Source organism: Kaistella gelatinilytica (assembly GCF_015679325.1).
GTDB lineage: Bacteria > Bacteroidota > Bacteroidia > Flavobacteriales > Weeksellaceae > Kaistella > Kaistella gelatinilytica.
This window is the reverse complement of sequence record NZ_JADPVI010000002.1, coordinates 634,387-692,057: the sequence shown is the minus strand read 5'-3', so window position 1 is coordinate 692,057 and position 57,671 is coordinate 634,387. Positions and strand designations below refer to the sequence as shown.

Below are 57,671 nucleotides of genomic sequence, written 5' to 3'. Positions count from 1 at the left end.
TCGCATAAATAGCAGGTTTTGGCAATCCTGTTTTCTTTGGTGAAAGGGTGATCCAATCAAGTGTTCCACTCATTTCATAAGCGCCGGAAGTTTCGATATGAATTTCGCAACCCAGTTCTTTTAATTTCGAAGTTAAAAAATCTAAATTCCACATCAAGGGTTCTCCTCCTGTTAAAACGATGGTTTTACAATGTTTCGCTGCAGTGTGTGCAATTTCTTCTGCAGAAAGCAACGGATGAAGATTGGGATCCCAACTTTCTTTCACATCACACCAATGGCAACCGACATCGCAACCACCCAGTCTTATAAAGTAGGCAGCTTTTCCTGTATGTGCTCCTTCTCCCTGTATCGTGTAAAAATGCTCCATCACTGGGAGCATTTTACCTTCTTTTAATAAAATATTTTCTTCCTCTTTAGTCATTGTATACTGAAGTTTTATAAGCCAAAAGTGTATTTTTCATGAGCATTGCTCTTGTCATTGGTCCGACTCCACCAGGAACCGGAGTAATTGCAGAGGCGATTTCCTTGCAACTTTCAAAATCAACGTCGCCCATTAGTTTATATCCTTTTTCTGTGTTGTCTTCTACTCTCGTAATTCCCACATCAATCACTACTGCACCCTTTTTAATCATATCGCCTTTCAAAAAGTTGGGATCACCAAGCGCCGTTATTACGATATCTGCATTCCTGGTAAAATCTTCAATATGTGGCGTGTAGGAGTGCGTTAAGGTCACCGTCGAATTTCCGGGGAAATCTTTTCTTCCCATCAAAATACTCATCGGTTTTCCGACAATTCTGCTTCGTCCGATAATTACGCAGTGTTTTCCTTTTGTATCAATTTGATATCTTTCTAGCAATGTTAAAATCCCAAACGGAGTTGCTGGTAAAAAAGTATCCATTTCCAACGCCATTTTCCCAAAATTTTCCGGGTGAAAACCGTCTACATCTTTTCTCGGATCGATCGCCATAATGATTTTCTCCTGATCGATCTGTTTTGGTAAAGGCAGTTGCACAATGAATCCATCCACATCTTTGGAATGATTGAGTTCGCCGATCGTTTCTAAAAGTTCAGCTTCCGAAACGGTACTCGGAAATTTAATTAACGAAGATTTAAACCCAACTTCTTTGCAGTCTTTAATTTTGTTGTTCACATAAGTCATACTTGCACCGTTGCTTCCAACCAATATTGCCACTAAATGCGGTGGTCTCCGGTGACCGGCAATGATCTTATCAACATCAATGCGAATTTCCTCTTTGATTTCTTTCGAAACTTTCAGTCCGTCTAGAATTTGAGCCATTTTACTTTTTACTTTTTAGATTTATTTACTTTTTACTTTTTCTCTTTATAATAATTCATCAAACCATTGGTGGAAGAATCGTGAGATTCAATCTTCTCGGTATTTTCCAGTTGTGCCAGAATTTTCCCCGCCAGGACTTTACCTAATTCTACTCCAAACTGATCGAAACTGAAAATGTTCCAGATTACACCCTGTACAAAAATCTTATGTTCGTACAACGCGATCAGCTGTCCCAATGAAAAAGGAGTTAATTCATTGAAAAAGATAGAGTTGGTAGGCGTATTTCCATGGAAAACTTTATAGTTCGTCAATCTTTTAACTTCTTCCGCTGAGAATCCGGATTTTTCCAAATCAGCTCTTGCTTCTTCTTCGGTTTTTCCAAAAGCCAACGCTTCTGTTTGTGCAAAAAAGTTCGCCAGTAATTTTTCCTGATGATCAGAAACCACATTGCAAGATTCTACATAAGCAATAAAATCTGCAGGAATTAATTCAGTTCCCTGATGAATTAACTGATAAAACGCGTGTTGACCGTTTGTCCCGGGTTCTCCCCAAATGATCGGCCCCGTTTCATACTCAACAAAATGACCATTTCTGTCTACACATTTTCCGTTGCTTTCCATATCGCCTTGTTGCAAATATGCCGGAAAACGATCCAGATATTGGGAGTAGGGAAGAATTGCATACGTTCCGGCATCAAAAAAGTTTCTGTACCAGATTCCAGTAAGTGCCATGATCACAGGAACGTTTTCTCTGAAATCAGCGGTTTTAAAATGAATATCGGTTTCATTCGCACCTTTCAATAATTGTTCAAAATTTTCATAACCAATAAAAAGAACGATGCTTAAACCGATTGCACTCCAAAGAGAATATCGTCCACCGACCCAATCCCAGAATTCAAAAATATTTTCTTCGGCAATTCCGAATTTTTTTACGGCTTCCGTATTTGTAGAAAGTGCTACGAAATGTTTTTCGACATCTTGCTGTGTACCACTTTTAAAAAACCAGTCTTTTGCAGATGCAGCATTTGTCATGGTTTCCTGAGTGGTAAAAGTTTTTGAGGCAATAATGAAAAGCGTAGTTTCAGGATTCAGATCTTTCAAAACTTCCGCAATGTGATTTCCGTCTACATTAGAAACAAAATGGACATCAAGTCTGGTTTTAAAATGTTTCAAAGCTGAACAAACCATGACCGGTCCTAGATCGGAGCCACCAATGCCAATATTTACGATATCGGTAATTTCTTTGCCGGAAAAACCTTTGTGTTCGCCAGAAATAATTTTTTCTGAAAAAGTTTTCATTTGGTTTAAAACTCTTTTAATTCCTGGTTTAATGTTTTCACCATCGACCAGAATTTCTTTATCAGAAAAATCGCGTAATGCGGTGTGCAAAACTGCTCTTCCTTCAGTCTCATTGATTTTATCCCCGGAAAACATTTTTTCAATTGCCGATTTAACTTCACATTCTTCTGCTAAATCCTGTAAAAGGTCGAAAGTTCTTGAATCAATTAAGTTTTTAGAATAATCAAAAAGATAATCTTTTCGTTGAACCGAAAATTGGTTAAATCGTTCTGGATTATATTGAAAAAGAGTCCGAAGTTCGAAATCATTTTGTGCAAAATGTGCGGTAAGTGCTTTCCAAGCGGCTGTTTGAGTAGGATTTATTTTAGGTAACATTTTAGAAATTTTAAATTAGAGATTTTAAATTTTTCTTTTTTTAAAAGCCGTTGCAAATTTACGGAAAAATGAGTGGATAGAGAATTTTGCGGTTTATAAGAAATGATTATTTTTGTTTGGAAGCGATTTTCCAACTGTTTATCTGCTCAATTTTTAAACAGAACGAAAATTCCAATTGCTCTCCCTTCAACCCAATTCTGATTTTTATGAAATTACTTTTACAATTTTTATTTCTGCTCTTTTTCAACACGGCTTTCTGCCAAAATATGGAATGGGGGAAAATTTCTCAGAAAGAAATTGAGCTGGACGACGTTTCTTTTGAACCTGGCGCAGATGCCGTGAAGTTGGGAGAAATAGGTCATTTAAAAATTACAGATGATGGTTATGAACTTCTAGAATACGGCAGAACTAAGATCTTATCAATCAACGGGTTTGAAAATGCACAAAAAAAATGGAGTTACAGACCGGCTGTTCATAATGATAATATTGTTTTGCAGGATGCGCAAACTATTAATTTTGTCGATGGGAAAGAAATTGTAACGCCGCTCGATAAAAAAGATATCATCGTGAGTAGAAATGGCGATATCGAAGAAATTGCATTCGCTTTTCCTAATGTTCGCGTGGGTTCTATCATAGAATATAAAGTAAAAATTTTCCGCACGAGTAATCTTTATGCTTCACCCTGGCGTTTTCAAAATGCGATTCCTACCCTTTCTTCTCAACTATTTTTGAAAGTGGCGACGGTTGCAGATTATAAAGTCATTTTAAAAGGACAACAACTCAACAAAAAATATATTGATAAGAGAAATAAAAATAATAAAGAATGGGAACTGATCAATATTCCAAGTGACAACATTTTCAAAAATGTGTACAATGTCGAAGATTACAGGGAACGAATCATGTTTCAATATACTTCTGCCAGAAAATATTATGGATCTTACTATTCTGAAAACTCCTGGAAAGGTTTCAAAAATTTGATCATTAAGGATGTTGAAAAGAGCAGTGAAAAGGTTGATTTTCAACAAATCGCCTCGAAAATTAAAAATGGTCCTACTAAATTTGAAACCTTAAGAAATTGTGTGCAGTATTTAAGGGATTTCTATAAATGGAATCGATATTTAGCGTTTCAAGCTTCAAATATGCAAAGCGAATTTTTGCAGAAGAAAACAGGAAACGCTGCAGATTTTAACATTCTGCTCAATGGAATTTTGAGGGCGAAGAAAATAAATGCTCAACTGGTCATCAATAGTTCACGATCCAACGGAAGAATTATTGTTGCGTATCCTACTTTTTCAAAATTGCAAACCCTTCTGAATATAGTAGAAGTTGATGATGGTGAAAAACTGTTGATCGATGGCGCCACCTCGAAGCCGGAAAATCTACGCTTTTTATCTCTGGATAATTTCAATTATATTGTTTTGGGATTAGATGATCGTGGCGAAGTTTTCACGACTGTTGCTCCGTCACTTTCCGAATTTATTTCGGAACAAAATTTAATTATTGGAGAAACTAATTCTGAGCTCGAAGTGAAAAACAGAAGCAAAGGTTACTTTAATTCAGAATCAATCAATCAAAGACCGCTCAACGTTTTTCAAGGAATTAAAACCAATGAACAGACAAAGAAGGAAGGTGAGGAATCGAAATCGAGCAGTCATACCATTGAGTTTGAAAACCCAACGAATTCTTTGTTCGTTATTGAAAATCCGCTCACAAAAACTCTTAAAGATCTAACGGTTGAAAAAAACAGAGATTATCCGATCGAATTAGATTTTCCTTATTTGGCAACCATCATGTTTCGTACCAAATTACCCCAAAATTACAAGATGGAAACTGATCAATTCAGTAGAAAACTATCAGCGTTTAATGGGAGTCTTCAATATTTACAGGAAGTGAAATCTGATAAAGATGAACGGTTTTTAACCTGGTCTTTACTCATCAATAAAACTGTTTTTCAGAACAATGAAATTCAGGAATATCAACAATTTATAACGCAACTGGAGAGTGTTTTTTCTGAGGTTGCGGTGATTAAAATGATCAAATAAAAAACCTTCAGAATTATTATACTGAAGGTTTTCTGGAAAATTATTTGATCGATATTTTTAATTTGGTCTCGCAGCGTTTGACATTGGAGTCGCCGTAAAGCGGTCACGACCATCATCACTTTTAAAATTTGTGCTGAAATCCAGCGATACCGCTATATTTTTTCTGGGTGTGTTTGTACTAAAATTATTTTTGACCCTTTTAAAAGATCTAATTAATGCAAGCGTGAAATCATTGTCTGTTTCGGGCAAAACTTTCGGATTAATGATGTTTCCTTTGTTATCCAGATCGAATATTAAAGTAAAAATGCCATTTGCTTGAAAATCAGAAGAGAAATTGTTGAAATTATTCTGCACATCTTTCACAAATTCCTGATTCCCACCTTTGTAAACTTCATTTAAATCCTTGCTTTTTGAAGTTGCAACAACTTGAGCATAGGAATAGACTGTTGTAAATAAGAGGGTTAAAAAAAATAACTTTTTCATGTTTTTTTATTTGAAGATAAATTTACAGTTAATTTTTGTCTGCAGTTACAATTTTCAATGTTTTTTTTCTTTTATACAAAAAGAACGCTGTTACACTGATTAATATTAAAGGCCAAATGCCGAAAAGACCAATGATGATCCTCTTAATTAAATTAAATCCATCTGAAACCGCGTTTTTGAGATCGTAAAAGAAATTAGATTGGTTTTCTAAATTTTGGGTATTTGAAACTGCAATTTGAGCCACACGAACTTCAGGTTCTGTCAGGAAAATTTGTACCGTGCTGTATTCTAATTGATCTTTCATATCGAAATCAGCGAACTGTTGATAATTATTTTCGCTCTGATTTTCATCCGTCATTTTGAATTTGTCCTTATTAAGATTAAGTTTTGAAATGTTTTTCTCCGTATTTTTATTCCTTTCTTTTTCCAGTTTCGCTAGTTTGATATTAGACGTAACGTCTTCTGCTAGAATAATCCTGGAGTTTAAAAATACTTTTTTCTCGTTAATGATCTGTAGAAAATCACCCAGCTTCTCCGTAGGAATTCGAACTTCCATCTTGTTTTCAGTTTGAAATTTGCGAACCATCATTGCCTTCTCATCGGAAATCGAGAAAGTTTTTTCAGATAGAATGTTGGAATTCAAATTGGAGGAAGTGACGAATCCACCCAGATCTTTCAGAGATTTTTCCAGAATAATGGTAGTCTCGTAAACATCTTTGACTTCCATATTTACTTCGGCAGATTTAATGAACTGCTTGTCTTTTACCTGCAAGGTGGCGACCGAAGAAATGCTGTCGGAAGGTGATGACGAATCAGATTGAGCAACTGTATCTTCGTATTTAGCAGATTCTGCGGTTCCGGTTTTGTTGCAGGAAGATAATGCTGCGAAAATAAGTAAAGTACATGCAGTGTTTAAAATAGGTGTTTTCATAACGGATTAATTTTGAGGGTTTTGTTGAAACAAATCTCCGTCTGAATTTTTTGTAAAGCTTGTAAATGCGTTTTTTAGTTCTTGTAAAACTAATTTGGAATTGCAGTTAATTGCGAATGAGGAAGTTAAGTGTTTTACTCTTTTTCTTCGAGTATGATTTTCTTCGTGATTTTGTATTTTCTTCGGATTTTATTAATTCTACTTTCTTCGCCGAGAAGTTTTCCCCAGGGTTCCATTCCTTCTGTGCGTTCAAATACAATTTTTAAAATAGCTAAGAATGGAATACTCAGAAACATCCCCGAAATTCCCCACAATTCTTCGCCCACTAAAAGTCCTATGAAAGTAAAAAGTGCATTGATCTTTACTTTTGAACCTACGACTAAAGGTAAAGTAATATTGGAATCAATTAAGTGAATCGCAATGTATCCGAACAGAACTAAAAAAGTATGGTTTCCACCAGTCGCGAAAGAAATTAAACACGCCATAAACCCTGAAACTAAAATTCCGATGTAAGGAATTACGTTTAGAAGTCCTGTTAAAACACCCAGTAAGATTGCATATTTCACTCCCAAGATTGATAATAAAAGCGTTGTTAAAATACTAACGATGAGGATCTGAATTAAAAGCCCTGAAATATAAACCTTAATTATTTTTTGAATTTCAAGGATCGCTTCGTTCACTTTAGAATAATGTTTTTCATTGAAAACGGAAATGATAAAACCATATAAAATACGGCGATAGTTCAACAGAAAAATGAAAAATAAAGCACTAAATACGAAAAATGCCATCGTAGATGAAAACATAGAAAATGTGAAGCCCAAAATAACACCAGTTGAAGAAAGCACTTTTTCCAGTGCTTGATTGATGTAACTCATCTGCTTCGTAAAGTTCAAATGAAAGTTGTGAGAAACCCACACCTGAAGTTCTCCAAAAGATTTTGATACCTGCGATTTTAAAACCGGAAAATCATTTGCAAAATCGCCGAGTTGTATGGTGAAAAAATAAATGAGTCCAGAAAGAAAGATCAACATCACCAGCAAAGAAGAAAATGTAGAAATAGTGCGGGAAAATTTCGCTCTTCGCTCTAGAAAATTGGCAAAAGGTAAAAACAAAAGTGCCATCAAAAAGGAAAAGAAAAGGGGAGCCAAAACAGCTTTTCCTATTTTTGCCAGATAACCCATAGCTAAAATACTCACCAGAATTAAGGCAAGTTTGAGAACAAAAGGAAGTTTGATTTCTTTCATAAAACAAAGAACTTTTAATAAACAAATATATTTCTTTATTTGGAAATTTTAATAGGAATAAAATTATCTTTAATGTAGAAATAAAACTTAATTCGTGGGTTAAAACACCCTATTTTCACCCGTTAAGAACTGAAATACAGAACAATGCTCCTTTTTTATAAATTTTAGTTTTATATTGTAAGACACAATAAAACGAAACACAATGAGAAAATTAATTTTTACTATTTTACTGTCCGTCTTATCTGCAAAGTATTTTGTAGCCCAAGATTACAAAAAAGCACCCAATTCCTACATTTTTGATATCAACTCACCAATTGATAGAAAAGGTTTGCTGATCCCGGTAATAAAAGCATATAAAATGTGGGAACAGGCAGAATATTTATCGACGGGCGGCGTGGGTACAACTATTCCCGCGGGAATTGCAACAAGTACACTGGTATGGGAAGACAATCCCGGTTTAATCAGGAATTTATCAATAACGGGTGCTGGAAATGCAGCAAAAATTGAAGTGGAGATCAATCGTGCAAAAGGTAAAGGTAATGCAGTTGTAGATTACAAGGTTGATGACATCACGTACTGGAGTTGGCATATTTGGGTTGTCGATGAGCCGGGAAATTCAAGTTTTGATAACGTCTTCAGTCCTTTTTATGAAATACAGGACATCAATGGCACTTCTAAATATACGCTCACATTTATGGACCGCACACTGGGAGCCTCGAGTAATAGTTTTTTAGGGAATGAATGGAATAAGTCCTCTGGATTAAGCTATCAGTACGGCAGAAAAGATCCTTTTCCTGTTTTTATCTATAAAGACCTTAGTTATTATGAAGCCGGTTCGGAATCACAGGCTTTAAGACATCCATATTTTGCCCAATCCCCAGGATATTCTTCAGTCTATCCTAATTATATAAGAGGAGGAGCAGCTTACCCTACAGATTTGGTAAATGATCTGATAAAATACAGCGTAAATAATCCCGTTGCGCCTATTTTACCCAGTCCGTCGGTAACCAATGAGCCGTGGTACTCTAATTTGCCATTTAAAACGGGTAGCAATACTCCAACAGATACCGATGATGTCACGCATGATTTATGGGCAGACAATATGGGTGGATCAAACAGTACTTCTCTTGCAAATAATAAAAAAATGAAACTGAAGTCGCCCTATGATCCATGTCCTAATGGCTGGAGGGTTCCTTCGTTCGTAAATCAACGGGTTACACAAAACTTCAGTTCACCATGGGGTTGGAATGGAAGCGGTGGGTCGACCTTAGTTATAGACTTGATAAACCCTAATGTAACCAGTCCACGTGCCGATCAGGTTAAATTTTACCCTGGTTTGGGTGTTGATTTTCGTAATTCTACAGGAAGAACTTTTGGAACATTTGCCACAAATGGAAAGTATGTTTATTATAAAACAAATCCACCTGCAACTCAGTTTTATTCGCAGGATATACAATCTGAAGTCGATTTATTTAGCGCCACGATGTCTACCGCAGGACAATCTCGAACAATGTCCTTTATAAATGATGTTGGTAGATTTGATGCCAATAATGGGAAGGGTGCATTTGCCTTATATTCTCATGTAACAGTGGGAACCTCTGGATCAAATGTAAAATGTGTGAAAGATTTTAATTATCAGTTAACCACAATCTCCGGCGCACCCGTCCAAAATTATGATTTCCCGACGGAGTTTTTTGACAATGCTGCGGTTACAGAAATCAAAGAAGGTCTACATCTACCCAACTCTTATATTTTAGCACCAGATGGATCAGATTTTAATTTTCCAATACTAAAAGGTTTAGCGGTTTATAATCAATATCTTACGGATCATCAAACGGTTCCCGGTAATTTAAGAGCTAATGTTTTATGGACCTCCAATAAAGATCTAATTCAGAATATTAAATTAGATAACTCTTGCGGAGATCTGAAACGTGCCTATATTAAATTGAAAAGAAAAGCCGGAGCTACCGGCAATGCTTTGGTAAGTATAGAAAATGCAGTTACAGGCGAAATATACTGGAGTTGGCATATTTGGGTTCCAAATGAAGATCCCACCGCCGCAGCTTTTACTTACACCACAGAAACAGAACGGCCAATGCTTAATACCATTGGATATACAAATAGTGGAGCTTCACCATTAACAACTCAGTTCATGGATAGAAATCTTGGAGCAGTCTACAGTTTTCCTTCGGATATAACCAATTTATCTATAGATCTAATACTCATCAATAAGGCTAAAAAATCTATTGGATTGTTTTATCAGTGGGGTCGAAAAGATCCGCTCAACTCATTTCAATATGCTGGAAATGCGGAAAATTACAGTATTTACAAACCTGTTATAGACTTTAATGAAGCAACTTCAACGTATGGTGAAATTATTTCCTGGGATCCCGACATTACTTCAATAAGTCAAATTACCAATGAAGCAACGGCAGTGCATGCGTCAAGCTTAAAAAAAGCAGAAAAAATAGCGAAAATGCTTAATTTCTCTGCGCAGAATCCAACTTCAATGCTTGTCGAGACTGCGACGAACGACTGGCTATCGTCTATCAATGGATTGTACTCTGAAAGATGGGGACATGCTGATACAAAATCTGTTTTCGACCCTTGTCCGGAAGGTTGGCGAATTCCCGATTTTAGTTTTCTGAATTTTAACTCATTAAGACAAAATTTTGCAGTTGCTGGACAAGATACCGAAGTAAGAGGAACTTCTCCTTGGTACTTTGCCAATGGAACAAGTTCTACTACATTTGCCTTTAATTCTGCACTTTTATCAGCAGTAGGAACCACAAATATTTCGGAGATTAAAACAGCGTTTTTTGGAGTTCCACAATCTTTACCCTATAATGTTTCTACAATATATGGAGGAAGTAAAATAATGAAAACAGCAGGTGAGGTTTTCGGATGGAATTTTGCCAATAATACCAATGGTTACGTTATCGGTAATTATCCGAACAGCAAGGCATTAAATGTAACTGATAATTCTTTGCTGGCGGGAATTAATTACACGGCATTATGGTCTGCAGCACCAGAAATATTTCAGAGAGGCGAGGCAAAAGCGATGGTTATCAATGGAGATAATATGTATTCCGGGACTATTGTGGATTTCACCTCAGATCATTCACAATCTTTTAAACCTCAATTTGCCATGAATGTTCGCTGTGCAAAACAACTGGATGTTTATAGAGGTGATAACGGAATGATAGAGATTGCGCCAATTCAGTGTCCCGCGGGTCCATTAAATGCCTACGAACAAAATACCTTCAATGATCTCGAGATCTATCCGAATCCTGTTGATGATTTTATAAACATAAAGCAGGTCGGAAAATTTGAATACCAATTATTTGATGTCTCAGGAAAATTAGTTAAAAGTGGTAAGGTCGTTGATCAAAAAATTTCGACGGTTAACTTACCAAAAGGGATCTATGTTTTAGTTGTTCAAAATGACCACAACCAAAAAGTTACTAAAAAAATAATTAGAAGGTAAAAACTTCAACAAAAAAAACCCTTTCTGCAATATTTCAGAAAGGGTTTTTTATCTTTTATTTTTCAATAGCGAGATCAATCACTTCGCTCATCCGGCTTACATAATTGACTTTCAAATTTTTCAGATAATCTTTTTTGATTTCCTCTACATCTTTTCGATTCGCCTCACAAAGAATAATTTCCTTGATTCCGGCACGAGCTGCCGCGAGTAATTTTTCTTTGATTCCACCAACTGGAAGAACTTTTCCACGCAAAGTAATTTCTCCCGTCATAGCAAGATGTGATTTTACTTTTTTATTTTTGAAACTTGAAACGATTGAAGTCAACATCGCAATTCCCGCAGATGGTCCATCTTTCGGCGTTGCGCCTTCCGGAACGTGAACGTGAATATTATTTTTCTGAATGTCTTCAGAAGAAATCCCCAGTTCTTTATGTTTGGCTTTAATATATTCCAGCGCGATCGTCGCCGATTCTTTCATTACGTTTCCGAGGTTTCCGGTCATCGTCAGATTACCTTTTCCTTCACTTAAAATACTTTCTATAAAAAGAATATCACCACCAACTTGCGTCCACGCTAAACCTGTCACAACTCCCGGAACACCGGTAATTTCTGATAAACTTTTCATTCTTGGAACACCGAGAATTTCATCAATTTTTTCGATAGAAATTTTCGGGTCGTAGGATTTTTCCATCGCGGTTTGTAAAGCGATCCATCTTGCAACTGAAGCGATTTGCTTTTCTAAACCACGAACGCCGCTTTCGGAAGTATGGGCATCCACAATATGTTTCAATTCGGCATTTCCCAGTTTAAAAGATTTTGCATCTAAGCCGTTTTCTTCCTGTTGTTTTTTGATGAGGTGACGTTTTGCGATTTCAACCTTCTCCTCTAAAGTATAACCGGCAATTTCGATGATTTCCATTCTGTCAAGAAGTGGTCTTTGAACAGTAGAAAGCGAATTTGCCGTGGCAATAAACATTACTTTCGAAAGATCGTAACCCATTTCTAAGAAATTATCGTAGAAAGAATTGTTTTGCTCAGGATCTAAAACTTCTAATAAAGCTGAACTTGGGTCGCCATGAATTCCACTTGCAATTTTATCAATTTCATCTAAAACAATCACCGGATTCGAGGTTCCTGATTTTTTAATGGACTGTAAAATTCTTCCCGCCATCGCACCAATATAAGTTTTTCGGTGTCCGCGAATTTCAGATTCATCGTGCAGACCGCCTAAAGAAACTCTCACATATTTTCTTCCCAATGCATCAGCAATTGATTTCCCAAGAGAAGTTTTTCCAACTCCGGGAGGACCAACTAAACATAAAATCGGGGATTTCATATTATTTTTCAGTTTCAGAACCGCCATATGTTCCAAGATCCTTTTCTTGATGTCTTCCAAACCAAAATGCGCTTTATCTAAAACCCGTTCAGCTTTGTGGATGTCAAAAATATCTTTGGAGTATTTTTCCCAAGGCAGATCAGTAAAGAAATCGAGGTAATTTCTTTGAACATTGTAATCGGGAGAATTTGGATTTTGTCGTTGAAGACGGTTGATTTCTTTTTTGAAATGTTCCTCTACTTCATCGTTCCATTTGATCTTTTTGGCTTTTTCTAAAAGTTCCTCAACATCAGATTCGGGGCCACCTCCTAATTCATCCTGAATGGTTCGCATCTGCTGATTAAGGAAATATTCTCTCTGGCTTTTGTCTAATTCTTTATTGGTTTTCTGATGAATTTGATTTCTGAGTTCCAGTTTCCGGAAATCATCATGCATCAGTTCGTAACATTTTTGCGCACGGATCAACAAGCTTTTTTCTTCCAGCAATTTTTGTTTATCGAAAGAAGTGAAATTAGCATTTGTGCAAATAAAATTGAGCAGATCTTCAGGATCACTCATGTTTTTGATGGCAAAATTAGCCGCATTTGGAATGTTTGGATCGAGCTCAATAATTTTCACTGCTAGATCTTTAATGTTTTCCAGAAGCGCATTATACTCTTCCGTTTTTTTGGAAGAAACATCTTTTAGTTTCGTGATCTCCGCCTTAAAATAAGGTTTTGCGGAAGTAAATGTTTTTATCTTAAACCTTTGAAATCCTCTCGTGATTGCGGTAACATTACCTTCCGGAAGTTTAATGATCTTAATGATCTTCGCTAAAGTTCCCGTTTGATAAAGATCTTTTTGCGTAGGATTTTCGATGGATGAATTATTCTGACTCAAAATCCCAATAAATTCATTGTTTTTCTGAGCTTCTTCTAAAAGCTGGATCGACATTTCCCTTCCTGCTGTAATGGGAATGACCACTTTTGGAAACATTACCATATTTCTTACCGGCAAAATGGGAAAAATCTTCTGTTCTTTGTTTTTAGAAACATCCATAATTTCGGAAATGTTTATTTCTTCAGTTACAATACTGAAACCATCGTCCATAATTTCATCGAATGCTATATCTTCAAATTCTGTCATAATATTTTTGGAATGACAAATTGTCATTTAATTTAAATAGTTACTCATCAAATGCGATGATTTGCTTTAAAAGAGCCTTTAATAAAAAGTTCTTTTTAATTTCACAAGCACTATGCCAAGAGAAAATTTAGACAAATTTTCCATTATCTGTAAATAAATCGTTTTTAAAGCTTCAAATTTTTTCTCAATCTCTTAAAAATGTGTATTTTCGCAAACTGATAAAATTATACAAAAAATGGCAGTTTTAGGAGAGATTAGAAACAGACCGTGGCTTTTGATGGGAATCATCGCAATTGCAATGTTAGCGTTTGTCGTTAATCCAGATAGTTTGGAAAAATTATTTGGTGCAAAAGCTGGAGTTTACGGAAAAGTGAATGGTGACGAAATTACAAAAGAAGATTATGATGATCAACTTTTTATGCTTCAACAACAGGCACAACAAAAAGGTCAACCTTCAAAAGGATTGGAAGAGCAGGCATGGCAATTGGTAGTGCAGTCAAAATTGATCAAACAGCAGTTTGAGAAAATGGGACTTACGCTAACCAACGATATGTTCTGGAACCAATTACAATTTGATCCAATGTTTGCACAAAACAAAGAAAATTTTGATGCAAAAGGTAATTTCAAAGTTCAGGAGATCAAAAAACAGATCGAAGAACTGCAAAAAGGTGGCAATGCAGAAATGTATAATAATTGGTTGAAAACTAAAAAATCGATTGAATACAGAATGATGGCGAGACAACTTTTTGCTAATGTTTCTACAGGAATTACCGTTGGTAAAAAAGAAGCTGAAGAAATGATGAAGCAGAGAGATCAGGTTGCAGATATCGATTTTGTAAAAGTTGATTACAATACTTACGCTCAGAAAAATCCCGTGAAAGTTACAACGCAGGATTTGGCAGATTATATTAAGAAACATCCTGTAATGTATAAGAGAGACGCAAGCAGAAATATCGGTTTGGTATATTTCCCGGCAGCTCCAAGTACTGAAGATGATAAATCCACTGAAACAGAGATCAACAAATTGTTTTCCCAGGGAAGTGATGTAAGTGGCGGAAAAGAAAATTTCCAGAATACTACGAATGATTCTATGTTTATTGCATTGAATTCTGATATGCCTTTTAATCCACAGTATTTTTCTCAGGCACAATTACCGGTAGCGATTAAAGATAAAGTAGCTACAGCAAGTGTAGGAGCTACTTTCGGCCCATACAAAGAGCAGAACTTTTATGTGGTAACTAAATTACTGGATAAAAAACCTTCAGATTCTACACTTTCGCGTCATATCCTAGTATCATACAAAGGAAATCAAGCCGGAGCCAATGAAACAAGAACGAAAGAGCAGGCTAAAAAATTAGCAGACTCGATCGGAACAATTTTAAAAGCTGATCCTGCTAAATTTACAGAATTTCTGAAATATTCATCTGATCCAGGTTCCGCTGCTCAAGGTGGAAGTGTAGGTTGGACGACTCCTGCAACACCATTTGTACCGGAATATTTGAAATTCTTAGCAGATAACGGAAAAGGTGCAACGGCGGTAGTTGAAACACAATTCGGATATCACATCATCAATATTGAGGATAAAAAATCTGGAGCCATGACTTATAAAGTGGCGAATTTGGTTAAAGCCATCAAGCCTTCTGATAAGACTGAAAACGAGATCTACACAAAAGCAACCAAATTTATTCAGCAAGTTCAGGGGAAATCTTTCAATGATTTTTCTAACATTGCGAAGAAAGGAAGTTATCTTTTCTCTAATCCAAAAGAAGTTGGCCGTTTCCAGGGACAATTGCCAGGTTTAGGAACAGATAAAGATGAAGAAATTATTGCATGGGCTTTCAACAAAAAAAGAAATAAAGGCGATACTGATATTTTTACTGTAGATGGAACAGGCGATAGAATTGTTGCTTTCTTAAACGGTGTTCAGGATGCTGGAACAGCAGATCCGGAAGCGGTGAGAGATCAACTGGAGCCACTTGTTAAAAACAAAATTTTAGCGAAACAAATTTCAGATAAAATTACTGCTGCTAAAGCAACAAGTTTAGATCAGATCTCTAAATTATTTGGTGCTGCGAAACAATCTGCGCAGGCAAATATGTTGAGTCCTCAAATTGCAGGAGCAATGGAACCAAGAGTTGCAGGTGCGGCATTTGGTGTAGCAAAAGGAAAGCTTTCTAATCCTGTAGAAGGTATGACCGGAGTTTATGTTTTGGTTAAAAAATCTGAAACAATTAATAAACAACCTGGAGACATCAAACAGATCACGCAGGCTATTGCAGGACAGAATTCACAACAGTTCGGACAGTCATTGTTGAAAAGTCTTCAAGACAATGCCAACATCAAAGATTACCGGATCGAAGTTTATAACAGAGCTTCACAACAACAACAACAATAATTAACAATTATTTATATCAAAAGCGACTTTTTTAAGTCGCTTTTTTTGGACCTTGACTGAACAAAATTAGATGGTGTTTATATAAAATGTATTATATTTGTTGATTAAAAATTAAAGAAAAGTGAAATTCACAAAAGAAATAAAGGCAGGTTTAATCGCACTTTTAGCGATTATAGGATTTGTAATTCTATTCCAGTTCATGAAGGGCAAAAGTCTCTTCACCACCGATAATATTTTTTATGCCAAGTTTGATAATGTTGAAGGTCTTTCTGCTTCTAATCCCGTTTCAATCAATGGGTTAAAAGTTGGTCAGGTTGACAAAATTATTCCTCAAACAGACGCCGATGGCAAGATCCATTTCGTTGTAAAGGTTACAGTTGATGAAAATTATGAATTTTCAAAACAGTCAACTTTAGAAATTTACGAACCAGGATTAATGTCTGGAAAGCAGATGAGAATTAATCTTGCGTATGGAGCACCTTTTGCAAAAGATGGTGATACTTTAAAAGGAGCATTCACACTTTCGATGTTGAACAATATTTCTTCACAAGTTGGCCCTGTTAAAGATCAGCTTCAAATTGTTTTGAGAAGAGTAGACTCATTGACGACGAATGCCAATCAAATTTTGAATGATCAAAATAAAGCTGAGATCAAAGCTTTGCTGATCAATCTGAATAAAACGGTTTCAGCGTTTGAAGGAACTTCCAGACAAACGAATACTTTACTGGCGAACTCAGATCCTAAAATTCAAAAAGTGCTTGATAATGCAAATCTTGCTACGATAAGTGCGCGGTCAGCAATTGATAAGTACGGAAAAGTTGCAGAACAGGTTGACGTAAAGTCCTTAAATAACACCATTGAAAAACTGAGCGTAACTTCAGATAAACTGAGCAGCGTGATTTCCGGCGTTCAAAATGGCGAAGGAAGTCTTGGGAAATTGACCAAAGATGACCAGTTGTATAATAATTTAAATACCGCCTCCGACAATCTCAATAAATTGATTGAAGACTTAAAGGCCAATCCAAAACGATACCTGAATTTTTCGGTTTTTGGGAAAAATACTAAAGACTAAACTTTTTCAGTATGCAGTATATTGACAATATTATTTTCTTTATCGCCCTGGTTATAGGGTTTGGAATTTTTTTTAAAAGTTTTAAAGAAATTTACCGAAACATAAAACTCGGTAAGAAAATTGTCCGATCAGATCAACCTTCTGTTCGCTGGAAAATCATGGGCAGAGTTGCATTGGGTCAAAGCAAAATGGTGAAAAAGCCAATTGCGGGATTTCTACATGTAATCGTTTATGTTGGTTTCATCATTATCAATTTTGAATTATTAGAAATTATAATTGATGGTATTTTCGGAACTCACCGTTTCTTATTTGGAATATTAGGATCAGGTTTCTACAGTTTCTTTACTGCGACTTTGGAAATTTTAGCGCTTCTAGTGTTAATCGCTGTGGTAGCTTTTTTCATCCGACGTAATTTCTACGGAATCAAAAGATTTCAGATGAAAGAATTATTTGGGTGGCCGAAACGTGACGCAAACTGGATTCTAATTATTGAGTTTGCTTTGATGGTCGCTTTTTTGACCATGAATGCTTCTGATTATTATATGGATCTGCACAAGCTGCAGATGATCGAGATGGTTCCCGGAATGGAAAACGACTTTTTATCTGGAGCTAATTTCCCCGTTTCAATTCATCTTCTGCCTTTCTTAAATAATTTCAGTGATTCATCGCTTCATATCATAGAAAAGTCTGCTTGGTGGTTTCATTTTTTAGGAATTCTGTTCTTCATGAATTACCTGTACTACTCGAAACATTTGCATATTATTTTAGCCTTTCCAAATACGTGGTTCTCTAATTTAAAACCAAAAGGACAATTCAATAATTTAGATTCAGTTACGAAAGAAATTAAACTGATGATGGATCCCAATGCAGACCCTTACGCAGCTGCACCAGAAGTTGATCCCAATGAAGTTCCGGATAAATTCGGCGCAAGTGATATTTTTGATTTAAATCAAGTTCAGTTGTTAAATGCTTATTCATGTACGGAATGTGGAAGATGTACCGCGGTTTGTCCCGCAAATATGACTGGCAAAAAATTATCTCCCCGAAAAATCATGATGGATACACGTGATAGAATAGAGGAAGTTGGTAAAAACATTAACAAAAATGGAAAATTTGTTGATGATGGCAAAAAATTATTAGACGATCATATTCAGAGAGAAGAACTTTGGGCATGTACGACTTGTAATGCATGTGTAGAAGCTTGTCCGGTGTTGATCGATCCACTTTCAATCATTGTTGAAATGCGCAGATTCCTGGTCATGGAACAATCTTCCGCGCCAAGTGAATTGAACACAATGATGGCAAATGTGGAAAATAATGCTGCTCCATGGGCGTATAATCAAGCTGATCGCTTGAACTGGGCCAACGAAAATTAATGTAATAATAATTCTAGCAATATAACCGCCATTGGTAAAAGGTTACATTGACATATCTATAAATATAAAATGGATTTCACTATAAAAACAATGGCAGAATATGCTGCCGAAGGAAAAGCACCCGAAGTTTTATTTTTCGTCGGTTGCGCCGGAAGTTTCGACGATAGAGCAAAGAAAATTACGAAAGCCTTATGTAAAATTTTACATAAAGTTGGTGTTGAATTCGCAGTTTTGGGTCAGGAAGAATCTTGTAACGGTGATCCTGCAAAACGCGCCGGGAACGAATTCGTTTTCCAAATGATGGCTTTGACCAACATCGAAATTATGAATGGTTATGGCGTAAAGAAGATCGTTACGGCTTGTCCGCATTGTTTCAATATTATCAAAAATGAATATCCGGGATTAGGTGGGAATTACGAAGTTCTTCATCATACCCAGTTTTTAAGAAAACTGATGGAAGAAGGCCGCTTGAAAATTGAAGGCGGAACTTTCAAAGGTAAAAAAATTACTTTCCACGATCCATGTTATCTCGGAAGAGGAAACGGCGAGTACGAAGCTCCACGTCAACTTCTGGAGAAATTAGATGCGGAACTGGTAGAAATGAAACGCTGCAAATCAAACGGCTTATGTTGTGGTGCAGGTGGCGCTCAAATGTTCAAAGAACCTGAAAAAGGGGACAAAGACATCAATATCGAAAGAACGGAAGAAGCTTTGAGTATGCAACCGAATATCATTGCAACAGGTTGTCCATTTTGTAATACGATGTTGACTGATGGTGTCAAACATTTTAACAACACAGAAGTTACCGTAAAAGATATTGCTGAATTATTAGCAGAAGCAGACGATTTGTAATGAGAAAGAATATGCTTTACTTTTTAATGATTGCGGGCGTTTTATTATTCGTTCTTAATCTTTGGTCTGCAGATTTCGATACCGCAAAAATAAATTTTTGGAGCGCAGGAGCAAGTTTGCTCATGGTCGTTCTCGGATTTATTGAACTGAAAAAATTACAGAGAAATGAAAATTGAAGAATCAACAATAGTAGAAACCAATGATTATCGGGTAATTATCTATCCAGCGTCAAGAAGTTTTACACCGAAAGAAAGCAAAGTAATCACCGAAAAACTATACGATTTCCTCGCAATTTGGGCTGCACACGGAAAACCCCTTTCTTCATCTTTTAAAATTGAAAAGAATCAATTCATCGTTGTTTGTGTAGATGAAGAAAAAGAAGCGGCTTCTGGTTGTTCAATCGATTCATTGGGACAGGTTATGAAATCAATTGATGCGGAATTTAACCTTGGTTTATTCGATCGAATGAAAGCAACTTTCGTAGAGAATGGTGAAATTAAAACTTTAAAATTAAAAGATTTCAGAGAGGGTTTAAAATCTGCACAAATCTCAAAAGACATCGAAGTTTTCGATTTTTCTAAAAATTCATATGTTGCTTTTTTAAGCGATTTCCTTTTGCCGTTACGAAGAAGCTGGGCCGGAATTTATATCGATTAAAGATTTCTTAAAATATAACCAACCCTTTTTACCATCAGGTTAAAAAGGGTTTTTGTTTTATAAAAACGTATTTTTGTTAATAAGCTTTTTGAATGAACTACAAAATTCTCTTCATTTCTTCCTGGTTTCCGAATAAATTTGAACCGACCAACGGAAATTTTGTGCAGCGTCATGCAGAAGCAGTTTCCTTAATAAATGAAGTGGAGATTCTTCATTGCATCGGAGATTCAGCGCAGAATGAAAAATTTATTTTTGATGATCAAATAATAAATGGAGTTCGAACTTTAATAGTTTATTATAAAAATACCACCAATCCGGTTCTCAATTTTTTACGAAGAATGACGGCTTACAAAAGAGGATTCGCGAAAATGCAAACTCCCGATCTGGTACATGCAAATGTGATGCAACAATCAATGTTATTCGCGGTTTATCTGAAAATGAGATATAAGATTCCATTCGTAATTACAGAACATTGGTCTGGGTTTTTAAATATTAATCGAACTAAGCTTTCAAAGGTTCAACTTTTAATTTCAAAATTTATCGGAAAGAATTCGGCCTTTATTTTACCCGTAAGTCAATATCTTCTATCAGATTTAAAGGATTTAGGCTTTCAAACTAAGATGCTGGTTGTTCAAAATGTAGTCGATACGAACCTTTTTACACTTAAAGGTGGAACGGGTGATAAGTTTACTTTCCTTCATGTTTCGAATTTAATTAAGCTAAAAAATCCGGAGAAAATTGTGAATACTGCTATACGTCTTCGCGAAAAATATAAAAACTTCAACCTACAAATTGGGGGAGATGGAAATCTGGAAAATTTGGATGAGATCGTCAGAAATAATAAGTCCGAAAGTTTTATTACCACTTTTTCTCTTCTCACTCCAAATCAAGTTGCTGAAAAAATGAGAAGCAGCGATTGTTTTGTTTTGTTCAGTGATTACGAAAATTTTCCCTGTGTTTTATTGGAATCACTTTCGAGCGGAACTCCGGCAATTGCAACGAAAGTCGGAGGAATTCCGGAAATTATTTCTGAGAAAAAGGGTATTTTAATTTCGAATTCAGAAGAAGAATTATACAATGCGATGGAATCTGTTTTACAAAAAAAGGTAACTTTTGTTTCTCCAGAAGATTTGCATCAATTTGTACAAGATCATTTTTCGATGGAAAAAATCGCTGAAAAATTCACAGATATTTACAGAAAAATTCTGCAATAATTTTCAGTTGGATTTCCAGAAATTGATGTAAATTAAAGTTTAGAAAACGCAATGAGATCATAATATGAAGAAAGGATTTTCGCTTATCATTTCTCCCCAAAATTTGGTGGTAAATTCTTTTATTTCAGAAGAATATGATAATTTTTATTTAAAATCTGATGCTTTTGATTTCCTGTTTGAAGGCATTTTACTCAATAAACGAAAGCTTTTAAATGAGTTTGCCTTAAAAGATTTCCAAACATTAATTCAGGAACTTTACCGCCTGAAAAAATCTGACATTATTAAGGAATTTGAAGGAGAATATCGTGGTTTTATATACGATAAAAAAGAAAGGAAATTATTCGTTTTTACTAATATTACTTCTACACAAAGGATCTTTTATGGAAAGTTTGAGAATCAGCTGTATATTGAGACGAGCTTAATCCGGTTAAATGAAGCTTTGAAAAAAGATGGAGTTTCGACGAAACCAGATATCGAATCAATTTATCAATTATTAAGTTTCAGTAATTTAATAGAAGATAAAACGCCACTTCAAAATGTAAAGAAACTATTTGATGCCCATTATTTGGACATTGATATTTCCACTTTAAATTGCGAACAGAAAATCTATTTTAATCTGGCTGAAGTTCCAGGTTACGAAAAAAGTAAAGATGATGCAATTGATGCGATTCATCAAATTTTTACAGATTCCGTTGTATTGGAATATAAAAAAGATACCGAATTTGGAACGGATCATTTAGCGCTGTTGAGTGGCGGTTTAGACAGTCGTGTAGCCATGATGTATGCGATAAAAAATAATCTAAAACCTGGAAATGCACTGTGTTTTTCGCAGTCTAATTATTTTGATCATACGATCTCTGAAAAAATTGCGGAAGATCATAATATTCATTACGAATTTATTCCTCTTGACGGTGGGAAATTTCTCCAGAAGATTGATAAATTAACAGCTCTTTCAGAAGGTTTGGTCTTTTATACGGGCGGAATTCATGCGGAACATGCAATGGAAAAAATGAAATACGAAAATTTTTCATTATTTCACAGCGGCCAGATTGGCGACGGTGTTTTGGGAGGTTTTAATACGGAACCAAACCGGAAAAAACCTTCTTATTTTAAAATTTTGGAGCACCAAAAATTCTTTTCCAAAGTTCAAAACACTTTGGATGAAAGTTTAAAAAATTACGAAACAGAAGAGTTGTTTCTCCTTCGAAATGTAGCTTATAATCGCACAGTTTTAGGAGCTCACGTTTTTCAGCAAAAGCGCTATCAAACTTCGCCTTTCATGACGAAAGATTTTCTGAAATTTGCTATTTCACTTCCAGAAGAATGGAAATTTAATCACCGGTTTTATATCGAATGGATCAATAAACACTGCAAAGAGGCGACAAAATATCGGTGGGAAAGAACTTTGATGAAACCCGATGCCCAATGGAAAACTTCTTTTGGGGATAAAGTGATGAAGCGTGGTTTTAATATTTTAAACAACAAAATTTTAAAGACTCCACAGAATTCCAGCATGTATCCCTACCAATATTATTTTGATAACGATGTTGAAATTCAGCAGTATTACCAGAAATATTTTGATGACAATATTTATCGGCTTGAAAATTATCCTGAGCTTTCTAAAGATGTTTTATCCCTTTTCGGATCTGAAAGTTTTTCTTTAAAATCAAAGGCGATCAATATTTTATCAATCTTTAAATTGTATTTTTAAAGATGAAAAGTTTGCGCATTTTCATTGATGATTTTTTCAGGAATAAGGGACAACATGTTTTCTTTTCGTTGCTGATCGCAAAAATCTGTGCTTTTCTGGGTTCGCTTTTTATCATCAGAATTTTGCCCGAAAATGAATTTGGAATTCTGAGTATTGTCGCTTCGGTTTTTGCCATTTTTACACCATTCAGCGGATTTGGAAGTCAGCAAAGTTTGCTGCGATTCGGCTCTGTGACTTTTGATCATGCTGAAAAGAAAAGTCTGGCAAAATATCTTTTGATGAAAGGTTTTTTTTATCAGATCTTATTGAGCGCGATTTTTCTTCTCGTTAGTTTTTTCTATATCAAAAAATATGAAGATATTTTTTACATTTTTCTCCTGTTTACAATTCGCTTAATTGGTTTTTACTTTCTGAATCATATTCAGTCCGAATTTAGAATTTTTGGAAACAACCGTGGTTTTGCCAGAATTACGAATGTTGTCAATGTTTTCGGAGTGATTTTCCTACTGCTTTTATCCTATTTTTTTGGTTTGAATGGTTATTTATTCGCGATTGCTTTTACGCCTTTTTTGGCTTTGTTTTGGTTTAATAAAGAGCATTACAGATCTGTCGCCGAATCTTTTAGTTTTAATAAAAAAGAAATATGGAGTTACGGACTTCATGCTTCCGGAACGGCTTTGCTTTCAGATGCTCTCTTTTCTGCTGATGTTTTGATGCTTAGTTTTTTGATGAATGAAACATCGGTTGCGAATTATAAAGTTGCCATTTTGATTCCGGCCAATATCACTTTTCTGGCTTTAACTTTTATGCAAAGTGACTTTCCTGTTCTGGCGAAGAATTTTAAAAATAAAGTTTTTTTAACTGATTATATTGCTAATTATTATAAAATCTTTATCCCGATTTCTGTACTTATTTTTGCGGTGGGATTTGTCTTTAAAGCGGAAATCCTTCATCTGTTCTTTAGCAATAAATATGCAGATAATTCCTGGATTTTTATCGTTCTCTTAGGAGGTTTTTGTATGAATATGTTGTTGCGAAACCTTTACGGAAACCTCCTTTCTGCGGTTGGTAAAATGAAGATCAATACCATCGTTTCTTTCCTGACCCTTTTTCTATTGTTGCTTTTTTCAGCTTTTCTGGTTTCAAGATTTGGAGTGATCGGCATGGCAATAAGTTTAAGTTTGAGCATGATCATTGGTGGGTTTTTACTGATGTATTCCTTTTTAATTTATCTGAAAGATTTAAAATAAATTATCTTTGTACCCATGAAAAATCTGTTTTTTATAGCGACGCTTGCTTTTTTCGCATTTCTTTCCTGCAGAAATGATGATCGAGCGGTACAACAAATTGATCAGATCCTGAATATTTATATTGATTCTGCAGGTCAGGATATGTTGAACAGTAAAATTAAAGGTTCGTATACAAATATTCGATGGAATGATATCAATGGATTAACTGATACTGCACCAGTGAGTTTTAATAATAATAAAGATGCCGATACGCTTAATTATATGGAATATCTCGCAGGAGCAAAGCGGATTGCGATTGATTCTTCGGGTAATTCTAAAACGTATGAGTCAAAAATAAATCTCTTTTTAACGAAGAGAATAAATGACAGCACGACGTCTACCGGAAAAGATTTGATGGTCATCCATTACACTTCTACACCGGATTTGTTTCAGGTTTCAAGTATTTGGTATAATAATATTTTGAAATTTACTAAAGTTCAGGGGCAACCCAACATCGTGAAAATCACGAAATAATCATTAAATTTACACATTCAAATCATAATTAAAGTTTCAATTCGAGGAACTTTAACTATTAAATACGACACTTTATATGTTACAGGTTAATTTTTTGCGCGAAAATAAAGAACGCGTTTTAAAAGGTTTAGGGAAAAGAGGTTTCAAGCAAATGGATCTGGTTGATAAAGCCATTTCTTTTGATGATGATAGAAAAAAGTACCAGTTTGAACTGGATCAAAATCTATCGGAAATGAACAAGATCTCAAAAGAAATAGGTCTTTTGATGAGAGAAGGTAAGAACGAGGAAGCCGAATCAGCAAAATCGAAAACGGCCGAGTTTAAAGAAAATTCCCAAGATCTTCAGCAAAAATTAAAAGATGCAGAAGCAAAACTTTTAGATGTTTTGTATCAAATTCCAAATGTTCCTTACGAAAAAGTAAAAGCCGGAACAACTGCCGAAGAAAATGAAATCATTTATCAATCTCATGATGTTGAAGGTTTAGGCGAAGGTGCAATTCCACATTGGGAATTGGCGAAAAAATATAATTTAATCGATTTTGAACTTGGAGTAAAGATCGCAGGAGCAGGATTTCCTGTTTATTTTGGGAAAGGAGCCAGACTTCAGCGAGCTTTGGTTCAATATTTTTTAGATAAAAATGTAGATGCTGGTTATCTGGAAGTAAATCCGCCACATGTTGTAAATGAAGCTTCAGGTTATGGGACCGGTCAACTGCCTGATAAAGAGGGACAAATGTATTACATCAACGAAGATAAGCTGTTCCTGATCCCGACTGCGGAAGTTCCGGTAACCAATCTTTATCGTGATGTTTTATTAGATGAAAAAGATTTGCCAATAAAAAATACAGCATTCTCTCAATGTTACCGCAGAGAAGCTGGAAGTTACGGTGCTCATGTAAGAGGTTTGAACAGATTACATCAATTTGAGAAAGTAGAGATCGTACGTTTGGAAAGACCGGAAAATTCTTACGCCGCTCTGGAAGTAATGGTGGAACATGTAAAATCTATTTTGGTAGATTTAGAATTACCGTTCCGTATTTTAAGATTATGTGGTGGTGACACAGGTTTCGCTGCAGCAATGACCTACGATTTTGAAGTTTGGAGTGCTGCTCAGGAAAAATGGCTGGAAGTTTCTTCAGTTTCAAATTTCGAAACTTTTCAGGCAACGCGTCTGAAATGCAGATTCAAAAGTGAAGGAAAAACACAGTTGGTTCATACTTTAAACGGTTCTGCGATGGCGCTACCAAGAATTATGGCGGCTTTATTAGAGAATAACCAAACCGCGGAAGGAATTAGAATTCCAGCCAAAATCGTAGAATATGCGAAGTTTGATCTGATCAATTAAAAAGCGACTTTTATAAATAGAAAAACCACCAAAATTTGGTGGTTTTTTTTATTAATTATATTTCCATTTATTTTCTTCTTTCTGCTCCTTAATAGACTTTTCTACATCATCAAGAATTTTTGCCATCAAATCCATTTTTTTCTTTAGGAGAAGCTGATCTTTTGTTTTCCAGTAATCGCCTTCATCTTCTACCCAGAAATTTTTGAAAAAACCTTCAATTGCATGTAAAAACTCAATGACTTCAATATGAGCTTCAACGCCGCCAAATTGCGTTTTACAAAATGTTCCTAAAGTAAGAGAGTCATCAAAGTAGATATTAATCGATTCTACGCCAGTGTTTGATTGCAAACTTACTCCTTTTTCCCAAGGCTCCAGTTTTGTTTGGGCATTTTCCTTTAGTTCAGAATATGGCCAATCATGTTCTTCAGCATAATAAGTAACCATGGATAATAATGCGTCCAGATCCTTCAGAGAGGCTAGTTGCCCGCCAAAATGAATAGTAATCGACATCTTTTTTGATTATTAGTTGATCAAAATTACTAAACTATTTTCAACTAATTATAAAAGCACTAAAAAATTTTTGATGGATTTTTTTATTCCGTGGTGATGATAATTTGTTTATCCTTATTCACCAGGTTTTTGCTGCCATCTAACAGTTCGTTACTTCGAACATTGATCTGAATGGTTTTGTTGTCGATTTGTTTCACGAAATCATGTTTTCCAACGATGCTGACAATTGGTTTTTGAAATTTCATCGTGCTCGTGAAATTCATGTTGAACATTTTCATCATTCCGACCATTCCTTGTGCCATCTGTTTTCCATAAACTTCCAAAGAATCGCTTTTGGTAGTTGGATTCGGATTTTTTTCCTCACCAGAATTTTTCGTAATTTCTTTTAAAAATTCTGTACTGTTGAATTTATCGGTATCAATTGTCAGCGTTTTGCCATTCCAGCTTGCGACATTTTGCAAGGGCATATTTTTCAGCTGTTTACTCTGGGATAAAAGGCTTGCGATTTCTGTGGGCATCAACTTATCATATTTTAAAGAAAGGCCATAAATTTCACCTTTATCTTTAATCAGCTTCATGAACATTTTTTTCAGCACTTTTGCGGAGTCTTGATTGAGGGTGACTTTTCCGTCTTTCTGAAGATCAAATAAACTTTTATAATCCGTAGTAAGATTTCCAAATTCTTTTGATTTCGAGAGAATATCAGCTTTATCGCCCATCATGCTCATCATACCGAGCATGCTTTTATCGAGAAGAATATTGGATTCCATACTCGTAGCAGAATCTTTGAAATAGGTAGTTTCTGTATTGACAGAACAGGATTGTAAAGCGAAAGAAGCCAATAGAATCCAAAGTCCAAATTTTTTGATCATTACTTAATTTATTTAAGCGTTTCATTCAAATTGGAGACCAAAGTTAATGATGATGTTTTTAGGGGAAATAGACGGCTTTAAATAGATTTATTAAATCACCTTTTGAGGCTAATTTTCGGGTATGTAATCAACATCTATTTTCAAGGATGAACTAAGCAACTCTTTATCTTTCTGCCATTTTTTATCAAAAAAATAAAGATTCGGCTTTTCAATTTGAATTCCGGAAATTGCCGGATTGTAAGGTTTTGCACCAGCATTTTGTGCTCCGTTAATAATGTTTTCTTTGGAAAGAATCCATTCAAAACCAATAAAATATGCATTCGTTGGAACTTTAATTTTTAATGAAGAAAGATTTGCAATAATTTTATTTTTCCTAATTGGAGTTTCTATGATAATTTTTGCGTTATCTAAAATTTTTCCGGGCAGACCATTTTCGTTCTCATAAATACACAGAAAAATTGTGGATTTCTTTCCGTCGAAATTCATGGTTTCAAATTGAACTTTATTAAAAATTTCTGGAGAATGATCTGTTGAATTTTGATCAATAAGAATCGCAAAGGATTTTTTCGTTTGCATTCCCAAAACGCCGGTTCCTGCAGCTGGTTCTGTATTTTTATGAAATTCGAAAGTTGCTTTTCCTTCTTTTAAATTTGAAATCTCTGTTTTTTGAGCAGAACAGGAAAGAGATAAAAGTAATAAGAGTAAAAATTGATATTTCATCATTTAAATTTACTCAAATATAGAATATTAATGGCAAGTTGCGTGATCTCCCATTTGATGCTCTTTTGAGTTATTGTGAATGACCTGAAGAGAATCATGTGGTGGCGAAATATAAGGTATTCCAAGTTCGAGTCCGCGCAGGATAAAAAGTCCGCCCAAAACGATCATCATGACCGGAACAAATTTTAAAATTTTAATCCTAAATGCGGTGGTCATTAAATTTCCTAAAAGTACGATCGCAAACATAAACGGTAAAGTTCCCAAACCGAACAAAGCCATAAAAGTAGCGCTTTGCCAAATTCCACCTGAAGCTAAACTTGCTGTTAAAGCCATGTAAACCATACCACATGGTAAAAAACCATTGAGAATTCCAGTTGTGAAGCGTGATCGATAATCTGCTTTCTGTAAAAGTTTCCCTAAATTCATCTTCACCTTTAATAATGATTTAGATAAAAAAGGAATTTTGGAGGCGAAATCTTTTCCACCAAAAGAAAATACGGCCATGAAGATCAAAAGAATTCCAACACCGATCGTCAGATATTGCTGGAAACCTGCCATTGCAAAGCCTTTTCCTACAATTCCTAAAATGGCGCCTAAAAAGGAATAGGTCACAATTCTACCAAATTGATAGGTTAAATTCTGCAAATAATAATTGGTTGCCTGTTTTTTGGTTAATCCCAAAGAAAGCGCGATCGGACCGCACATTCCGATGCAGTGAAAACCGGATGCGAAACCTAGAGCCAGTGCGGAAAAAATGAGTGCTATTTCCATTGAACGTCGTAGTCGAGTTGATAAGGTTTTTTATCAGATTTCCATTTAAGTTTCAAAGTATAACCGCCTTTAGAAATTACTTTCGCCGGAATCGAAAACGAGTTTTGTCCGTCAAGAGTCACTTCTTTTTTTACATCCAGATTAGCGTCATTGGTTCTGAAAAGTTCGAAGTTTAATTTGGACTGATCGAGAATGATGCTTGCCGGAAATGTAAGTTTAATACCTTCGGTATTTTGTAAATAAACAGGTTTTTCGGTAAGAAGATCTCCGTTTTTCTTGGCATTGATCACGTCCTGATACTGCAACTCTTCGCTGTAATAATGATCAGTAACCAGTTCAGCTCCCTGTTGACCATTTGGAAAAATTAAGATCATAAATAATATGAAAGCTATAAATGAGCCTAGAGCAAGAACAATCCCGTGTCCCCAAGTGAATTTTTTGAACATTTTTTATTAAAATTGAAGTTTGAAAGGACCTTCGAAATAAGTTTTAAAGGTATCTAAAAGTTTACCCTGATCATCATAAACACCGATACTTATATTCTGTTTGGACAGTTTAATATCTTTCTCCGGGAAACTGATGTTTACGGTACCTTTTGTAATGTCGCCTTTCTTGATTTTTATTTTATTGGTTTCGCTTAAAGTAATTTCCGCATGTTCCGGTTCTAATACTTTAATCGTGATGATCTTGTCTTTATTGCTTTTGTTTAAAAAAGTATAATTATAAGTATTTGTGATCTTAGCATCTCGCACGAAGAATGAAGAACCTGCAGGTTTAATAAATTTCGCTTCCACATCGGCTCTGTTATACATTAGAAATCCTAAAAACGCTACCATTAAAGCCAAAACGAAAGAATACGCTTTCATTCTGTTTGTAAACTGGAACGGAATTTCTTTTTCGATCTCGTCTTCGGTCGCATATCTGATCAATCCTGGCGGAAGTCCTGTTTTAATCATTACTTCGTCACAGGCATCGATACAGGCAGTACAGTTTACGCATTCCAGTTGTTGTCCGTCACGAATATCAATTCCGGTTGGACAAACCACCACACATTGATTACAGTCGATACAATCTCCTTTACCTTCAGCTTTTCGATCTTCGCCTTTTCTCCATTTAAAACGGTTTTCACCTCTTTTGAAATCGTAATAAACGTTGATGGTCTGTTTATCGATCAATACACCCTGTAATCTTCCATAAGGACAAACCAAAGTACAAACCTGCTCTCTAAACCATGCGAAAGTAAAGTAGAATGCGCCGGTAAAAATTATCATGACAAGAAAACTCGTGAAATTGGTGAACGGACCTTCCTGAATCATCTTAAATACTTCCTGATAACCGACAATATACATGAACATCCAGTGCGTAATGATCAAGGAAATAATTACAAATATGGACCATTTCAAAGAACGCTTCCAGATTTTTTCTGCATTCCATTCCTGTCGGTCTAATTTCATTTGTCTGTTTCGGTCACCTTCAATCAGATAATCGACTTTGCGGAAAACCATTTCAAGAAAAATAGTTTGAGGGCAGATCCAGCCGCAAAAAATTCTACCGAAAACAACTGTAAACAAAATGACAAAAACAATTGAAGTAATTGCACCTAACGCAAGAATGAAAAAATCTTGTGGGTAAAAGGGTTGTCCGAAAATATAGAAATGACTTTCGACAACATTGATCAAAAGAAAAGGATTGCCATTAATTTTCAAGAAAGGAATCAGAAAAAACATTGCGAGCAGAAAATACGCAACGATGCTTCTGTAGTTGGTAAATTTACCATGAGGTTTTCGAGGAAAGATCCAAACCCGTTTTCCAGAATCATCCATCGTGCCCACAGAATCTCTGAAGGTTTCTGCATCGATTACCTGTCCCTGTCCTCCTCTGAATACATTTTCTTGATCGGCCATTTTTTACATCTATTAATTAAAAAAAAACATAATTCGTATTCTTGAATTTTCCAGAATAGCGAATTATGTTTTCAAAGCAATATTGTTTTTTTAAATTTTATTTCTCCCAGTTCGCTGGTGTTCCCTGAGGAGCAGCACCACCTTGAGCTGTAGTTATTGGATTTTGTTCCTGATTGATGTGATATACATAAGCAGCTACATTCTGGATGTCGAAACCGGTAAGAACTCCGTTTTTCCCCCAAGCTTGCATCGCAGGATTATTTGGTGAACCATTTTCAACCATGTGGAATACATTTTTGAACAATGTTTTTTCCGGCTGATTGATCCATGAATTATCAGTAAGGTTTGGTCCAATACCACCTTTACCGCCATCACCGTGACAAGAAACACAGTTTGTTTTAAATACTTCCTGACCAGCTGCAATATTATCCGGAGAATAAACCGCATTGTCTATTGTTGGTGGAGGAGTGTTTTTAACGTATTCAGCAATACTTGCAGTTTGAGCTTTATATTCTGCATCATATTCTGGTCCTTGATGAGCAAAATCTGTCAGGAAGTAAGACGCCATGTATACAACACAGTATGCTACACCGAAGTAGAATAATCCCAACCACCATTTTGGCAACTGGTTGTCAAGCTCCATAATCCCATCAAAACCATGGTCAATAAGCAAGTCTTTTTCTGTGCTTGCCGGTTGTTTTTTAAATGCACCTTCGTACAGTGATTTGAAATAGGACGTTTGTTTGGTCTGAATGTATTCCGCCTTTTCAAGGTCGGTTAAACTTTTGAATTTTTCATTTTCAATCAGGTCACCAATTGCATTTTGAATAAGTGCAAGAATTGAACTTATTACTACCGTTCCCCAAAAGTAAGGCGAAGATAGGAAGGAAGCATTCTGCACAAACATGAAATACATGATGAAAAGAATGACCAGTATGATGGCGATCGTTACGTAAACGGGAGATCTTTGTTTCATTTTATTTAGTTTTATATAAAATTACAAGTTTTTATCGTCAATATCATCTTCTAAAGGAGCATTTGCTTCTTCGTCGTAATGTTTTTTAGACCTTGAAAAAACCCAAATTACGATTCCTAAGAAAAATATCAGAAAAAATATCATTGACAATGTCTGGTAGAACCCTACATTTTCGCCATTTGCTAGAATATCTTTTACATTTTGAGGAATCATAATTCGAATTTTAAATTATTTCGTACTTGCCGTTTTAATTTCGGTTGTTTTAATATCAGTTCCTAATCTTTGCAAATAGGAGATCAATGCTACGATCTCTTTTTTCTCAAGTGGAACAAAGTCAGCACCCTGTTGTGCTTTTCTTTCAGCATAAGCCTGTTTTACGTCGGCTGCTTCAGAGTAAATTTGTTTTACGATGAACTTCGCCTGATTATCTGCCCAACTGTCAGCTGAATCGATTTGCGCCTGAGTGTAAGGAACATCAAACGTGTTTTTCATCAGTTTGATCTTATCTACCATTTGACTTCTGTCTAAGTCTCTTGCAATTAACCATGGATATCTTGGCATAATTGATCCGGCGGAAGTAACTCTAGGGTTCAGCATGTGTTTATAATGCCATGAACTTGGGTTTTTACCACCTTCTCTATGCAAATCCGGTCCTGTTCTTTTCGATCCCCAAAGGAATGGTCTGTCGTAAATAAATTCTCCAGCTTTTGAATACTGCCCGTTTTTACCGTTAAATCTTACCACTTCATCTCGGAAAGGTCGGATCATCTGACTGTGACATGCATTACAACCTTCACGGATGTATAAATCTCGACCTTCTAATTCTAAAGGTGAATATGGTTTAACCGCTGCAATAGTCGGTACGTTTTCTTTGATCGTTAATGTAGGAACGATTTCCACAAATCCACCAATCGCAACTGCGACAAATGATAATACTGTTAAAAGAACCGGAGTTCTCTCTAACCAAAGGTGGAATCCTTCTCCTTCTTTTCTTTTTTTCGTAGTCGCTGCCAAAGCTGGTGCTTCTGCAGGAACATTTTTCTGGAAAGATCCGCTTCGTACTGTTGCTACTACGTTCACACACATCAAGATCGCTCCAGAAATATAAAGTAAACCACCAACAAATCTCATTTCATAGTAAGGAATAATTGCGGTAACGGTATCTAACCAGTTTTTGTAAAGCAATGTTCCGTCTGGATTAAATTGTTTCCACATCAATCCCTGTGTAAATCCGGCAATATATAAAGGAACGGCGTAGAAAATAATTCCTAAAGTTCCCAGCCAGAAATGCCAGTTTGCTAATTTCACAGACCAAAGTTTGGTTCTCCACATGATTGGAAGAAGGTAATAGATCATACCAAAAGTCATAAAACCATTCCATCCCAATGCACCAATATGAACGTGACCAATAACCCAGTCGGTATAGTGACCAATTTTATTTAAAGTTTTTGTTGCTAATAATGGACCCTCGAAAGTTGCCATACCGTAACAGGTTACCGCTACGACGAAGAATTTAAGTACCGGATTTTCCCGAACTTTATCCCAGGCTCCTCTTAAAGTAAGAAGTCCGTTCAACATTCCTCCCCAAGATGGTGCGATCAACATGATAGAGAAACCTGTTGCCAAAGCTTGCGCCCAACCAGGAATTGCAGTGTATTGCAAGTGGTGAGGTCCTGCCCAGATGTAAACAAAGATCAAAGACCAAAAGTGAATAATTGATAATTTGTAAGAAAAGACAGGTCGGTCTGCAGCTTTAGGTAAGAAATAATACATCAGTCCTAAAACCGGCGTTGTTAATACGAACGCTACTGCATTGTGACCATACCACCACTGTACCAAAGCATCTTTTACCCCCGCATAAGCAGAATAAGATTTCCAGCCTGTGAAAGTTAAAGGTACTTCTAAGTTATTGATGATGTGTAGCATTGCAATCGCAACCCAGGTTCCAAGATAGAACCAAATGGCTACATAAAGATGCCGTACTCTTCTGATCAGAATAGTACCGATCATATTAATCCCAAAAATAACCCATATAACAGTGATTAAAATATCAATTGGCCATTCGTGTTCTGCATATTCTTTTGAAGTGTTGATCCCCATCAAGAAAGTAATAACTACTGCAACGATCATTAATTGCCATCCCCAGAAATGAATCCATGAAAGCGTGTCGCTGTACATTCTTGTTTTCAGAAGTCTCTGCAAGGAGTAATATGCTCCCGCGAAGAAACCATTACAAACAAATGCAAAGATCACCGCACTGGTATGCAGCATTCTGATCCGGCCAAAACCGAAAGCACCGTGAGTGTTAATAAGTCCCTGTAAATTTCCGCTTCTTAAACTTACGATGGTTGCATCATCAGTTCCAAAGAAATATTCGGGAAGTTCAGGATAAAATAGCATTAAAGCAGCCGTAAGTCCTAGCAAAAATCCGACAAGCCCGAAGACTACGGTTGCATAGAGAAACGCTCGCACAATGCTGTTGTCATAACTAAATTTTTGAGTTTCCATATAAATTAATCACTTTTTTCTTCTGTAGGTATATCTAATTTCTTTTCTGTCTCGGGTTTTTCTTTGATGATCTCGGAGTCCAGTAATATTCGTACTGCAGGAGATTCATCGTCTTCAAATTGTCCGCTTCTAGCACTTACTATAAATATGATAAGAAAAACAACAGCTAATAAAACGCTGCAAAGAATCATTAAATATAGTATGTCCATGTCCGTGCAAATTTATTACAAAATTGACCCAAATTTACTTAAAAAATATGATTTTCATCATTTAATGTTAAAATACGTTAATTTGAAATATGTCTAAATTAGCACAATTCAACTTTAACTGTTGATTTTGAAATATTTAGTGCTTCGCCACCACGTTGCGACGGATGTAAAAGCCACAACACTTATCGAACTGATCGGCATTAAAATCGCGGCAAAAAGTGGCGACATGTGTCCCGTCACCGCAAATCCAAGTCCTATAATATTGTACATAAAGCTAATTGCAAACGTCATTTTCACAATATTCATCGCGTCTTTACAAAATTTCAAATATTTTACAAAATCTACCAACTTTTTCCCTGACATGATCACATCAGATGATGGTGTAAAGGAATTGGTGTCATCTGCAACTGCAATTCCCACATTACTTTGTTTTAAAGCTCCCGCATCATTTAATCCATCACCAAACATCGCAACTTTTTGATTTTGATCCTGCAGATGTTTGATATAGTTCAGTTTATCTTCCGGACTTTGGTTAAAAGCCATTCCCACAACATTCGGGATCATGCTTTTTAACTTCACTTCTTCTGAGGAATTATCACCACTTAAAATATGAATTTTGTATTCATTAAGCGTCTTGAAGAGCGATTTTAAATCGTCTCGATATTCATTTTTAAAAATGTATTTCCCTAAAAACTCACCGTTTCTACTTATATATACTGCAGTTTCGAGGTTTTTGGATTCTTGTCCAACTAATTTTGCCGAACCAATTTTATAGGAATTTCCTCTCACCTGCGCTTCATAACCTTTCCCTGCGATTTCCTTGAACTGTTCGATCGGGAAATATTCATCATTCACCTCTACAAATTCGTAAAGTGATTTTGAAAGAGGATGATTAGAATTCTTTAATAGACTTTTAATATTTTTAAGGTCGAATTCAGAAATTTCTGTACCGTCAAAATTGATATTTGATTTTTTATTGTGCGTAATGGTACCCGTTTTATCAAAAACCAGCGTGTCAATTTTCGAGATTTTTTCGATGGTCAAAGTGTCCTTTACGTAAAATTTATTTCGACCCAAAATCCTCATAACATGACCGAATGTAAAAGGCGCAGATAATGCTAAAGCGCATGGACAGGCAATAATTAAGATCGCTGCAACCACCTGGAACATTTTTTCAAAATCGATTCTTCCCCAGTAAATCCCGGCAATCAAAGTTATTCCTAATATAATGAAGGTGAAATATTTTGAAATTTCATTGGTTAAATTATCGAGTCCGGTTTCGTATTTTTTAAAAGCTTCTTTATTCCAAAGTTGAGTAAGATAACTTTGATTCACTGTTTTGATGACTTCTAGTTCAAGTGCAGAACCAATTTGTTTTCCGCCGGCAAAAATCTTATCGCCCGCTTTTTTAGGTATTGAAGCACTTTCACCTGTGATAAAACTGTTGTCGATATTTCCTTCCCCATTAATCAAAACCGCGTCAACAGGAATAATTTCCTGATTTCGAACCATTATCCGGTCGCCAATTTTTAAATCTGAAAGCAGAATATTATCCTGTTTTCCGTTGAAATCAACTTTGGTTACCGCAATCGGATAAAATGATTTGTAATCTCGATCGTAAGAAAGTGCGCTGTACGTTCTTTTTTGGAACAATTTCCCCAAAAGCATAAAGAATAGTAAACCACACAAAGTGTCAAAATATCCAGCTCCGTAATTGGTCAACGTTTCATAAATACTTCTTCCATAAAGCATTAAAATTCCTAAAACGATTGGAACGTCAATGTTTACTATTTTATTTTTTAATCCAAACCAGGCTGATTTAAAATAATCTGAAGCAGAATAAAAAACAACAGGAGTAGCTAATAAAAACATTAAAAACCTGAACAGAGGTTTGTATTTATCCATCCAGAAATCGGTCGTTCCCATCAATTCTCCCGCATATTCCGGATAAGAAAAGAACATTCCGTTACCAAACGCAAATCCTGCGATTGCAAGTTTAATGACCAGAGTTTTGTCTAAGAATTCTTCTTTTTTCTCCGCAGTTTCAAGGTTAATTACCGGTTTGTAGCCCAAATTGCTCAGGAATTTCGCCAGTGCACTTAATTTCAGTTCATTGTGATTGAATGAAATCTGTACATTTTTTCGGGTAAAATTAACTTGAGAATAATTGATATTTGGGTTCAAAGTATGTAAACTCTCCAAAAGCCAGATACAGGAAGAGCAGTGAATGACCGGAATTTTAAAAGTGACAAGACTCGTATTTCCTTCTGAAAAATCGGTGACTTTATCGAAAATTTCTTTCGTGTCGAGATAATCAAACTGCGAAATATTATCGTCATTTGGTCGAATTCCTGAACGTTTATTCAGTTCATAAAAATTACCTAAATCATTAATATTCAGTATTTCATAAACCGATTTGCATCCGTTACAGCAAAATATTTTCTCGTCAAACGAAATCCGCTCTTTTTCTATATCCTGATCGCAATGAAAACAATTTTCTGACACTTTTGATTAATTTCAACCCACAAAATTATAACAAATAAATTTGTGTTAAGGTTTTAAAAGCTCTATTTTTGCTGATAAATGTCATAATAATGTCTTTAGAAAAACAAAACCTCATCGAAGAAAATTTGCAAAAAGTTTTCAATGAAGACTCCTTCCAGGAAATGCTTTCCGAGGAGGATTTTCAAAAATATCTTTCCGCTAAACAAGTTCTTAAATTCCATAAAGGTGACACGATCTTCGAGGATGGTGACAGTTCAAAAGGAGTTTATTTTATAAAGAAGGGAACGACAAAACTTTCTAAGCAGGGCGTTTATGGGAAGGAGCAAATTTTACGATTTATAAAAGAAGGCGATCTGATCGGTTACCGGTCTTTGCTTTGCGGGGAGAATTTTCAGGCAAAGGGAGAGGCGATGACCGAAGTTGAAACCTTGTTTTTGCCGTCAGAATTTTTTCTTCATCTTTTAGAAGTGTATCCGAAACTGTCTTTCGCCATGATGCAGAAGATCGCTTTCGAATTAGGAGAATCCTCGAATACTGTTACCTTTTTAGCGCAAAAAACGGTGCGCGAGAGATTAGCAGAAATTTTACTTCTTCTGGAACAGAAATTAGGAACCGATCCCGAAGGATTTATCAAGATCTCTCTGACCAGAGAAGAAATCGCAAACATCATTGGAACTGCCACAGAAAGTGCGATCCGATTGATTTCTGAATTTAAGCAGGATGAACTGATCGAAGTCGAAGGACGTAACATCAAAATTATTCATCACGATAAACTGAGAAAACTGGGTCATATAATAAGTTAATTACAAAATTTGATGATTTACTGCTTTGAAAATACATTTGATTTGATCATTTAATTTTTAAACATTCATCAATCAATTATCAACCATCAATTATCAACTAAAACATGTCTGTACATTCTGAAATAAAAAAGATCACCACCGAAACTTTGCGAAAAATGAAATTCGACAAAGAAAAAATAACCATGCTCACTGCTTATGATTTCACTACCGCCAAAATGGTAGATGCAGGTGGAGTTGATGCTATTTTGGTGGGAGATTCAGCCTCAAATGTGATGGCAGGTTTTGAAACTACCTTACCGATCACGCTTGATCATATGATTTATCACGCACAATGCGTTGTACGCGGCGTTGACAGAGCTTTGGTTGTGGTAGATCTGCCTTTCGGAAGTTACCAGTCGAATCCGGAAAAAGCTTTGGAATCTTCCGTAAGAATCATGAAAGAATCTCAAGCGCACGCCATCAAATTAGAAGGCGGAAGTGAAGTTGAAGAATCAATTCGAAAAATCGTGAACGCCGGAATTCCTGTTATGGGACATTTGGGTTTAACGCCGCAATCTATTTTCCAGTTCGGAACTTATAAAGTTCGTGCAAAAGAAGATGAAGAAGCCGAAAAATTATTAAAAGATGCCAAATTACTGGAGGAATTAGGATGTTTCGCTTTGGTTTTAGAAAAAATTCCGGCAGCATTGGCAAAAAAAGTATCAGAAAGTATTTCTATTCCAACGATTGGAATTGGAGCAGGCCCCGATTGCGACGGACAAGTTCTTGTTTACCACGATATGGTAGGAATGAATCAAGGTTTTTCCCCAAAATTTTTAAGAAGATATCTTGATCTGTACACCGAAATTACCGGCGCTGTTTCTGAATTTGTAAAAGATGTGAAAGCTGTAGATTTTCCAAATGAAAAAGAAAGTTATTAAATTTTCCCTTTTTCTTTTCGTTTTCTGTTTTTTTCAGTCCTGCGTTTCTCAAAAAATGCAGTTTGGTACAAAGACAGAAATCTGCGATTCGAAAGATTCAACTCTAAGTCTGGACAGAATTTCCTTCATTAAAAGTTTAGATTATTCTGAATTTAAAGAAGGTCATTTCAGCAATGGAAAAGAGTCTTTAAAATATCGAATTTTAAGTCCGGAAAAAATTAATCCAGACGAGAAATATCCGCTCATCGTAGTTTTTCATGGTTCCGGCGCAATTGGTTTGGATAATAAAGCACAAATGGGCGTTTTGTCTAAAATGTGGCTGCTTCCGGAAAACAGAAAGAATTATTCTACATTTATAATCGCTCCGCAATTCCCGGTTCGTTCTTCAAATTATCATCTTGATGAAACGCGTGGAGTTCAGGTTTCCGAATCAAATGAATATCTTGATCTGTTTTTAAAGTCGGTTGATTCACTGGCAAATTCAAAAAATATTGATCGTTCCAGAATTTATGTTATCGGATTTTCGATGGGTGGCTCAACAACTTCAAACGCTATTTCTACAAGACCTGATTTATTTGCTGCGGCAATTAATGTTTCGGGAATTTCACAATTCAATAATAACAACAACCTTCTGAAAACTCCGATCTGGATTGTTCACGGAAGTTTAGATACGGATAATTTACCTCAAAGTAATATTAGATTTTACGAGGAAATGAAGGACAAAGGACAAGTTCTCTTTTGGGAATTTAAAGACAAATATCACAACAACATTTTATCTGCGCAACTCGTAGATGCAATACCAAAATGGCTTTTTAATCAAAAAAAATAAAAAATGAAAACCAATACTCAAGCAATTCAGGGAATATTATCAATCGCAGCAATTCTGTGTCTGGTAGTAGGATTTTTTAATCTGTTTACGCCCGCAATCAACGATTTACTTTACAACAAATTATTTTACATTTTAATAGGAGTCAGCTTCTTTTTTCAGGCACCAACTTTATCAAATAAAAACCTGTTGTACCCAATGTACGCTGCAGCAGCTTTGTGTATAATCGGAGCGTTTTTGCCGAAAGAGTCGCAGTTTGGAATGCTGAAAACGATCGGTCTTTTTGCAGGTGTAATTCTATCAATTTTTAACAGACCCAGAGTTACTCGTCAGTAGAATCTTAAAGAATTTTTCTTTTAGAATTAGCTGTTTTTAGGGTTTTTAACCGAATCTAGTAATTCCCTGATTGTAAAATCCCCTCAAAATAATCGCTCAATAAAACCCTTTCTGCTTTCGTTAGGTTGGCTTTCGGATGTTTATTAATATAGGCTCCAAGTGGCATTGAATAATCCTTTATCGATTTCGCAGAATTTTCGAGCATATTTTTCTTCAGATCTTTGTTAAAAGTTCCCCACTCAGAAAAGTTGAGATGCTCTCGACCTTTAGTAATATGATTTTTGATGGACCAGGAAATTGGCGCAACATACGCATAATCAGGATAAATTGTTTCGTTGCTGTGGCAGTCGTAGCAAGCTTTTTTTAAAATTGCCTGCACATTCCCCGGAGTTGCGAGAACATTCACGAAATTCACTTTTTGATCCACCGGTTTATTCACTCTGTTTACCGGAATAAATTGAATTAAAGCAATTGCAATTAGAAACCAGTAGAGAATATTTTTAAAAGTTTTCATTACTATTTTTTAGGTAAGTCGGTTTTTGCAGGAATTGTTGTTTTTTCCTCAACGGCGCTTTTCACAGGTGGAATTTCCTCTTTCGCTTGGATGTCCCAGGTTTCACGAATTTCCCAAAGCGGTCTGACTTCAATTTTTTTCGCGTAAACAAAAACATCTTCTGCGAAAATTCCCTCTTTAAAATCAGCAGAATCCCAGATGCCGTTCTCATTGTTATCAACCAGAATTCTAATTTGATATTTTCCGGGTTTTAAAGTTTTGAAAGTCAGTGTTTCTTCTTTTCCATATCTCGAATAGGCAACAATTCCACTTTCATTGAGCAATTGAAACCAGAATTTTTCGGCAGGTGCATTTTGAAGTGTTACTATTAAAGAACCGTATTTCTCAGACTTATCGGCTTCAAAATCAAAACGTTTTGAGACAGTTGTATTTTCGAAAAAGGAGGAAACAGTTCCTTTTGGTACCGTCAGCGAATATTTTTTACCTTCTTTAAAGTTGGATTTAATTTTAATTTCATAAGGGTTTTTGTCCCCTATTTTTGCTGTAAATTCCTGAGCAATGCTGTCTGAAACCAGAGTCCATTTTTCGGGTTGAATTTTATCTACGAAATAATTCGAAGTGATGACGAAATCTTCATTGGGTGCCAATAAATTGCCGCTGTTATTCGTCACGGACATTTCATTTTTCTTGTTGTAGCGATAAAAAACGGAGACGGTATCTTTTTTTATACCATCATCATAACTGAATTTTAGATTTTCACTTGTGTCAATTCCGAGATTTTGTTTTTTAGCATCGAACCAAATATTGATCGAATCTGACTTTGGTGAATGCGTCACCTTGTAATCCTGAAGTTTTTCGCTGACCGAAAGAACTTTTACTGCATCAGGATTCCCTTCAAAAGTCATCAAAATTCCTCCCGGAGCTTCTTTCATTTCCTGATATTTCAAGGGTTTTTTGGAAGGGTATAAATTGACCTTTAAACCAGAAATACTTTTATCCAAAACAATTTCGTCTTTCAAAAAACCCACTTTTTCTTTCCCAGCGTCATAAACAGAATTTGAATTGGTGTCTTCAAAAGCTAAAAGTCGATATTTTCCGGGCGATAAATAATTGAGTTCAAAATACCCATCGGGATCTGCTTTGTTAATATAATAAGGTTTCTGCCGGTAATCCATAGAATCTTTGACCTGGTAAAGTCCCACTACCAAGTTGGTTTCTTCTGTTTTATTCTTGGTGTCGGCAATTGGACTTTTCAGCTCACCACTAACGTAAAGATCATCTATTTTATCACCTGTAGAAAAAGCGAAATTGTAATATTTCAGGGCATTATTCTCGTTGTTATCAACGATAGAATTTCCGAAATTAAAATTGTAAGTGGTATTTGCCTGCAACGTATCGTCCCATTTGATGAGGAGATATTTATTGGCCATTCCGGAGGGAAGGATCTTTTTCATCTTCTTCAGCGGCGGCGAAATGATCAGCTGTTTATTAATGTCTTTTAAAGTGATATATTCATCAAAATCAATGCGTAGCTCTTTAATGTTTCTCGGAACGTTAACTCTGGAAGAATCGATATTGGTAGAAACAACCTTCGGCGGGATCGTATCTTTTGCGCCTCCCACGGGTGAACCAACACGGGCACAGGAAAAAATTAAAAAACTGAGAATTAAAAGAAAGAAAATTTTCTTCATTGATGAATTTTAAACAAAATTAAGAAAATTATTCACTGTACGAATCATTAGTTTCTTTCTGCGCAGCTTTTCCGGAGGAGTTTTTTACGCTGTCATTTTCATTCATGTCTTTCTGAAGTTTCGCAGTTTCAAAAGGGAAATCTTCAAAAAGTCCGGAAAGTGCCAAAGCAGTATAAACTCTGCCGGAATATTTATTTCCGATCGCAATAATGGTAACATTTGATTTTAATAAATGAGCAAACACGGAATTTGTTCCGTGCCACCAACCATTGTGATAAGTAAGTTTTTCGCCATTATCAAAGATTTTCATACGGAAGCCTATTCCATAATTATTGATTCCAGCCTTTTCGTTGCTGTAAGGTTCAAAGATCTTTTCCTGAATGTCGCTTCGAAGGAAATTTTTGGCGAACATGGCTTTCGAGAAATTGAGCAGATCACGTGGAGTGGTATAAACATTTTTATCACCATAAATTAGATCCAGCCGATCATAAGGATAAACTTTCGGTCCACGCTGGAAAAAAGATTTTGCAGCGGTTAAAGTATCTTTCTCCTTAAATATATAAGTGTTTTTCATCTTCAAAGGTCGAAAAACAATTTGTTGCATTGCCTCTGGAAATGGGGTTTTCGTAGTTTTTTCGATCAATAAAGCCAGGAGTGCATAATTTGTGTTGCAATACATAAAACCGGTGTTGGTTTCGCGGGCAAGTTCTGGTTTATAACGGATAAGCAGATTTAAGATGTCCTGATTGGTCAGATATTTCTTGTGATATTCAGCAGGTTCGGGTTTTAATTTTTCAATGAGATATTCATATTTTGGCAAACCACTTCTCTGCGACAGAAGAGTAAAAACGGTCACTTTTGGGTACGGAAATTTGGGGAAATACTTTGTTAAAGGATCATTCAGCTTTATTTTTCCGGCTTCAATTAATTTCATTGTTGCCATTGCCGTCAATGTTTTAGAAATAGATGCAACATGCAGTGCAACGGTATCATTGATCGGCTCCTGCTTATTATCCTGCGCAAAACCCCTGTAATGCTCGTAAAGAATTTTATCGCCTTTCGCAACTAAAAACCCGCCCCACAAATCGCCTTTCTCCCAAACGTTTTTATAATATTGATCAATGGTTGCAACAATAGAATCCTGGTTATCAAGATGGTTGTCTTTCCTTTTGAAAATATCGTCAAGATTGATGTTGCTGTAATTGGGTAAGGTGGTTTTTGCATCTTCATTTTTTTTGTTGTCTTTTTTGCAGGAAAACAACATGAAGCCAGAAAATAAGATAAAAAAGAAGCGCTGTAAAAATTTCATTTAAAGGTTTTTGAACTAAAAATCTCCGCAATATAAGAGATTCTGCGAAGATTTTATAAGACGGCAATCATAAAGATTTGTTAAGACTGCCAAAAGTCAGATAAAATTTTATCTACAATAACCTGCGCTAATTTTTCCTTGCTTTGTATGGTCCAGCCTCCGATATGAGGTGTTAAGATCGCTTTTTCGGAGTGTAAAAGATATTGTAAGTCTTCATTCTCCGATTCTATATTTTCAAATGATGATTTCTCGAATTCCAGAACGTCAAGAGCGGCACCTTTTATTTTACCGGATTTTATTGCTTCAATTAAATCGCTCGTTTTTACATTTTTTCCTCTCGCAGTATTGACGAAATAGAAATCTTTTGCCATCTTTGAAATGAAATCTTCATCAATTATATAATGAGTTTCAGGAGTTATTGGAAGATGCAAACTCAAAATATCAGCTTCTTTTTGTAAAGTTTCCAAGGAAACCTGAGTGCCAAATTCATTTGATAGATCTGGAATAATATCATGAAAAATCACTTTCACTCCAAAACCTGAAAGTCTTTTCGCGACCGCTTTTCCCATGTTTCCGTAGCCAATAATGCCAAAAGTTTTTCCCAAAAGTTCGTCGCCCCGATTTTCTTCGCGTTTCCAGATTCCATTTTTAACTTCACTAGAAGCGATAAAAAGTCGGTTCATTAAAATGAGAAGCATTCCCAAAACATGTTCCGCCACAGAATCGCGGTTTCCTTCCGGAGAGCTGATCAGTTTTATTCCAGATTTTTTTGCAAATTCAACATCGATGTTTTCCATTCCGGCTCCAACTCGCGCGATAAATTTTAAATTTTCGCCGTGTTCAATGAAATTTTTATCAATGGGAATTCGACTTCTGATAATTATACCATCATAAGTCGCGATCTTTTTTAAAACTTCATTGTAAGTTGAATTAAAATCTTCTTCCAGCAAAAATCCTTTCGCAGAAAGTTGTTCCGTGATCAACGGATGATTTTTATCGAGAAGAAGGATTTTCATTTTGTATTTTTAAAAATATCAACTGCCGAATAATTTCTTTAGTTCCACAGAATCTGCAGCTTTCATTCTTCCTGAAAGAATTAATGACAGTTCTTTTCTACGCAATGCAGCTTCAAACCTCGATTTTTCTTCCTCAGTTTCGGGTTCCATTTTTGGGATCGGAATTGGTCGGTTGAATTCGTCAACTGCAACAAAAGTATAAATTCCTGAGTTCGTGTGAATTCTTTTATGATTGATAGGATCATCTAACCAAACATCTACATAAATTTCCATGGAGGTTGAGAAGGCGCGCGAAACTTTTGATTCCAGCACTACAATTCCGCCTTCCGGAATGGGATGATCGAAGGAGACATGATTTACAGAAGCAGTTACAACACGTCTCTCGCAGTGTCTTGCCGCAGAAATTGAAGCGCAGCGGTCCATTTTTGCGAGCAGTTCGCCACCAAAAAGATTTCGTAAAGAATTGGTTTCGTTCGGTAAAACGATATTCGTCATAATAGTTAACGATTCTGAGGCTTTTTTGCTTTTTTCCATTTAGAATTTGAATATTTTTTAGAACTCCATTTTTTAACCGGAGCTTTTGGAGAGATGATTACAGATTGAATAGAATCGGTTTTTAACGAATCTAATTTAGCAGCTGACAATTTTGTGGAATCTATTTTAACAGAATCTTTTTTAATTTTTTCGACCGGTTTTTTGTTGAAATCATCATTAAAAGATTTTCTGCCAAAAATTTTCTCCGGTTGCGTGATCCCAAAATAAGTCAAGGCTAAAACACCGATCACTAAAGGAAGAACCCAATAAATTGACTTGCTGAATTGATATGATTTTTCAGAAGAATTATTCTCAGCTTTAACCTTTACATTTTTAATTTCCGAAATCGTTATTTCTTCGAGACCGTAGAAATCGGGGGAAAGATTTTCGGTTCTGTTTCCCGTAAAATGAATTTTGCTGTCGTCAAGAAAAAAGGTTCCAAGATTTTCTAACGAAAGTTTTCCCTCTTTTTCCAGTGTGGAATTCCAGAAAGTAACCTGTTTTCTGATCTCGATTTCGGCTTCTAATTCTGAAATGCTTCTTTGCGCAGAAAGAAACTGAATGAAATCTTGTCCTTTATCACCAGAATCATTTCGGAAAGCGACTTCTTTTCCAGGTGGTAAAATACTTTTGCATGATTGATCAACAATCGCATTGGTATTTTTCAGGTAAAATATTCCGAAACCGGGAACGGAAACGCTGCCATGTTTCTGTAAAAATTCCAGAAGAAGTTGAGAAAAATTCATATTGCGACAAATTTATGGTTTTTGAGCGATGTAATCAAAAAAAAGACCGCTCAGAAAGCAGTCTTTAAAAATTATTTGTGATAGAAATTATTTTGCAAATTTCACCACTTCGCTGTTAGAACCATTTGTGATCTTCACCAAATAGATCCCAGCTTTATTTACATTTAAATCAATTGCGTTTCCGTTAGAATTCGCTTTGAAAGAATTGACAAGTTTACCACTCATTTCATAGATTTCAAGAGATAAACTACCAGATAATGCAGTTCGCAACTGACCGTTTACAACTGAAGACTTTGCTTTTAAAGTTGTTCCGGAAACTCCTAATGTAATGATGGTTGTTGGTCCGTTAGCAACCAGATCACCTGATTGAAAGTCTGCGCCATTCTGCAAATTTTTGAATACCATACCTACTTTATTAACAGTAGTTCCGGCAGGAATTTTTGCACCAGTTTGAGTAAACATTTTGCTGTTCAAATCGATAATTCCCACATAAGCCATTGCAACGGCATCCCAGTTCATCGTCACTGTAGAGTTAGACCACGCATCTTCGAATGCAGATCCTGTAGTATTGTCAGCAGCATTTACGAAACAATGAACGTAAAATGTTGGTACTTCAAATCCGGGGGAGTAGATCGTGTAATCGTTTGCAGCACCATAGGTGATTTTAAATACTCCGGGTGAAGTAACTTGAGTAGTTAATTGTGCACTCACTGTAGCAGTTAATAATAGTGCTACCAGCAAAGAATAGAATTTTTTCATAATAATTTTGGTTTAAAATTTAAAGAACAAAATTAATTTATTTTATGATACAAAAATCATTTCACTTCAAAATATTTTTCAATAACTCCCTATGAGACAATGATGTAGAGTTATTGAAATCTAAAACTCACGCCGAAAAGAAAGTTGGTTCCAGCTTGCGAAAAATAGAATGGAGTGCTGTCATAAACAAAACCATTGTTCACATATTTTTGGTTGAAAAGATTATTCACCAAAAGTTTAAAATCAACTTCCGTTCTTTTTAAATTTAAAGTGTATCTCGCGTTGAGATCGGTGAGAAAATATTCTTTTAATCGTAAATTTTCAGTATTTGTGTTATCTAGATGTTGACTTCCAACGTACTGATTTTGAATTCCTAAACTGAAGTTTTTAGCGGGTGAATAATTAACCAGTCCATTTGCAATAATACCGGGAGAAAAAGAGATCGGGGTATTTCCAAGATTTTCGATTCCCGTCGAAGTTTCATTTTTGAAATCTTGATTTTCATTTTTACTTAAAGTCAAATTGCCGGAAATATTCCATTTTTCAGAAAGTTTCGCCAAGGCACCAAGTTCGATTCCCATGCGGTAACTTTTTCCAGAGTTGACTCTTATGAATTCACCAATGTCATTAATTTGGCCATTCAAAACCAACTGATTCACATAATTCATATAATAGAGATTGGTAGTGAAAGAAACTGCGCCGAAAGTTTTTTCCAAACCAGCTTCGAAATCGTGCAACTTCTCAGGTTTTGTTTCCGGATTTGCGAAAAGGTCGTCCCGGTTAGGTTCGCGATGTGCGTGAGCGTAGGAAAAGAATAGTTTCCCGGAATTTATTTTATAATTGAATCCAACTTTAGGATTGAAGAACAGCCAGTTTTTATTCAGATTTGCGCCTTCATTGTCACCTTGTTGTACAATTTTAGTGTCGTAATTGATATTTCGCAATTGCAGATCGCCATAAAATTCGAACTGATTTACCTTAATGATGGCTTTTGCAAAACCGGCAAATTCTCTTTTTACAGATTGGTTCCTGTAATATTCATGTTCGAAAATATCAGGGAAATAAACTCCCGAAACATTTCCGTAATGTTTTCCTTCATACTGATTTCCGACAATACCGAAATTCACATCAAGATTTGCAAATCTTCCATAAAGCGTGGACACTCCGCCATAAAAATCATTATCCAGCCATTTTTTACGGATGAAATCTGTTCTTTTAATGGTTTGATTATCAACTAATAAATTAGGTAAATTGTATTTTGAAAATTTTGCGTCTTGCTTATAGTTTTCGTAATATCCTTTTCCTTTCGTGTAATGGAAAGTCGTTTCTAAATTCCAATGCTCATTAAAATTTTGCTCCCAAAGCAATTGATAATGATTCTGTAGGTAATTATCAGTTTCGTTATCGTAAAATCCAATGATGTTTTCAAAATTTGCGTCGTAAATCGCGCCCGAAAAATTATATTTCGGATTGGTTTCCCAAGTCGTTTTGTCAATCGCATTCCAGGCTTGATAGGTTTTTTCTTTTCCGCCAAACGCCAGTAAACGGATTTTAGTTTTATTTTCTTCAAAGAGTGCGGAAAAATTGTAAGAGTCTAAATCTGAAAAAGCACGGTCGATATAGCCATCAGAATGAATTTTCGTATATCTTCCCATTACTGATAACCGGTCTTTCCAAAACTTACCGCTACCAATTTCTGCGGAATATTTATACGTATTAAAAGAACCGTAAGAATTATCGGACTTTACATAAAATTTTTCTTCAGGATCTTTTGAAATCACATTCACACTTGCACCGAAAGCCGAAACGCCATTTGAAGAAGTACCAACGCCACGCTGAATGATGATCTGAGAAGCTGAACTTGCTAAATCGGGGACATCGACAAAAAAAGTTCCCTGACTTTCAGAATCGTTGTAAGGAACGCCGTTCATCATTACATTAATTCCAGTTCCACCGACGCCACGAATTCTAAAACCCGTGTAACCAACTCCATTTCCGGCGTCAGAAGTCGAAATTACAGAAGTCTGATTTTTTAATAAGATCGGGAGATCCTGCCCGAGATTCTTTTGGTTGAGGTCTTTTTCAACGTTGATAATTTCTTTGGAAACTGGCAATCGTCTAGTGAAATTAACACTTTCGATCTCTTGAGTTTTCAATGTATCCTGCACCGACTGCGCAAAATAGAATGGACCTGCGATAAGTCCAAAAACAATAAATCCTTTCATTCTTTTAATTTTTAATATTAATTGAATAAAAGGGGTGAATTTGATTAGTAATAAGTTATTGGTAATAAGTAATAACCATTGCTGATTACTCATTATTAATTCCTTATTTTAATTTCCCTAAACAGCATTACCTGTTCCAGGTTCATTGGGTATAATCTCAGCTTTTCAAAGCACCCCTTAAATTTCTGATTGCAATATTACAAAATATTTTCTAATATTTTTTGTTCGCAACATCGATGTAGAAATAGTTGGTGCCGTCTTCTGTCACTTCGAAAAGGCGTGCTAATTTCCAGCTGTAATTTCTTTTGATGTCGCTATATTGAAAAGGGATAATAATTTTATTACGAATGTCGATTACGCCAAACTTGTCGTCCCGCACTGCGATAATCATTGGGTTGTTCAAGTCGTCTCCTTCCAGAATGTGAAGATAATCATACTGCGGATAAATCGTGAATTGCTTGTAATCTGCGGGATTTTCGAATTTAGAATCTTCAATGATTCCGTAATATTTTCCTAAAATGTATCCGTGAAAAAGTTGGGTTTTAATTTCCTGCTTGCACTTTCCTAAATCGCTGTCTTTGAATTGATAAACTCTTTTTCCGATTTCATTAATCCGATAATCAACGTCATTTAAACGTACTGAAGCAAATTTGTTTGAACCATAGATCATCACTTTTGCATCGGTGGAATTTTGAAGATTACAGTCTTCCGTAAAAAATCCAACATTGCTGTATTCAGGTTTGATGACTACTTTTCCTTTCTGATTGATGAAGCCGAATTTGCCCTCTTCCTTCTTTGGGATCAGGGCAGGAATAGAATCATTAATTTTAATGAGATCCGGATTAATTTTAGGGATGTGTTTTAAAGCGAGGTTTTTTTTAGCCGGCGATTTTTTAGAAATCTTCTTTTTCTGAGCAGATAAAATAACGGAGAAACATAAAATTAATAGGACCAGAGCATTCTTCATAAATTTCATCTAACAAAATTTTGACCAAAAATACCATTTTAAATATTTCTCAAAATAAAGAAGCTCATTATGATGATAGCAATAATATAGATGGCGGTTTGACCATATAAAATTTTTCGAACTTTTGGAAACGAGTATTTCAAACCAAACCATTCAAATAATATTCCTAAAATAACGTAAGGAATCGCTACTATAAATAATGGATTATAAGAAAAAGCCTGTCTAAATTTCCCATGCAGCAAAGCATGAAGCGCTCGTTGACCACCACAACCCGGACAATCATATCCTGTGAAAAATTTAAAGGGACATTTAAGAAGAAAGCTGTTCGATTGTGGATTGAAAAAGTAATAAAAAATCAGTCCGCATCCTATGAAGGCGACAAAAAGTAATGCGGAATAATTTTTTTTATTGATGATCACTAGCTGTTATAAAATCCTGCAAAAACTCCTAATGCTGCCATAATAGCAACTGCAATAACCGTTAAAACACCAAATGCAGCACTTACAATTACAAGTGTTTTCGCAGTTCGCGATGAATTTTCTGCGCCTACAATATCACCTCTGTAAAATTTTGATTCGACACCTGCTGAATAGATAATGCTGATAATTCCCAATATTTGACAACAGAAAATAGTTACCAAAATAGATTCGACCAACCACGTTTTTGGAGGTACCGCGTTCGAATTAGTGCTGAAATCTTGATTTGTCATTTTAATTAATTTTTTGATAAAAGTAATTAAAAATAGATGATCAACATCATATTTATTTTAATTCTAAATCACTTTAGGCAATTTTACACTTAAAAATTTTGTAATTTTGAGTTCATTAAATTTTCATTAAAAATATACAGATATGACTTTTGACCTTGACATGATTAAAAAAGTGTATGAGCTTTACCCTGAGAGAGTTGCGAAAGCACGTGAAGTATTGGGGAAACCTCTTACCTTATCAGAAAAAATTCTTTATACCCATCTTTGGGAAGGTGCTGCATCTCAAACTTATGAAAGAGGAAATTCTTACGTAGATTTCGCTCCAGACAGAGTAGCAATGCAGGATGCGACTGCTCAAATGGCTCTTTTGCAGTTTATGCAGGCGGGAAAATCAAAAGTTGCTGTTCCTTCTACCGCTCATGCTGATCACCTCATCCAGGCAAGAGTTGGTGCAGAATCAGATCTTCAGGAAGGTATTAATAAAAACTCTGAGGTTTTTAATTTCTTAAGTTCTGTTTGCGATAAATACGGAATTGGTTTCTGGAAACCGGGAGCTGGAATTATTCACCAGGTTGTTTTGGAAAATTACGCATTCCCAGGTGGAATGATGATCGGAACTGATTCTCACACGGTAAATGCAGGTGGTTTAGGAATGGTTGCCATCGGTGTTGGTGGTGCAGATGCGGTTGACGTAATGGCAGGAATGGCTTGGGAACTGAAAATGCCGAAATTGATCGGTATAAAATTAACAGGAAAATTAAACGGCTGGACCGCCGCGAAAGATATTATTTTGAAAGTTGCCGGTATTCTTACTGTAAAAGGTGGAACTGGCTGTATCGTAGAATACTTCGGTGAAGGAGCAAAATCTCTTTCTGCTACTGGAAAAGGAACCATTTGTAATATGGGTGCTGAAGTTGGAGCTACGACATCAACTTTCGGATATGATGATTCTATGAGACGTTATTTATCTGCAACCGGAAGACAGGATGTTGTTGATGCAGCTGATAAAATTGCAGACCACTTAACAGGAGATGACGAAGTTTACGCTAATCCGGAACTTTATTTTGATCAGGTTATTGAAATCAATTTAGACGAGTTAACTCCACATTTAAACGGACCTTTCACACCAGATTTAGCAACGCCAGTTTCAGAATTTCATGAGAAAGCTGTTGCAAACGGATGGCCAATTGAAGTTGAATGGGCTTTGATCGGATCTTGTACCAACTCTTCCTACGAAGATTTATCAAGAGCCGCTTCTATTGTTGAAGATGCTTTTGCAAAAGGAGTAAAACCTAAAGCAATTTTAGGAATTAACCCAGGTTCTGAACAGGTTAAATTTACTGCAGAAAGAGACGGTTTCTTAAATTCATTCAGAAAATTCCCAACAACAAGAATTTTTACAAATGCTTGTGGACCGTGTATCGGACAATGGGATAGAGAAGGTTCAGACAAAGGAGAGAAAAACTCCATCATTCATTCTTTCAACAGAAACTTTGCTAAAAGAGCCGATGGAAATCCAAACACCCACGCTTTTGTCGCTTCACCAGAAATGGTTGCTGCAGTTGCAATTTCCGGTAGATTAGATTTCAATCCAATTACAGATACATTGACCAACGAAGCGGGAGAACAGATAAGATTAAACGAACCGCAAGGTTTGGAACTGCCTCCAAAAGGTTTCGCAGTTGATGATAAAGGTTATCAAGCACCTTCACACGATGGTTCTACAGTTCAGGTAAATGTGAGTCCAACTTCAGATCGACTTCAATTGTTGACTCCTTTCCAGCCTTGGGACGGAAAAAATATTTCTGGAATGAAAGTTTTAATTAAAGCTTTCGGAAAATGTACAACCGACCATATTTCTATGGCGGGACCATGGTTAAAATACCGTGGACATTTAGATAACATCTCCAACAACATGTTGATCGGTGCGATCAATTCTTACAACATGGAAACCAATACTGTGAAAAACCTTTTAACAGGAGAATACGGTGAAGTTCCTGCAGTAGCGAGAGCCTACAAAGCAGCTGGAATTCCAACCATTGTTGTAGGCGATGAGAATTACGGTGAAGGTTCATCCAGAGAACACGCAGCAATGGAACCAAGACATCTTGGGGTAAAAGCTGTATTGGTAAAATCTTTCGCGAGAATTCACGAAACAAATTTGAAAAAACAGGGAATGCTTGGATTAACGTTTGCTGACAAAGCAGATTACGATAAATTTAGAGAAGATGACACTGTTAATTTCTTAGATTTAGATCAGTTCGCACCAGGAAAACAATTAAATTTAGAATTGGTTCATTCCGACGGAACAAAAGATGTGATCTTAACGAACCATACTTACAATGCTCAACAAATCGATTGGTTTAAAGCAGGTTCTGCGCTAAACTTGATCGCAGCTGAAGCAGCAAGAAACGCTTAATTTCTTTTAAAATTAAGATTAAAACCGCTCAATTAATTGAGCGGTTTTTTATTTGCCTTTTTAAATGTGGCATCATGTAACTTTTCGGGGATATTGTTGTCTAATACAATAGAAATTTATCTATGACCAAAAAAATATCCTCTGCAATTATTGCTTTATTATTCTCTCAACTCTATTTTTCACAGGAAAAACCAAATTCCACAACGAAAGAAAAGCAAATAGAAGGTGTAGTGATCACCAAAATTAAAAAAGCTGTTGAACAAAAAGCCGATCGTACAATTTTTGATTTTTCCGAGCAACCAAACCTGAATTCAGGAACGGTAATGGAAGGAATGAAAAAATTGCCGGGTCTCATTGTTTCCGATGTTGCAGGAATGCTTTACCAGGGAAAACAGCTGGCTGTTTATATGGATGGACGACCACTCAATATTTCAAGTAATGAGTTGAATTCTTTTTTAGAAGGAATGCCCGCGAATTCTGTAGAGAGAATTGAAATCATTACACAGCCGGGTGCAGAGTTTCCCGCAACTTCAGGTGGTGCAATTATGAATATCATCACCAATAAAAATTCTCAAAAATATTTAACCGCAACTTATTCCGGAAACTACAGCTTTACGAATGACGATAGATTTCGCAGTCGAACTGGAAATTCCATTAATTTAAACGCCAGAAATAAATATTTTGGATGGCAGATCAACGCCGGACAAAACTATCGGGAAAGCATTATGAATTCTAACCAAGACGATTTAGCCTTCATTAATTCTGACCGAATTAACCGCGGAATTTTTGCAAAAACGGCTGTAACAATTGATTTAGGAATGGACCGTTTGCTTTTGAATTATGATTTTTATAAAAATGGTGGCGACACGAATAATCTGAGTTCCGGGATCTTCCAAGGAAATCCTTATACCCAAAATTCCTATTTAGATTCAGAGAATTATCGAAATGAAGCGGTTGTGACTTTTCAGAAAAAATTTGCAAACAAAGGGCAAAAATTAGATTTCAAAGCCTCTTATTCTCAAGCCGATTCGCAGTTTAATCAGGAAGATGCTCAGCAATCTCAGAACGTTTTGGATAATTCATCGGTGATGAAGGTTTCGAATTTTAAAGTAGATTATTCGCAACCTTTGAAAATTTTAGATGAGGGAAAAGTTAGTTTTGGTGGGCTTTATGAAAAGCAAAATTATAAAACCGCCAGTTTTCATGAGATCAATTTAGATTATCAAAAATTAAATGCTGCGGCTTACCTGGAATTTCAAGCGACTTTGAAAAAGATCGACATCATTTTGGGAACACGGGCCGAAGATTATGATATCTCAGGAACCGCTTATAATTACAATAAAAATCGTTACGAAGATCTGACTAACTTTAAGAAATTTAAATTTTTTCCGAACGCTAGTTTGCAGTATAACTTTGCAAAGCAGGTTTACTTTGCTTTAAATTATAACAGAAAAATTTCTTTACCGAGCATTTCAGTTTTAAATCCGAACAATACGACTTTTGCTGGACCTAATTCTGAATCTGCAGGAAATCCCAATTTGCAACCGACGATTTTCGATAATTTCGAAGCCAAGTTAAGTGCGGTCGATTATGTTTTTATAGGATATAATGTGAGTGTTGCCAAGAATCAGGTCGTTCAAAAAATCAGCAGAGTAGGAGATGTTGTGGTTAATTCGCAAGACAATGTTTCTGAATTGAAAATTCATAATTTTAATGTTGGTTTTCCAATTCCGTTTGCCATTTTTAATACGCCATTAAAAGAGTTGATGAAATTTAACATGAATCCTGATAAACTGAATTTTGTCTATATTTATTCTGCTTATCAGTTGCATCAATTACCCGATGTCACAGCGAAAGGTTTTTGGGTCTTCAATTTTATGGCACAAATTATTTTACCTAAAGACATTAAGTTCGTAGCGAATTACAGCTATTTGACTGCAAAAGGAAATTACTATTATTTTGTTGCAGATAAGCCATTCAGCAATTCTCTTAATTTAAATATTTCCAAAAAATTCATGAACGAAAGATTAAATGTCTCGCTTTTTGCAGACGACATTTTCAATACTCAGGAAACTGCACTTCATTCAATTTCAAGTGTTCCAAATGTCTATTTGTCAAGTAAAAATGATACGCGGAAGTTTGGTGTTTCTGTAAATTTTAAAATTCCAACCAAAAATAAGAACGCTAAAGTAGATTCCAATTTGTTGGATAAAGACAAAAAAGACGATTCTAGCTCTATTCCGGTAATTCAATAACATAAAAAAGATTTCTAAATTTTAGAAACCTTTTTTTTATCTTTATTCTTCACACGCTTTCCAAACGGGATCATTCTGCGGAACTTCGGCGGTAATGCTCACATTTTCATTCGTTACGGGATGAAGGAATTCTAGTTTTCTGGCATGAAGATGAATTCCACCATCAGGATTTGAGCGGGCTGCACCGTATTTTAAATCGCCTTTGATCGGAGCTCCAATTTTTGATAATTGCGCACGAATTTGATGATGACGACCCGTTTCAAGATCTATTTCAAGCAGTTGAAAATTATCCAAACTTTTAATGATCTCGTAATTGAGAATCGCTTCCTTTGCGCCTTCCGTTATTTTCGGGAAAACAGTGGTCTTATTATTCTTTTCATTTTTCTGCAGATAATGAACTAACCTTTGAGTCTGAGGAATTTCTACTTTTGGAACAACTGCCCAATATGTTTTTTTAATTTCACGATTTTTTACCATTTGTGTTAAACGTGAAAGTGCTTTTGAAGTTTTCGCGTAAATCACCAATCCAGAAGTTGGCCGATCGATGCGGTGAACCAAACCAAGAAAAACATTTCCGGGTTTATGATCTCTTACTTTGATGAAATTCTTTAGTAAATCAAGCAATGAAAAATCACCAGTTTTATCGCCCTGAACGAGTTGTCCGGCTTTTTTATTGATCACTAAGAGATGATTGTCTTCGAAAACGATTTGTTCCTTCATGTTTGAAATTTACGAACTGCAAATTTACGTAAAAAAGAACGTTGCGTTCAGGATGAAAATTTTAATTAAGAATTTTTATATTTTTTTAAAAATACGCGCTGCGAATCAAAGGCAATTTCTTCTAAATTGATATCCTCTTTTTTGATCCAAACTGTCTCAGAGATCTCCGAAATTTCCAGTTCTACCTCAAATTTTTCTTCAACTTCGTATTCGTAAAAAAGGTCTAAAGTATTGTAAAGAATATTTTTGTATTCGTACGTATTGGGTAAACTGGCAAGATATTTTAACCGAGAACTGTCAACTTTCATTTTCATCTCTTCAAAAAGCTCGCGAACACAGGTTTCTTCTCCACTTTCTTTGGGATCAACAAACCCACCCGATAAATCTAATTTGCCTTTTTTCGGCTCTTCATTTCGTCGGGTGAATAGAATTTCGTCTTTAAATTTAATGAGAACTGCCACTGCTCCAGCAACATTGTGAAACAAAACATAATCGCAATTGGAACAGCTCCATTTTTTTTCGCCGTCCCAGATCAATGTTTCATGTCCACATTTTGGGCAGAATTTTAAATCGCTCATTCCACTTCTTTTACTTTATTTCTTGGATGGTAGTTCAAGATCACATCGCGCAATTCTTCGTTTTTCAAATGCGTATAAATTTCAGTTGTCGTAATGCTGGAATGTCCCAACATTTCCTGAATATACCGTAGATCTGCACCATTTTGTAAAAGATGCGTGGCAAAAGAATGTCTGAAAGTGTGTGGAGATATTTTCTTATTGATACCCGCTTTTTCCGTCAATTCTTTGATAATAATAAAGACGATAACGCGCGACATCGCAGAACCACGGCTGTTTAAGAATAAAATGTCTTCACATCTTTTATTGATCTTGTACTTTGATCTGATCTCCCGAATATAATCTTTGATCAATGTTGAGGTGAAAGTTGCCATCGGAACGAACCGGGATTTGTCGCCTTTTCCTTCGACCTTTAAATAAGATTCTTTAAAATTGATGTTAGAAATTTTCAGATCGATCAATTCGGAGACGCGCAAACCGCAACCATAAAGAACTTCGATCATACAATGATTTCTGCGTCCAAGATCGGTGTCCGTATTAATTACCTTAATGATTCGGTTAACATCCTCAAAACTTAAGGTATCGGGAAGGTAAAGCCCAAGTTTTGGTCCTTCGAGAAGCGTTGTGGGATTATCGGTACGAACTTCATCTTCTACCAAATATTTAAAGAAAGATTTAATTGAAGAGATCCATCTTGCCTGTGATCGCTCACTGAATTTTTTCTTTGAAAGCTGAAAAAGGTATTCCTGAATATTTTCGTACGTTATTTGAAACGGTCCGGTATTTTCAAGTTCAAATTCGGCATAGTCTCTCAGTTTTCTGATGTCTCTTAAATAGGCATCCAGTGTGTTGTCGGAAAAATTTCTTTCAAATTTTAAGAAATTTTCGAAGTCGCTAATTTTTTCATTCCAGGTCATCATTGTGTGTGTGTTTGTGTGTGTTTGTGTTTTTTTATTTTAAGTCATCATCTGGTACTTGTAAAATTTCAATTCCGTGATTTTTTAGAAATTCAATTCCTTCGCTGTCTGAATAATGATCTACATAAACTAATTTCTTAATTCCCGCCTGTAAAATAAGTTTGCTGCATTCTTTGCAGGGCGACAAAGTGAGATATAATGTCGCGTCTTTGGCTGATTGTGTAGATCCTGCTAATTTTAAAATAGCGTTGGCTTCTGCGTGTAAGACAAACCACTGGGTTTTTCCGGCGTCATCTTCGCAGCAATTTTCGAATCCTGAAGGAGTTCCGTTGTAACCATCAGAAATGATCATGCGGTCTTTTACGATTAAGGCACCAACTTTTTTTCTTTTGCAGTACGACAAGTTCGACCATTCTATGGCCATTTTCAAATACGCTTTATCAAATTTAGT

The 57,671-nt window shown here is 35.8% G+C and carries 52 protein-coding genes (2 of these 52 only partly in view); 19 read left to right on the top strand and 33 right to left on the bottom strand.

The genetic code is table 11. The features are described 5' to 3' along the window. The 3 genes in view from IV494_RS10250 to pgi are tightly spaced (at most 32 nt apart) and all read right to left on the bottom strand, a layout consistent with a single transcriptional unit that may run on beyond the window. Positions 1-421, bottom strand: the 5' portion of a protein-coding gene (locus tag IV494_RS10250; protein ID WP_196080043.1) for a 7-carboxy-7-deazaguanine synthase QueE. The gene continues 212 nt to the left of window position 1, outside the view; 421 of the gene's 633 nt are visible here — the first part of the coding sequence; its start codon is at positions 419-421; its stop codon lies off the left edge, out of view. Continuing rightward, entirely contained in the window at positions 414-1,298 is an 885-nt protein-coding gene (locus IV494_RS10245; protein ID WP_196080042.1) for a bifunctional 5,10-methylenetetrahydrofolate dehydrogenase/5,10-methenyltetrahydrofolate cyclohydrolase, read from the bottom strand. Before IV494_RS10245 ends, IV494_RS10250 begins: the two co-directional genes overlap by 8 nt. Positions 1,299-1,330: 32 nt before the next feature. After that, positions 1,331-2,971 (bottom strand): glucose-6-phosphate isomerase, encoded by a 1,641-nt coding sequence (gene pgi / locus IV494_RS10240; RefSeq protein ID WP_196080041.1) that lies wholly within the window; start codon positions 2,969-2,971, stop codon positions 1,331-1,333. A gap of 206 nt (positions 2,972-3,177) precedes the next feature. Between pgi and IV494_RS10235 the strand changes: the two genes are divergently transcribed. Continuing rightward, positions 3,178-5,013: a DUF3857 domain-containing protein gene (locus IV494_RS10235; protein ID WP_196080040.1), complete on the top strand. Its 1,836-nt coding sequence runs from the start codon at positions 3,178-3,180 to the stop codon at positions 5,011-5,013. Between the two features lie 57 nt (positions 5,014-5,070). Here the strand turns inward: IV494_RS10235 and IV494_RS10230 are convergent, their stop codons facing one another. The 3 genes from IV494_RS10230 to IV494_RS10220 form a co-directional block, all read right to left on the bottom strand. Continuing rightward, positions 5,071-5,496, bottom strand: a complete 426-nt coding sequence (locus tag IV494_RS10230) for a hypothetical protein (RefSeq protein WP_196080039.1) — start codon at positions 5,494-5,496, stop codon at positions 5,071-5,073. 28 nt (positions 5,497-5,524) lie between these two features. Next, positions 5,525-6,427, bottom strand: coding sequence for a DUF4349 domain-containing protein (locus tag IV494_RS10225; RefSeq protein ID WP_196080038.1), 903 nt, complete (start codon positions 6,425-6,427; stop codon positions 5,525-5,527). A gap of 134 nt (positions 6,428-6,561) precedes the next feature. Then, the gene (locus tag IV494_RS10220) at positions 6,562-7,671 is read right to left on the bottom strand and encodes an AI-2E family transporter (protein WP_196080037.1); all 1,110 of its coding nucleotides are present in this window, start codon (positions 7,669-7,671) and stop codon (positions 6,562-6,564) included. 202 nt (positions 7,672-7,873) lie between these two features. Between IV494_RS10220 and IV494_RS10215 the strand changes: the two genes are divergently transcribed. Then, positions 7,874-11,158, top strand: coding sequence for a T9SS type A sorting domain-containing protein (locus tag IV494_RS10215; RefSeq protein ID WP_196080036.1), 3,285 nt, complete (start codon positions 7,874-7,876; stop codon positions 11,156-11,158). A gap of 55 nt (positions 11,159-11,213) precedes the next feature. Here IV494_RS10215 and lon read toward each other — a convergent pair whose 3' ends face one another. Further along, positions 11,214-13,619, bottom strand: coding sequence for an endopeptidase La (gene lon, locus IV494_RS10210; protein ID WP_196080035.1), 2,406 nt, complete (start codon positions 13,617-13,619; stop codon positions 11,214-11,216). 235 nt (positions 13,620-13,854) lie between these two features. On the opposite strand from lon, the gene IV494_RS10205 reads away from it, so the two are divergent. The 11 genes from IV494_RS10205 to serS all read left to right on the top strand — a co-directional run bounded on the left by IV494_RS10205 (position 13,855) and on the right by serS (position 26,004). Then, entirely contained in the window at positions 13,855-16,014 is a 2,160-nt protein-coding gene (locus IV494_RS10205) for a peptidylprolyl isomerase (protein ID WP_196080034.1), read from the top strand. A gap of 121 nt (positions 16,015-16,135) precedes the next feature. Next, on the top strand, positions 16,136-17,086 hold the full coding sequence (locus IV494_RS10200) for an MlaD family protein (protein WP_196080033.1): 951 nt from the start codon (positions 16,136-16,138) through the stop codon (positions 17,084-17,086). An 11-nt stretch (positions 17,087-17,097) separates the two neighbouring features. Continuing rightward, complete coding sequence (locus tag IV494_RS10195) at positions 17,098-18,462, top strand: (Fe-S)-binding protein (protein WP_196080032.1); 1,365 nt, start codon at positions 17,098-17,100, stop codon at positions 18,460-18,462. A 69-nt stretch (positions 18,463-18,531) separates the two neighbouring features. Next, entirely contained in the window at positions 18,532-19,314 is a 783-nt protein-coding gene (locus tag IV494_RS10190) for a (Fe-S)-binding protein (protein WP_196080031.1), read from the top strand. 11 nt (positions 19,315-19,325) lie between these two features. Continuing rightward, positions 19,326-19,490 (top strand): hypothetical protein, encoded by a 165-nt coding sequence (locus IV494_RS10185; protein ID WP_196080030.1) that lies wholly within the window; start codon positions 19,326-19,328, stop codon positions 19,488-19,490. Further along, complete coding sequence (locus tag IV494_RS10180; protein WP_196080029.1) at positions 19,480-19,971, top strand: hypothetical protein; 492 nt, start codon at positions 19,480-19,482, stop codon at positions 19,969-19,971. The genes IV494_RS10185 and IV494_RS10180 overlap by 11 nt, the downstream gene beginning before the upstream one ends. A gap of 92 nt (positions 19,972-20,063) precedes the next feature. After that, positions 20,064-21,185: a glycosyltransferase gene (locus tag IV494_RS10175; RefSeq protein WP_196080028.1), complete on the top strand. Its 1,122-nt coding sequence runs from the start codon at positions 20,064-20,066 to the stop codon at positions 21,183-21,185. A gap of 64 nt (positions 21,186-21,249) precedes the next feature. Continuing rightward, entirely contained in the window at positions 21,250-22,896 is a 1,647-nt protein-coding gene (locus tag IV494_RS10170) for an asparagine synthase-related protein (protein ID WP_196080027.1), read from the top strand. Between the two features lie 2 nt (positions 22,897-22,898). Then, positions 22,899-24,146 (top strand): oligosaccharide flippase family protein, encoded by a 1,248-nt coding sequence (locus IV494_RS10165; RefSeq protein ID WP_196080026.1) that lies wholly within the window; start codon positions 22,899-22,901, stop codon positions 24,144-24,146. A gap of 15 nt (positions 24,147-24,161) precedes the next feature. Further along, the gene (locus tag IV494_RS10160) at positions 24,162-24,659 is read left to right on the top strand and encodes a hypothetical protein (RefSeq protein WP_196080025.1); all 498 of its coding nucleotides are present in this window, start codon (positions 24,162-24,164) and stop codon (positions 24,657-24,659) included. 76 nt (positions 24,660-24,735) lie between these two features. Then, the gene (gene serS, locus IV494_RS10155; RefSeq protein WP_196080024.1) at positions 24,736-26,004 is read left to right on the top strand and encodes a serine--tRNA ligase; all 1,269 of its coding nucleotides are present in this window, start codon (positions 24,736-24,738) and stop codon (positions 26,002-26,004) included. Between the two features lie 51 nt (positions 26,005-26,055). Here serS and IV494_RS10150 read toward each other — a convergent pair whose 3' ends face one another. From IV494_RS10150 to IV494_RS10100, 11 genes are all read right to left on the bottom strand, one after another. Further along, positions 26,056-26,514, bottom strand: a complete 459-nt coding sequence (locus IV494_RS10150; protein WP_196080023.1) for a hypothetical protein — start codon at positions 26,512-26,514, stop codon at positions 26,056-26,058. Between the two features lie 83 nt (positions 26,515-26,597). Further along, a complete protein-coding gene (locus IV494_RS10145) occupies positions 26,598-27,386 on the bottom strand; it encodes a hypothetical protein (RefSeq protein ID WP_196080022.1) in 789 nt (262 codons plus the stop codon). Positions 27,387-27,494: 108 nt separating this feature from the next. Beyond that, positions 27,495-28,106: a hypothetical protein gene (locus IV494_RS10140; RefSeq protein WP_196080021.1), complete on the bottom strand. Its 612-nt coding sequence runs from the start codon at positions 28,104-28,106 to the stop codon at positions 27,495-27,497. A 27-nt stretch (positions 28,107-28,133) separates the two neighbouring features. Continuing rightward, positions 28,134-28,877 (bottom strand): sulfite exporter TauE/SafE family protein, encoded by a 744-nt coding sequence (locus IV494_RS10135; protein WP_196080020.1) that lies wholly within the window; start codon positions 28,875-28,877, stop codon positions 28,134-28,136. Continuing rightward, on the bottom strand, positions 28,868-29,323 hold the full coding sequence (locus tag IV494_RS10130) for a FixH family protein (RefSeq protein ID WP_196080019.1): 456 nt from the start codon (positions 29,321-29,323) through the stop codon (positions 28,868-28,870). Before IV494_RS10130 ends, IV494_RS10135 begins: the two co-directional genes overlap by 10 nt. Positions 29,324-29,329: 6 nt before the next feature. After that, the gene (gene ccoG / locus IV494_RS10125; protein ID WP_196080018.1) at positions 29,330-30,781 is read right to left on the bottom strand and encodes a cytochrome c oxidase accessory protein CcoG; all 1,452 of its coding nucleotides are present in this window, start codon (positions 30,779-30,781) and stop codon (positions 29,330-29,332) included. 97 nt (positions 30,782-30,878) lie between these two features. After that, complete coding sequence (locus IV494_RS10120; RefSeq protein ID WP_196080017.1) at positions 30,879-31,757, bottom strand: c-type cytochrome; 879 nt, start codon at positions 31,755-31,757, stop codon at positions 30,879-30,881. Positions 31,758-31,778: 21 nt separating this feature from the next. Next, entirely contained in the window at positions 31,779-31,970 is a 192-nt protein-coding gene (locus IV494_RS10115; RefSeq protein WP_196080016.1) for a cbb3-type cytochrome oxidase subunit 3, read from the bottom strand. A gap of 15 nt (positions 31,971-31,985) precedes the next feature. After that, on the bottom strand, positions 31,986-34,265 hold the full coding sequence (gene ccoN / locus IV494_RS10110; RefSeq protein ID WP_196080015.1) for a cytochrome-c oxidase, cbb3-type subunit I: 2,280 nt from the start codon (positions 34,263-34,265) through the stop codon (positions 31,986-31,988). A 5-nt stretch (positions 34,266-34,270) separates the two neighbouring features. Beyond that, entirely contained in the window at positions 34,271-34,474 is a 204-nt protein-coding gene (gene ccoS / locus IV494_RS10105) for a cbb3-type cytochrome oxidase assembly protein CcoS (protein WP_196080014.1), read from the bottom strand. A gap of 114 nt (positions 34,475-34,588) precedes the next feature. Beyond that, positions 34,589-36,979, bottom strand: coding sequence for a heavy metal translocating P-type ATPase (locus IV494_RS10100; protein ID WP_196080013.1), 2,391 nt, complete (start codon positions 36,977-36,979; stop codon positions 34,589-34,591). Between the two features lie 89 nt (positions 36,980-37,068). Here IV494_RS10100 and IV494_RS10095 point away from each other — a divergent pair, with 89 nt between their 5' ends. The 4 genes from IV494_RS10095 to IV494_RS10080 all read left to right on the top strand — a co-directional run bounded on the left by IV494_RS10095 (position 37,069) and on the right by IV494_RS10080 (position 39,864). Next, positions 37,069-37,782: a Crp/Fnr family transcriptional regulator gene (locus IV494_RS10095; protein WP_196080012.1), complete on the top strand. Its 714-nt coding sequence runs from the start codon at positions 37,069-37,071 to the stop codon at positions 37,780-37,782. Positions 37,783-37,886: 104 nt separating this feature from the next. After that, positions 37,887-38,702 (top strand): 3-methyl-2-oxobutanoate hydroxymethyltransferase, encoded by an 816-nt coding sequence (panB, locus tag IV494_RS10090; protein WP_196080011.1) that lies wholly within the window; start codon positions 37,887-37,889, stop codon positions 38,700-38,702. A 55-nt stretch (positions 38,703-38,757) separates the two neighbouring features. Then, positions 38,758-39,531: a carboxylesterase family protein gene (locus IV494_RS10085; RefSeq protein WP_196080010.1), complete on the top strand. Its 774-nt coding sequence runs from the start codon at positions 38,758-38,760 to the stop codon at positions 39,529-39,531. A 3-nt stretch (positions 39,532-39,534) separates the two neighbouring features. Continuing rightward, entirely contained in the window at positions 39,535-39,864 is a 330-nt protein-coding gene (locus IV494_RS10080; protein WP_196080009.1) for a hypothetical protein, read from the top strand. A 55-nt stretch (positions 39,865-39,919) separates the two neighbouring features. On the opposite strand, the gene IV494_RS10075 is transcribed toward IV494_RS10080, so the two are convergent. The 11 genes from IV494_RS10075 to IV494_RS10025 all read right to left on the bottom strand — a co-directional run bounded on the left by IV494_RS10075 (position 39,920) and on the right by IV494_RS10025 (position 50,334). Further along, positions 39,920-40,378, bottom strand: a complete 459-nt coding sequence (locus tag IV494_RS10075; protein ID WP_196080008.1) for a heme-binding domain-containing protein — start codon at positions 40,376-40,378, stop codon at positions 39,920-39,922. Between the two features lie 2 nt (positions 40,379-40,380). Then, on the bottom strand, positions 40,381-42,069 hold the full coding sequence (locus IV494_RS10070) for an Ig-like domain-containing protein (protein WP_196080007.1): 1,689 nt from the start codon (positions 42,067-42,069) through the stop codon (positions 40,381-40,383). A gap of 28 nt (positions 42,070-42,097) precedes the next feature. Next, positions 42,098-43,378 carry a serine hydrolase domain-containing protein gene (locus IV494_RS10065; RefSeq protein ID WP_196080006.1) on the bottom strand — a complete coding sequence of 427 codons (1,281 nt, stop codon included), beginning with the start codon at positions 43,376-43,378 and terminating at the stop codon, positions 42,098-42,100. Positions 43,379-43,458: 80 nt separating this feature from the next. Beyond that, positions 43,459-44,394: a 2-hydroxyacid dehydrogenase gene (locus IV494_RS10060; RefSeq protein ID WP_196080005.1), complete on the bottom strand. Its 936-nt coding sequence runs from the start codon at positions 44,392-44,394 to the stop codon at positions 43,459-43,461. Positions 44,395-44,412: 18 nt separating this feature from the next. Then, positions 44,413-44,928 (bottom strand): acyl-CoA thioesterase, encoded by a 516-nt coding sequence (locus IV494_RS10055; RefSeq protein WP_196080004.1) that lies wholly within the window; start codon positions 44,926-44,928, stop codon positions 44,413-44,415. Then, complete coding sequence (locus IV494_RS10050) at positions 44,895-45,674, bottom strand: HU domain-containing protein (RefSeq protein ID WP_196080003.1); 780 nt, start codon at positions 45,672-45,674, stop codon at positions 44,895-44,897. The genes IV494_RS10055 and IV494_RS10050 overlap by 34 nt, the downstream gene beginning before the upstream one ends. 87 nt (positions 45,675-45,761) lie before the next feature. Further along, positions 45,762-46,433 (bottom strand): T9SS type A sorting domain-containing protein, encoded by a 672-nt coding sequence (locus IV494_RS10045; RefSeq protein ID WP_196080002.1) that lies wholly within the window; start codon positions 46,431-46,433, stop codon positions 45,762-45,764. A gap of 110 nt (positions 46,434-46,543) precedes the next feature. Further along, a complete protein-coding gene (locus IV494_RS10040; RefSeq protein WP_196080001.1) occupies positions 46,544-48,658 on the bottom strand; it encodes a TonB-dependent receptor in 2,115 nt (704 codons plus the stop codon). A 211-nt stretch (positions 48,659-48,869) separates the two neighbouring features. After that, the gene (locus IV494_RS10035; RefSeq protein ID WP_230380063.1) at positions 48,870-49,634 is read right to left on the bottom strand and encodes a WG repeat-containing protein; all 765 of its coding nucleotides are present in this window, start codon (positions 49,632-49,634) and stop codon (positions 48,870-48,872) included. 29 nt (positions 49,635-49,663) lie between these two features. Next, on the bottom strand, positions 49,664-50,044 hold the full coding sequence (locus IV494_RS10030; RefSeq protein WP_317192999.1) for a DUF2752 domain-containing protein: 381 nt from the start codon (positions 50,042-50,044) through the stop codon (positions 49,664-49,666). Beyond that, positions 50,044-50,334, bottom strand: coding sequence for a CD225/dispanin family protein (locus IV494_RS10025; protein WP_196080000.1), 291 nt, complete (start codon positions 50,332-50,334; stop codon positions 50,044-50,046). The genes IV494_RS10030 and IV494_RS10025 overlap by 1 nt, the downstream gene beginning before the upstream one ends. 142 nt (positions 50,335-50,476) lie before the next feature. Here IV494_RS10025 and IV494_RS10020 point away from each other — a divergent pair, with 142 nt between their 5' ends. Then, on the top strand, positions 50,477-52,753 hold the full coding sequence (locus IV494_RS10020; protein WP_196079999.1) for an aconitate hydratase: 2,277 nt from the start codon (positions 50,477-50,479) through the stop codon (positions 52,751-52,753). A gap of 122 nt (positions 52,754-52,875) precedes the next feature. Next, complete coding sequence (locus IV494_RS10015; protein ID WP_196079998.1) at positions 52,876-55,008, top strand: TonB-dependent receptor domain-containing protein; 2,133 nt, start codon at positions 52,876-52,878, stop codon at positions 55,006-55,008. A gap of 42 nt (positions 55,009-55,050) precedes the next feature. Here IV494_RS10015 and IV494_RS10010 read toward each other — a convergent pair whose 3' ends face one another. The 4 genes from IV494_RS10010 to IV494_RS09995 all read right to left on the bottom strand — a co-directional run. After that, on the bottom strand, positions 55,051-55,728 hold the full coding sequence (locus tag IV494_RS10010) for an RluA family pseudouridine synthase (RefSeq protein WP_196079997.1): 678 nt from the start codon (positions 55,726-55,728) through the stop codon (positions 55,051-55,053). A 65-nt stretch (positions 55,729-55,793) separates the two neighbouring features. Further along, positions 55,794-56,306 (bottom strand): NUDIX domain-containing protein, encoded by a 513-nt coding sequence (locus IV494_RS10005; RefSeq protein WP_196079996.1) that lies wholly within the window; start codon positions 56,304-56,306, stop codon positions 55,794-55,796. Next, positions 56,303-57,220: a site-specific tyrosine recombinase XerD gene (gene xerD, locus IV494_RS10000; protein WP_196080163.1), complete on the bottom strand. Its 918-nt coding sequence runs from the start codon at positions 57,218-57,220 to the stop codon at positions 56,303-56,305. The genes IV494_RS10005 and xerD overlap by 4 nt, the downstream gene beginning before the upstream one ends. Positions 57,221-57,254: 34 nt before the next feature. Continuing rightward, positions 57,255-57,671, bottom strand: partial view of a deoxycytidylate deaminase gene (locus IV494_RS09995; protein ID WP_262894671.1) — the 3' portion only. 9 nt of this gene lie beyond the right edge of the window; only the last 417 of its 426 coding nucleotides appear in the window; its start codon lies off the right edge, out of view; the stop codon is at positions 57,255-57,257.

Coding starts and splice junctions, on each gene's coding strand:
- IV494_RS10245 (WP_196080042.1), bottom strand. CDS start 1,298: ATGGCTCAAATTCTAGACGGACTGAAAGTTTCGAAAGAAATCAAAGAG.
- pgi (WP_196080041.1), bottom strand. CDS start 2,971: ATGTTACCTAAAATAAATCCTACTCAAACAGCCGCTTGGAAAGCACTT.
- IV494_RS10235 (WP_196080040.1), top strand. CDS start 3,178: ATGAAATTACTTTTACAATTTTTATTTCTGCTCTTTTTCAACACGGCT.
- IV494_RS10230 (WP_196080039.1), bottom strand. CDS start 5,496: ATGAAAAAGTTATTTTTTTTAACCCTCTTATTTACAACAGTCTATTCC.
- IV494_RS10225 (WP_196080038.1), bottom strand. CDS start 6,427: ATGAAAACACCTATTTTAAACACTGCATGTACTTTACTTATTTTCGCA.
- IV494_RS10220 (WP_196080037.1), bottom strand. CDS start 7,671: ATGAAAGAAATCAAACTTCCTTTTGTTCTCAAACTTGCCTTAATTCTG.
- IV494_RS10215 (WP_196080036.1), top strand. CDS start 7,874: ATGAGAAAATTAATTTTTACTATTTTACTGTCCGTCTTATCTGCAAAG.
- lon (WP_196080035.1), bottom strand. CDS start 13,619: ATGACAGAATTTGAAGATATAGCATTCGATGAAATTATGGACGATGGT.
- IV494_RS10205 (WP_196080034.1), top strand. CDS start 13,855: ATGGCAGTTTTAGGAGAGATTAGAAACAGACCGTGGCTTTTGATGGGA.
- IV494_RS10195 (WP_196080032.1), top strand. CDS start 17,098: ATGCAGTATATTGACAATATTATTTTCTTTATCGCCCTGGTTATAGGG.
- IV494_RS10190 (WP_196080031.1), top strand. CDS start 18,532: ATGGATTTCACTATAAAAACAATGGCAGAATATGCTGCCGAAGGAAAA.
- IV494_RS10185 (WP_196080030.1), top strand. CDS start 19,326: ATGCTTTACTTTTTAATGATTGCGGGCGTTTTATTATTCGTTCTTAAT.
- IV494_RS10180 (WP_196080029.1), top strand. CDS start 19,480: ATGAAAATTGAAGAATCAACAATAGTAGAAACCAATGATTATCGGGTA.
- IV494_RS10175 (WP_196080028.1), top strand. CDS start 20,064: ATGAACTACAAAATTCTCTTCATTTCTTCCTGGTTTCCGAATAAATTT.
- IV494_RS10170 (WP_196080027.1), top strand. CDS start 21,250: ATGAAGAAAGGATTTTCGCTTATCATTTCTCCCCAAAATTTGGTGGTA.
- IV494_RS10165 (WP_196080026.1), top strand. CDS start 22,899: ATGAAAAGTTTGCGCATTTTCATTGATGATTTTTTCAGGAATAAGGGA.
- IV494_RS10160 (WP_196080025.1), top strand. CDS start 24,162: ATGAAAAATCTGTTTTTTATAGCGACGCTTGCTTTTTTCGCATTTCTT.
- serS (WP_196080024.1), top strand. CDS start 24,736: ATGTTACAGGTTAATTTTTTGCGCGAAAATAAAGAACGCGTTTTAAAA.
- IV494_RS10150 (WP_196080023.1), bottom strand. CDS start 26,514: ATGTCGATTACTATTCATTTTGGCGGGCAACTAGCCTCTCTGAAGGAT.
- IV494_RS10145 (WP_196080022.1), bottom strand. CDS start 27,386: ATGATCAAAAAATTTGGACTTTGGATTCTATTGGCTTCTTTCGCTTTA.
- IV494_RS10140 (WP_196080021.1), bottom strand. CDS start 28,106: ATGAAATATCAATTTTTACTCTTATTACTTTTATCTCTTTCCTGTTCT.
- IV494_RS10135 (WP_196080020.1), bottom strand. CDS start 28,877: ATGGAAATAGCACTCATTTTTTCCGCACTGGCTCTAGGTTTCGCATCC.
- IV494_RS10130 (WP_196080019.1), bottom strand. CDS start 29,323: ATGTTCAAAAAATTCACTTGGGGACACGGGATTGTTCTTGCTCTAGGC.
- ccoG (WP_196080018.1), bottom strand. CDS start 30,781: ATGGCCGATCAAGAAAATGTATTCAGAGGAGGACAGGGACAGGTAATC.
- IV494_RS10120 (WP_196080017.1), bottom strand. CDS start 31,757: ATGAAACAAAGATCTCCCGTTTACGTAACGATCGCCATCATACTGGTC.
- IV494_RS10115 (WP_196080016.1), bottom strand. CDS start 31,970: ATGATTCCTCAAAATGTAAAAGATATTCTAGCAAATGGCGAAAATGTA.
- ccoN (WP_196080015.1), bottom strand. CDS start 34,265: ATGGAAACTCAAAAATTTAGTTATGACAACAGCATTGTGCGAGCGTTT.
- ccoS (WP_196080014.1), bottom strand. CDS start 34,474: ATGGACATACTATATTTAATGATTCTTTGCAGCGTTTTATTAGCTGTT.
- IV494_RS10095 (WP_196080012.1), top strand. CDS start 37,069: ATGTCTTTAGAAAAACAAAACCTCATCGAAGAAAATTTGCAAAAAGTT.
- panB (WP_196080011.1), top strand. CDS start 37,887: ATGTCTGTACATTCTGAAATAAAAAAGATCACCACCGAAACTTTGCGA.
- IV494_RS10085 (WP_196080010.1), top strand. CDS start 38,758: ATGCAGTTTGGTACAAAGACAGAAATCTGCGATTCGAAAGATTCAACT.
- IV494_RS10080 (WP_196080009.1), top strand. CDS start 39,535: ATGAAAACCAATACTCAAGCAATTCAGGGAATATTATCAATCGCAGCA.
- IV494_RS10075 (WP_196080008.1), bottom strand. CDS start 40,378: ATGAAAACTTTTAAAAATATTCTCTACTGGTTTCTAATTGCAATTGCT.
- IV494_RS10070 (WP_196080007.1), bottom strand. CDS start 42,069: ATGAAGAAAATTTTCTTTCTTTTAATTCTCAGTTTTTTAATTTTTTCC.
- IV494_RS10065 (WP_196080006.1), bottom strand. CDS start 43,378: ATGAAATTTTTACAGCGCTTCTTTTTTATCTTATTTTCTGGCTTCATG.
- IV494_RS10060 (WP_196080005.1), bottom strand. CDS start 44,394: ATGAAAATCCTTCTTCTCGATAAAAATCATCCGTTGATCACGGAACAA.
- IV494_RS10055 (WP_196080004.1), bottom strand. CDS start 44,928: ATGGAAAAAAGCAAAAAAGCCTCAGAATCGTTAACTATTATGACGAAT.
- IV494_RS10050 (WP_196080003.1), bottom strand. CDS start 45,674: ATGAATTTTTCTCAACTTCTTCTGGAATTTTTACAGAAACATGGCAGC.
- IV494_RS10045 (WP_196080002.1), bottom strand. CDS start 46,433: ATGAAAAAATTCTATTCTTTGCTGGTAGCACTATTATTAACTGCTACA.
- IV494_RS10040 (WP_196080001.1), bottom strand. CDS start 48,658: ATGAAAGGATTTATTGTTTTTGGACTTATCGCAGGTCCATTCTATTTT.
- IV494_RS10035 (WP_230380063.1), bottom strand. CDS start 49,634: ATGAAATTTATGAAGAATGCTCTGGTCCTATTAATTTTATGTTTCTCC.
- IV494_RS10025 (WP_196080000.1), bottom strand. CDS start 50,334: ATGACAAATCAAGATTTCAGCACTAATTCGAACGCGGTACCTCCAAAA.
- IV494_RS10020 (WP_196079999.1), top strand. CDS start 50,477: ATGACTTTTGACCTTGACATGATTAAAAAAGTGTATGAGCTTTACCCT.
- IV494_RS10015 (WP_196079998.1), top strand. CDS start 52,876: ATGACCAAAAAAATATCCTCTGCAATTATTGCTTTATTATTCTCTCAA.
- IV494_RS10010 (WP_196079997.1), bottom strand. CDS start 55,728: ATGAAGGAACAAATCGTTTTCGAAGACAATCATCTCTTAGTGATCAAT.
- IV494_RS10005 (WP_196079996.1), bottom strand. CDS start 56,306: ATGAGCGATTTAAAATTCTGCCCAAAATGTGGACATGAAACATTGATC.
- xerD (WP_196080163.1), bottom strand. CDS start 57,220: ATGACCTGGAATGAAAAAATTAGCGACTTCGAAAATTTCTTAAAATTT.